The 56779-nt window shown below is 64.1% G+C and carries 52 protein-coding genes, 2 tRNA genes and 1 pseudogene (1 of these 55 cut by a window edge); 26 read left to right on the top strand and 29 right to left on the bottom strand.

Annotation, left to right across the window (positions count from 1 at the left end; all coding sequences use genetic code 11):
* On the bottom strand, positions 1-1408 hold the 5' portion of the coding sequence (gene glnA / locus U9J41_RS25040) for a type I glutamate--ammonia ligase (protein WP_322404889.1). 8 nt of this gene lie to the left of the window's left edge; only the first 1408 of its 1416 coding nucleotides appear in the window; it begins with the start codon at positions 1406-1408; its stop codon lies beyond the left edge, outside the window.
* Between the two features lie 328 nt (positions 1409-1736).
* Here glnA and U9J41_RS25035 point away from each other — a divergent pair, with 328 nt between their 5' ends.
* Positions 1737-2195 (top strand): rhodanese-like domain-containing protein, encoded by a 459-nt coding sequence (locus tag U9J41_RS25035; protein ID WP_322404888.1) that lies wholly within the window; start codon positions 1737-1739, stop codon positions 2193-2195.
* Between the two features lie 99 nt (positions 2196-2294).
* Positions 2295-3371 (top strand): NHL domain-containing protein, encoded by a 1077-nt coding sequence (locus tag U9J41_RS25030; RefSeq protein ID WP_322404887.1) that lies wholly within the window; start codon positions 2295-2297, stop codon positions 3369-3371.
* Positions 3372-3491: 120 nt separating this feature from the next.
* Here U9J41_RS25030 and U9J41_RS25025 read toward each other — a convergent pair whose 3' ends face one another.
* The 7 genes from U9J41_RS25025 to U9J41_RS24995 all read right to left on the bottom strand — a co-directional run bounded on the left by U9J41_RS25025 (position 3492) and on the right by U9J41_RS24995 (position 13324).
* Complete coding sequence (locus U9J41_RS25025) at positions 3492-4859, bottom strand: TAXI family TRAP transporter solute-binding subunit (RefSeq protein WP_322404886.1); 1368 nt, start codon at positions 4857-4859, stop codon at positions 3492-3494.
* 40 nt (positions 4860-4899) lie between these two features.
* A complete protein-coding gene (locus U9J41_RS25020; RefSeq protein WP_322404894.1) occupies positions 4900-8325 on the bottom strand; it encodes a transglycosylase domain-containing protein in 3426 nt (1141 codons plus the stop codon).
* 500 nt (positions 8326-8825) lie between these two features.
* On the bottom strand, positions 8826-9626 hold the full coding sequence (locus tag U9J41_RS25015) for a competence/damage-inducible protein A (RefSeq protein WP_322404885.1): 801 nt from the start codon (positions 9624-9626) through the stop codon (positions 8826-8828).
* 86 nt (positions 9627-9712) lie between these two features.
* A complete protein-coding gene (locus U9J41_RS25010; protein WP_322404884.1) occupies positions 9713-10537 on the bottom strand; it encodes an EI24 domain-containing protein in 825 nt (274 codons plus the stop codon).
* Entirely contained in the window at positions 10534-11529 is a 996-nt protein-coding gene (locus U9J41_RS25005) for a sterol desaturase family protein (RefSeq protein WP_322404883.1), read from the bottom strand. Before U9J41_RS25005 ends, U9J41_RS25010 begins: the two co-directional genes overlap by 4 nt.
* 35 nt (positions 11530-11564) lie before the next feature.
* Positions 11565-12353: a polysaccharide deacetylase family protein gene (locus U9J41_RS25000; RefSeq protein ID WP_322404882.1), complete on the bottom strand. Its 789-nt coding sequence runs from the start codon at positions 12351-12353 to the stop codon at positions 11565-11567.
* Positions 12353-13324, bottom strand: coding sequence for a YVTN family beta-propeller repeat protein (locus U9J41_RS24995; protein ID WP_322404881.1), 972 nt, complete (start codon positions 13322-13324; stop codon positions 12353-12355). Before U9J41_RS24995 ends, U9J41_RS25000 begins: the two co-directional genes overlap by 1 nt.
* A gap of 184 nt (positions 13325-13508) precedes the next feature.
* Between U9J41_RS24995 and U9J41_RS24990 the strand changes: the two genes are divergently transcribed.
* Positions 13509-13865 carry an FKBP-type peptidyl-prolyl cis-trans isomerase gene (locus U9J41_RS24990; RefSeq protein ID WP_056438928.1) on the top strand — a complete coding sequence of 119 codons (357 nt, stop codon included), beginning with the start codon at positions 13509-13511 and terminating at the stop codon, positions 13863-13865.
* 202 nt (positions 13866-14067) lie between these two features.
* Positions 14068-14325, top strand: a complete 258-nt coding sequence (locus U9J41_RS24985; RefSeq protein ID WP_322404880.1) for an acyl-CoA-binding protein — start codon at positions 14068-14070, stop codon at positions 14323-14325.
* Here the strand turns inward: U9J41_RS24985 and U9J41_RS24980 are convergent, their stop codons facing one another.
* Positions 14326-14604 (bottom strand): polyhydroxyalkanoic acid system family protein, encoded by a 279-nt coding sequence (locus U9J41_RS24980; RefSeq protein ID WP_056438919.1) that lies wholly within the window; start codon positions 14602-14604, stop codon positions 14326-14328.
* A gap of 159 nt (positions 14605-14763) precedes the next feature.
* Here U9J41_RS24980 and U9J41_RS24975 point away from each other — a divergent pair, with 159 nt between their 5' ends.
* From U9J41_RS24975 to U9J41_RS24960, 4 genes are all read left to right on the top strand, one after another.
* On the top strand, positions 14764-16314 hold the full coding sequence (locus U9J41_RS24975; protein ID WP_322404879.1) for a gluzincin family metallopeptidase: 1551 nt from the start codon (positions 14764-14766) through the stop codon (positions 16312-16314).
* 311 nt (positions 16315-16625) lie between these two features.
* Positions 16626-16949, top strand: a complete 324-nt coding sequence (gene fdxA / locus U9J41_RS24970; protein ID WP_322404878.1) for a ferredoxin FdxA — start codon at positions 16626-16628, stop codon at positions 16947-16949.
* Between the two features lie 157 nt (positions 16950-17106).
* A complete protein-coding gene (locus U9J41_RS24965) occupies positions 17107-18198 on the top strand; it encodes an NAD(P)/FAD-dependent oxidoreductase (protein WP_056438915.1) in 1092 nt (363 codons plus the stop codon).
* Positions 18199-18432: 234 nt separating this feature from the next.
* Positions 18433-19668, top strand: a complete 1236-nt coding sequence (locus U9J41_RS24960; protein ID WP_322404877.1) for a polyhydroxyalkanoate depolymerase — start codon at positions 18433-18435, stop codon at positions 19666-19668.
* Between the two features lie 74 nt (positions 19669-19742).
* On the opposite strand, the gene U9J41_RS24955 is transcribed toward U9J41_RS24960, so the two are convergent.
* Together U9J41_RS24955 and U9J41_RS24950 are read right to left on the bottom strand one after the other, a co-directional pair.
* Positions 19743-20165, bottom strand: coding sequence for a VOC family protein (locus U9J41_RS24955; RefSeq protein WP_322404876.1), 423 nt, complete (start codon positions 20163-20165; stop codon positions 19743-19745).
* A 263-nt stretch (positions 20166-20428) separates the two neighbouring features.
* Positions 20429-20932 carry an RcnB family protein gene (locus U9J41_RS24950; protein ID WP_322404875.1) on the bottom strand — a complete coding sequence of 168 codons (504 nt, stop codon included), beginning with the start codon at positions 20930-20932 and terminating at the stop codon, positions 20429-20431.
* Positions 20933-21113: 181 nt separating this feature from the next.
* Here U9J41_RS24950 and rsxB point away from each other — a divergent pair, with 181 nt between their 5' ends.
* The 3 genes from rsxB to udk are packed head-to-tail and all read left to right on the top strand — an operon-like array spanning position 21114 to position 23160.
* Positions 21114-21812 (top strand): electron transport complex subunit RsxB, encoded by a 699-nt coding sequence (gene rsxB / locus U9J41_RS24945; RefSeq protein WP_322404874.1) that lies wholly within the window; start codon positions 21114-21116, stop codon positions 21810-21812.
* 6 nt (positions 21813-21818) lie between these two features.
* Positions 21819-22466, top strand: coding sequence for an endonuclease III (nth, locus tag U9J41_RS24940; protein ID WP_322404873.1), 648 nt, complete (start codon positions 21819-21821; stop codon positions 22464-22466).
* A 52-nt stretch (positions 22467-22518) separates the two neighbouring features.
* On the top strand, positions 22519-23160 hold the full coding sequence (gene udk / locus U9J41_RS24935; protein WP_322404872.1) for a uridine kinase: 642 nt from the start codon (positions 22519-22521) through the stop codon (positions 23158-23160).
* Positions 23161-23183: 23 nt separating this feature from the next.
* On the opposite strand, the gene U9J41_RS24930 is transcribed toward udk, so the two are convergent.
* From U9J41_RS24930 to U9J41_RS24885, 10 genes are all read right to left on the bottom strand, one after another.
* Positions 23184-24593, bottom strand: a complete 1410-nt coding sequence (locus tag U9J41_RS24930; protein ID WP_322404871.1) for a hypothetical protein — start codon at positions 24591-24593, stop codon at positions 23184-23186.
* 2 nt (positions 24594-24595) lie between these two features.
* Positions 24596-25015 (bottom strand): ExbD/TolR family protein, encoded by a 420-nt coding sequence (locus U9J41_RS24925; protein ID WP_322404870.1) that lies wholly within the window; start codon positions 25013-25015, stop codon positions 24596-24598.
* Positions 25005-25706 (bottom strand): MotA/TolQ/ExbB proton channel family protein, encoded by a 702-nt coding sequence (locus U9J41_RS24920; protein WP_322404869.1) that lies wholly within the window; start codon positions 25704-25706, stop codon positions 25005-25007. The genes U9J41_RS24925 and U9J41_RS24920 overlap by 11 nt, the downstream gene beginning before the upstream one ends.
* Positions 25707-25863: 157 nt before the next feature.
* Positions 25864-26265 (bottom strand): GtrA family protein, encoded by a 402-nt coding sequence (locus tag U9J41_RS24915; RefSeq protein ID WP_322404868.1) that lies wholly within the window; start codon positions 26263-26265, stop codon positions 25864-25866.
* Positions 26262-27551: an NAD(P)/FAD-dependent oxidoreductase gene (locus tag U9J41_RS24910; RefSeq protein WP_322404867.1), complete on the bottom strand. Its 1290-nt coding sequence runs from the start codon at positions 27549-27551 to the stop codon at positions 26262-26264. Before U9J41_RS24910 ends, U9J41_RS24915 begins: the two co-directional genes overlap by 4 nt.
* Positions 27552-28496 (bottom strand): NAD-dependent epimerase/dehydratase family protein, encoded by a 945-nt coding sequence (locus U9J41_RS24905; RefSeq protein ID WP_322404866.1) that lies wholly within the window; start codon positions 28494-28496, stop codon positions 27552-27554. It abuts the gene before it with no gap.
* The gene (locus tag U9J41_RS24900) at positions 28493-30526 is read right to left on the bottom strand and encodes a hypothetical protein (RefSeq protein ID WP_322404865.1); all 2034 of its coding nucleotides are present in this window, start codon (positions 30524-30526) and stop codon (positions 28493-28495) included. The genes U9J41_RS24905 and U9J41_RS24900 overlap by 4 nt, the downstream gene beginning before the upstream one ends.
* A gap of 12 nt (positions 30527-30538) precedes the next feature.
* Positions 30539-31291, bottom strand: coding sequence for an SDR family NAD(P)-dependent oxidoreductase (locus tag U9J41_RS24895; protein WP_322404864.1), 753 nt, complete (start codon positions 31289-31291; stop codon positions 30539-30541).
* A 1-nt stretch (position 31292) separates the two neighbouring features.
* Positions 31293-32588 (bottom strand): FAD-binding oxidoreductase, encoded by a 1296-nt coding sequence (locus tag U9J41_RS24890; RefSeq protein WP_322404863.1) that lies wholly within the window; start codon positions 32586-32588, stop codon positions 31293-31295.
* Positions 32582-34015 (bottom strand): UbiA family prenyltransferase, encoded by a 1434-nt coding sequence (locus tag U9J41_RS24885; protein ID WP_322404862.1) that lies wholly within the window; start codon positions 34013-34015, stop codon positions 32582-32584. The genes U9J41_RS24890 and U9J41_RS24885 overlap by 7 nt, the downstream gene beginning before the upstream one ends.
* A gap of 174 nt (positions 34016-34189) precedes the next feature.
* Between U9J41_RS24885 and U9J41_RS24880 the strand changes: the two genes are divergently transcribed.
* Entirely contained in the window at positions 34190-34582 is a 393-nt protein-coding gene (locus U9J41_RS24880) for a VOC family protein (protein WP_322404861.1), read from the top strand.
* Between the two features lie 389 nt (positions 34583-34971).
* The gene (locus tag U9J41_RS24875) at positions 34972-35520 is read left to right on the top strand and encodes a hypothetical protein (protein WP_322404860.1); all 549 of its coding nucleotides are present in this window, start codon (positions 34972-34974) and stop codon (positions 35518-35520) included.
* 17 nt (positions 35521-35537) lie between these two features.
* On the opposite strand, the gene proB is transcribed toward U9J41_RS24875, so the two are convergent.
* The 5 genes from proB to rplU all read right to left on the bottom strand — a co-directional run bounded on the left by proB (position 35538) and on the right by rplU (position 39045).
* The gene (gene proB / locus U9J41_RS24870) at positions 35538-36656 is read right to left on the bottom strand and encodes a glutamate 5-kinase (RefSeq protein WP_322404859.1); all 1119 of its coding nucleotides are present in this window, start codon (positions 36654-36656) and stop codon (positions 35538-35540) included.
* Positions 36653-37093: a hypothetical protein gene (locus U9J41_RS24865; RefSeq protein WP_322404858.1), complete on the bottom strand. Its 441-nt coding sequence runs from the start codon at positions 37091-37093 to the stop codon at positions 36653-36655. Before U9J41_RS24865 ends, proB begins: the two co-directional genes overlap by 4 nt.
* 3 nt (positions 37094-37096) lie before the next feature.
* Complete coding sequence (cgtA, locus tag U9J41_RS24860) at positions 37097-38209, bottom strand: Obg family GTPase CgtA (protein ID WP_322404857.1); 1113 nt, start codon at positions 38207-38209, stop codon at positions 37097-37099.
* Between the two features lie 212 nt (positions 38210-38421).
* On the bottom strand, positions 38422-38694 hold the full coding sequence (rpmA, locus tag U9J41_RS24855) for a 50S ribosomal protein L27 (protein ID WP_322404856.1): 273 nt from the start codon (positions 38692-38694) through the stop codon (positions 38422-38424).
* A 39-nt stretch (positions 38695-38733) separates the two neighbouring features.
* Positions 38734-39045, bottom strand: coding sequence for a 50S ribosomal protein L21 (gene rplU, locus U9J41_RS24850; RefSeq protein WP_036230184.1), 312 nt, complete (start codon positions 39043-39045; stop codon positions 38734-38736).
* A 254-nt stretch (positions 39046-39299) separates the two neighbouring features.
* On the opposite strand from rplU, the gene ispB reads away from it, so the two are divergent.
* From ispB to U9J41_RS24795, 11 genes and pseudogenes are all read left to right on the top strand, one after another.
* On the top strand, positions 39300-40289 hold the full coding sequence (gene ispB, locus U9J41_RS24845; RefSeq protein ID WP_322404855.1) for an octaprenyl diphosphate synthase: 990 nt from the start codon (positions 39300-39302) through the stop codon (positions 40287-40289).
* A gap of 52 nt (positions 40290-40341) precedes the next feature.
* Positions 40342-40418: transfer RNA gene (locus tag U9J41_RS24840), tRNA-Pro, on the top strand.
* 34 nt (positions 40419-40452) lie between these two features.
* Positions 40453-40529 (top strand) — tRNA-Pro (locus U9J41_RS24835).
* A gap of 195 nt (positions 40530-40724) precedes the next feature.
* Entirely contained in the window at positions 40725-42857 is a 2133-nt protein-coding gene (locus U9J41_RS24830; protein WP_322404854.1) for a type VI secretion system Vgr family protein, read from the top strand.
* A gap of 13 nt (positions 42858-42870) precedes the next feature.
* Positions 42871-44292: a DUF2169 family type VI secretion system accessory protein gene (locus U9J41_RS24825; RefSeq protein ID WP_322404853.1), complete on the top strand. Its 1422-nt coding sequence runs from the start codon at positions 42871-42873 to the stop codon at positions 44290-44292.
* Between the two features lie 9 nt (positions 44293-44301).
* Positions 44302-44655 carry a DUF4150 domain-containing protein gene (locus U9J41_RS24820; protein WP_322404852.1) on the top strand — a complete coding sequence of 118 codons (354 nt, stop codon included), beginning with the start codon at positions 44302-44304 and terminating at the stop codon, positions 44653-44655.
* Between the two features lie 3 nt (positions 44656-44658).
* Entirely contained in the window at positions 44659-45765 is a 1107-nt protein-coding gene (locus tag U9J41_RS24815; protein WP_322404851.1) for a polymorphic toxin type 15 domain-containing protein, read from the top strand.
* A complete protein-coding gene (locus U9J41_RS24810) occupies positions 45762-46427 on the top strand; it encodes a GAD-like domain-containing protein (protein WP_322404850.1) in 666 nt (221 codons plus the stop codon). The genes U9J41_RS24815 and U9J41_RS24810 overlap by 4 nt, the downstream gene beginning before the upstream one ends.
* Positions 46428-46453: 26 nt before the next feature.
* Positions 46454-46765 (top strand): annotated as a pseudogene (locus U9J41_RS29375) (GAD-like domain-containing protein); the annotation flags it as partial.
* On the top strand, positions 46763-47116 hold the full coding sequence (locus tag U9J41_RS24800) for a DUF1851 domain-containing protein (protein WP_322404849.1): 354 nt from the start codon (positions 46763-46765) through the stop codon (positions 47114-47116). The pseudogene U9J41_RS29375 and the gene U9J41_RS24800, both read left to right, overlap by 3 nt.
* A gap of 6 nt (positions 47117-47122) precedes the next feature.
* The gene (locus U9J41_RS24795; RefSeq protein WP_322404848.1) at positions 47123-47785 is read left to right on the top strand and encodes a hypothetical protein; all 663 of its coding nucleotides are present in this window, start codon (positions 47123-47125) and stop codon (positions 47783-47785) included.
* Between the two features lie 447 nt (positions 47786-48232).
* Here the strand turns inward: U9J41_RS24795 and U9J41_RS24790 are convergent, their stop codons facing one another.
* Together U9J41_RS24790 and U9J41_RS24785 are read right to left on the bottom strand one after the other, a co-directional pair.
* On the bottom strand, positions 48233-50275 hold the full coding sequence (locus U9J41_RS24790) for a hypothetical protein (RefSeq protein ID WP_322404847.1): 2043 nt from the start codon (positions 50273-50275) through the stop codon (positions 48233-48235).
* Positions 50276-50774: 499 nt separating this feature from the next.
* The gene (locus U9J41_RS24785; RefSeq protein WP_322404846.1) at positions 50775-52862 is read right to left on the bottom strand and encodes a beta-galactosidase; all 2088 of its coding nucleotides are present in this window, start codon (positions 52860-52862) and stop codon (positions 50775-50777) included.
* A gap of 318 nt (positions 52863-53180) precedes the next feature.
* Here U9J41_RS24785 and U9J41_RS24780 point away from each other — a divergent pair, with 318 nt between their 5' ends.
* The gene (locus U9J41_RS24780) at positions 53181-54275 is read left to right on the top strand and encodes a hypothetical protein (RefSeq protein ID WP_322404844.1); all 1095 of its coding nucleotides are present in this window, start codon (positions 53181-53183) and stop codon (positions 54273-54275) included.
* 63 nt (positions 54276-54338) lie between these two features.
* Here the strand turns inward: U9J41_RS24780 and U9J41_RS24775 are convergent, their stop codons facing one another.
* Positions 54339-55565: an MFS transporter gene (locus U9J41_RS24775; RefSeq protein ID WP_322404842.1), complete on the bottom strand. Its 1227-nt coding sequence runs from the start codon at positions 55563-55565 to the stop codon at positions 54339-54341.
* Between the two features lie 98 nt (positions 55566-55663).
* Between U9J41_RS24775 and U9J41_RS24770 the strand changes: the two genes are divergently transcribed.
* Complete coding sequence (locus U9J41_RS24770) at positions 55664-56614, top strand: LysR family transcriptional regulator (RefSeq protein ID WP_322404841.1); 951 nt, start codon at positions 55664-55666, stop codon at positions 56612-56614.
* Positions 56615-56779: the final 165 nt, after the last annotated feature.

Raw genomic sequence — 56779 nt, 5'->3', positions numbered from 1 at the left:
AGTAGTACATGTCGAATTCGGCCGGGTGCGGGGTCATGCGCAGACGCTGGACTTCCTGCATCTTCAGCTCGATGTAGGCGTCGAGCATGGCATCGCTGAACACGCCGCCGCGGGTCAGGAACTCGCGGTCCTTGTTCAGGGATTCCAGCGCTTCTTCCAGCGACGAGCAGACCGTCGGGATCAGCTTGTCTTCTTCCGGCGGCAGGTGGTACAGGTCCTTCGTCGCGGCTTCGCCCGGGTGGATCTTGTTCTGGATACCGTCCAGGCCGGCCATCAGCAGGGCTGCGAAGCACAGGTAGACGTTGGCCAGCGGGTCCGGGAAGCGGGTCTCGATGCGGCGGCCTTTCGGGTTCGCCACGTGCGGGATACGGATCGACGCCGAACGGTTCTTGGCCGAGTAAGCCAGCTTGACCGGAGCTTCATAGCCCGGCACCAGGCGCTTGTACGAGTTCGTGCCCGGGTTGGTGATGGCGTTCAGGGCCTTGGCGTGCTTGATGATGCCGCCGATGTAGAACAGCGCGGTTTCCGACAGGCCGGCATAGCCGTCGCCGGCGAACAGGTTCTTGCCGTCTTTCCAGATCGACTGGTGGACGTGCATGCCCGAGCCGTTGTCGCCGTTCATCGGCTTCGGCATGAAGGTGGCGGTCTTGCCGTAGCTGTGGGCGACGTTCCAGATCACGTACTTCAGGTTTTGCGTCCAGTCGGCGCGCTCGACCAGGGTCGAGAACTTGGTGCCCAGCTCCATCTGGCCCGCACCCGCCACTTCATGGTGGTGCACTTCGACCGGGATGCCCAGCGATTCGAGGATCAGCGAGATTTCCGAACGCATGTCCTGGAAGCTGTCGACCGGCGGGACCGGGAAGTAGCCGCCCTTGACGGACGGACGGTGGCCGCTGTTGCCGCCTTCGAATTCCTTGTCGGTCGACCAGGAAGCTTCTTCCGAATCGATCTTGACGAAGCTGCCCGACATGTCGATCTTCCAGCGGACCGAATCAAAGATGAAGAATTCCGGCTCCGGGCCGAAGTAGGCGGTGTCGCCGATGCCCGACGACTTCAGGTACGCTTCGGCGCGCTTGGCGATGGAACGCGGGTCGCGATCGTAGCCCTTGCCGTCCGACGGTTCGATCACGTCGCACTGCATGAACACGGTGGTCTCTTCAAAGAACGGGTCGATGTTCGCGGTGTTCGGATCAGGGATCAGCAGCATGTCCGATGCTTCGATGCCTTTCCAGCCGGCGATCGACGAGCCGTCGAAAGCGTGGCCGGATTCGAATTTGTCTTCGTCAAAATGCGAGATGGGAACGGTCACGTGCTGTTCCTTGCCGCGGGTATCGGCGAAGCGCAAATCAACGAACTTGACTTCGTTGTCCTTCAGCATCTGCATTACATCTGCGGCGGTCCTTGCCATTCGTATCTCCTAAGTCAAAAAGGGGTGTCGACGCCGACGGGGCGTGCGACAGGCGCATTTCCTTCTAAGCAGAAATTATGCCAGCATTTTTCCCTGAACAAATAAATAATGAATACTTTGAGGCCGCTCAATTTGGCCCTTAAAATCAATGACACCGTATGGGTGCACGGATTTGATGCAAACCCAAGCATACGCACCAAACAAGTGCAATTTGTCGAGTATGCACCGATTTGATGCACGATGCACCAAAAGTGCGAGCCGAGGCGTCGCCGCGAACTGTAACGGTGCGGCGACCGCGCCCGCAACCAGGATAGATGGAGAACATGACATGAGTACGACCGACGAGATTCTCGCCAACGCCCGGGCCCGCGCGCCCGGCCAGCCTTACGCGGGCGCCGTCACGCCGCTGGAAGCGTTCGCGCTGCTGCAATCGGACCCCAGGGTCAAGCTGGTCGACGTGCGTACGAATGCGGAACGCGACTGGGTCGGCCGCCCCGCGCTGCCGGACGCCCAGCACGGCGCCGTGCAATGGTCGCTGTACCCGGGCGGCGCGCCGAACCCCGATTTCGCCACGCAGCTGCAAAACGTCGCAACAAAGGACGACGTCGTCCTGTTCCTGTGCCGTTCCGGCGTGCGTTCGCGCCACGCGGCGCGCACGGCCACCGAACTGGGCTACCCGAACGCGTTCGACATCCTGGAGGGTTTCGAAGGCGACCGCGACCCCGACGGCCATCGCAAGACCGTGGGCGGCTGGTGCAAGGCCGGCCTGCCCTGGATCGGCGCCTGATCCCCATCATCTCCCGGCCGCGCCGTGACAATCGCTGAGATTCCACACGGTGCGCACGTGCTAGCATGCCGGCTCACCGCTGACCTGGAGATTGCACCCATGACGATCGAATCCGCCGTACCCGCCCGCCTGCGCGTGCGTCTCCTGTGCGCGGGCGTCGCGGCGCTGTTGTGCGCGTGCGGCCCCGGCGGCCCCAAGCGCGAGACGGACAACGGCAGCGGCGGCGATACCGGGCCTTCCACCGGCATCAGCGTGCTGGCGGGCGACGCCGCCGTCGCCGGCAGTTCCGACAACAAGGGCGCGGCCGCGCGCTTCAATACGCCGCGCGGCATCGCCATCGACGCGAACGGCAACCTGTACGTGGCCGACCAGTTGAATGTCGCGATCCGCAAGGTCGCGCCGGACGGCACCGTGTCGACGTTTGCCGGCAAGCGCGGCACGAGCGGGACGCGGGACGGCGCCAACGCCCTGTTCACGCAGCCGTCGGCCATCACGATCGACGGCAACAGCGACCTCTACGTCACGGACGGGGTGGCCATCCGCAAGATCACGCCGGACGGCACCGTCAGCACGGTCATCACGTTCGCCACGAGCGACTTCTCCGGCGACACCCGGCTCTACCCCGGCGGGATCGCCGCGGACGGCGCCGGCAACCTGATCGTGACGACGGGCGTCGACACGCGCCGCGTCCCGCTCGCGAATCCGAACCGCTGGACGAAGCTGGAAACGGGCGCCGTCGAGATCCTTCCCGGCGCGACCGAGCCGGTCACGCGCGGCGTCGCCGTGAATGCCGACGATACGGCCTACGTGGCCGACCTGAAAAAGACGATCAGCCGCGCCACGTCCGGCGCGTCGAGCCTGACGACGTTCGTCGGTACGCCGGGGCAGACGGGCAAGGACGACGGCAACGCGACGACAGCCCGCTTCCAGCAGGTGGTGGCGCTCACGGTCGACAAGAACGGCGACCTGTACGCCGCCGACGCCGTCAACAACACGATCCGCAAGATCACGTCGAATGCGGTCGTGACGACGCCGGCGGGCACGGCCGGCGCGACTGCGCTGAAGACGGGCAAGCTGCTGGGCAGCTTCGCCACGCTGCGCGGCATCACGGTCGCGGCGGACGGCACGCTGTACGCGACGTCGGGGCATGCCGTGGTCAAGATCGTCCTGCCGTAACGCGTCGAACCCTCGCCAACACAGCGGCAACGTCACGCGTGGGCACGTGGTGCCCACCCTACCGGCTGCAAATTCGAACGTGGCGTGGGCACGTGGTGCCTACGCCGGCCGCGCCCCCAATTAGCCGTCCTGCGCGGCTGCGGGCACCGCCAGCATGACCTTCACGCGCTGGCGCACGAAATTGATGTGGCTGCGCAGGCCGTACAAGGCGTCGGCATAGGCCAGCGGGATGGAGATGTGATTGACGCGCTGCTCGATGTCGTCGAGGCGGCGCAGCAGCTCCGCGCGCGCCTCGTCGCGGTGCGCGTCCCCGGCATTCTCCAGCGCCTGCTCGACGGCGCGCAACTGGCCATACCAGCGGTACACGCGCGAGCGGATCCGCCATACGTACAGCGGCGGCACGATCTTCGACAGCGGGATGATCAACGCCGCCAGCGCCACGACGACGACCCACAGCCGGTCGAACAGGTTCGCCAGCCAGAACGACAGGTAGCGCTGCAGGAACGGGGGGCCGTCGCGGTAGTACTTGGCCGCTTCGCGCGCCACCGGGATCTCCGTGTAGCGCGGCGACGGAAACTGCCCCTGCTGCTGGAACCAGCCCGTGCCGCCGTGGATCTCCGTGGCCGCCTTGACGAACAGGTCCACCAGCGCCGGATGCAGGTCCGCGCGCGCGACGAGGGTCGCGGTCGGCGCGATCAGGTCGATGTTGCGCGCCGGGATGTCGCGCCCGAGGTCGACGATCCCGCGCGGCAGCACGACGTGCGTCAGGAACGGCAGCCGGCGCGAGTACGCTTCGGCCTGGTGGAAATCGAACAGGCGGATGCCCGGCGTCTGCAACAGCATCTGGATCAGCGGCGCTTCCGGGGCCGAGCTGAATACGAGGCCGTCGATATGCCCCGCCAACAATTCCACCGTGGCGGGCGTGTTCTCCAGCGAGGACGTGGTCAGCTGGTCCGGCTCCAGGCCGTTCACGGCCAGCACCTGGCGGAACAGCTTGGGCACGCCCGTGCCTTCGGGACCGAGGTTGATGCGCAAGCCCTTCAATTGCGTGATGCTGCGCACGTCGAGCTTGCGCCCGCGCGCATCGCGCTCGCGCAGGAACAGCCAGACGGGTTCCGTGAACAGGCTGCCGAGGGAGACGAGGCCGCGGCGCTCGGCCTGCGCTTCGCTCGTCGAGCCGCTCTGCACGAAGGCGATGTCGGCCTTGCCGTCGATGAGGCGCTGCAGGTTGTCTTCCGAACCGGGCGAGCGCCGCTGCTCGACCTGGATGCCGTCGCGGGCCAGGATGGCGCCGTACTGGCGGCCGAATTCCTCGTACGCGCTGTTCTCCTGCCCCGTCGCGAGGACGACGTGGCGCGGCGGCGCCGGGTCGACGACGATGTACGCGACGATGCAGGCGGCCAGCACCAGCACGGCCGTCGGCGCCACCGCCACCAGCAGGTCGCGCAACGATACGAGGCTGAATTTACGCAGCGGGAGCCGCTTCATGCGGCCCGGCTCCCGTGCGACGGGTTAGCGTACCCCGCGCTCACTGCAGCACTTCTTCGATGGCGGCCGGCTTGGCACGCTGGGGCTTGGGTGGCGTATCCGCCTCGGCCGCGGGCTTCGCGGCCGGCTTGTGCACGGCGGGTTTGGCGTGGCCCTCCGCGTCGGCCTTGTGGGCGACGGGCGGTTTGGCCGCGGCGTGCTCGTCGGCCGCGGGCTTGTGCGGCGCGGCGTGCGCGCCCTCGCCCACCGCCTTCGGATGCGTCTCGCCGGCCGGCTTGGCGGTAGGCTTGGCGGCCGGCTTCTCTGCCGACTTGACGACGGGCTTCTCGGCCGACTTGACGCCGGCCTTGGCGGCCGGCGCGGCATCGACACCGGCCGCGGCATCGGCGGGCGCCGCGTCCGCCGGCACGGCCTCCTCGGTGTCGCGCGCGACGGCGTCCGCCGGTCCCGCCGGCGCCGGCGCGGCGCGCTCGACGTGCAGGCCCGGGACGGTCACGGTATCCTGGTGCTCGATCATCGGCATCAGGCTCGGCGCCAGCTTCACCAGCAACTGCACGGGCAGCGCGCTCGTGAAGTCGTAGTGGGCGGAGTCCGGACCATGGACGTACGCGGTCATGCTGCCGAAGAAGCGCTCGCCGATGTTGAACACGAACGTGGCGGAGCGGTTCACGTAGCGCGACTCGATCAGGCGGTGGCCGGCGCCGTAGACGTCGAAGCGCTGGTCGCCCGTGCCGGTCTTGCCGCCGAGCGCGATCACGCTGCCGTCTGCCTTGACGTAGGCGGTCTTGACGCGCTTGGCCGTACCTTCCTGCACGACGCCGCGGATGGCGTTGACGACGGCGCGCGCCACCAGCGGATTCAGCACGCGTTCGCCCTTCTCCGCGTCGCCGCGCTTGACGAGGGTCTCGTACGGCGTGTCCTTGGCGAAGTGCAGCGAATCGATGCGCTGCGTGGGCTTGCGCACGCCGCCGTTGATGAGGATGCCCATCAGCTCGGCCAGCGCGATCGGACGGTCGGCCGACGCGCCCAGGGTCGTCGCGTACGACGGCACGAGCGAGTCGAACGGATAGCCCATCTTCTTCCACTGCGCGTGGATCTTGAGGAAGGCTTCGACCTCGATCAGGCTGGCGATGCGCTTGTCCTGGGCATGCTTGCGGTGCGTCTTGAACAGCCAGGAATAGACTTCCTGGCGCTGCTTCGTCGACGCGGCGACGACCTCGTCCCAGCCGGCTTTCGGATGGGTGCGGAAATAGCCGACGAGCCACAGCTCGAGCGGGTGCACGGAGGCGACGTAGCCGCGGTCGGCCAGCGACATGTTGGCGACCGAGTACTGGTCGTACATCTTGGCGATGCGTTCGTCGTCGACCTCGGCCTCGGCCGGCAGGTAGGTGTGCAGGAACTTGGCGAATTCGGCCGGCGACGCATCCGGGTAGATCGTGCGGTGCACGGCCGCGATCTTCGAGGCCTTGATGCGCACGCCCTGCATCAGCGCCGTCTCGATCTCGTTCCAGTCCTTGCCGCGGTACTTGTTCCAGAAGCGCGCGAGGAAATCCTTGCCTTCGCGGTCGGCGAAGCGCGACAGGTAGTCGGCGCGGCGCGGATCGTCGGCGTCGGCCAGCAGCTGGGCGGACGAACCGGGCAGCTGGAACATGTAGTAGCGCACGACGTCGCGCATCAGGCGCACGAACACGAGGTTCGTCGAGTGCTGCAGCGCCTCCTGCACGGTGAGGATGCGGCTGTCGTCCAGCTTGCTGAAGTTGCCGAAGATGTGCACGCCGCCGCCGGTGAAGAACGCTTCGCCCGGATTGCCCGAATACTTGCGCTCCATCGCCGCGCCCAGCATCGGCACGAGGCCGCGGTCGGCGCCGTCCGGCAACGCCTTGAAGTAGTCGACGGCCCACTGGCTCAGCCGGTCTTTCGGATCGACGGTGACCTTCGCGAGTTCCGCCTTGCTCATCGGCTCGTAGCGCTGGTGCAGCTGGTCGATGATGTCGAGGTAGGTCGTCAGCGTGCGCAGCTTCGCGGTCGAACCGAGGTCGAGCTTGGCGCCCTCGTTGATGTCGAGTGGCTGGTCATAGTTGTCGGTCTGGACGCGCAGATAGTTGGCCTTATCGCCCCGCTCCATCAGCGTGAAGCTGTACACGACCTTGGACGGGTCGCCGTTGCCCAGCATGCCCTTGCCCGTCAGGCCCGCGGCGGCGGCGGCCTCGTTGTCGGTCAGCTTGCGCAAGGCGGCCGTGACGGCTTTCTGCGCATCGGCGTTCAACGTCGTCACGACGGAGAGGTCGAGGCGGTCGAGGTTGTACAGGCGCGAGTCGCCCAGCAGGGTGGCCAGGTGGTTGCGCACGGCGTTGGCGGCCTTGCGCGTGACGAACGTGTTCGCCGGCGGCGGCGCCACGCCCGAACCCAGCGCGGGATGGAGCACGGTGGCGAGCGCGGCATCGCGCAGCCGGGGCGAGATCACGCCCGCCTGCGCCAGCACGCGCAGGTGCGCGTTCGTGAGGGTCTCCAGGTCCTTTTCGCCGGCGCCCAGGTAGTAGGCCGGACGGCGCTGCGCGATCATCAGCGACAGCGCTTCCTTGTAGACGAGCGCGAAGTCGGGGGTGACCTGCTTACCGGAAAGGACATGGTTGACGTCCGCGAAATCGCGGCCGTACCAGACCCACATGCCGTCGCCGATGCCGTTCACTTCGCCGTAGCCGAGCTTGGCCGACAGCGGCACGGTGTTCAGGTATTCGAGCACGATGTGGCGCCGGGCCTTGCTCGTGTCCTCGCCGTCCTGGTAGGAACGCAGCGTGGCCGAGGCCATCTGGCGCAGCTTGTCCGCCAGCGACGCCGTGCGGCCTTCGGGCGAATGGCGGTATTTTTCGATCTGCGTGGCGAGCGTGCTGCCGCCGGCGACGCGGCCGGCACTGCCCAGGCCCACCGAATGGACCGTCTTGTCGAACACGGCTTTCGAGAAGCGGTCCCATTCGACGGCCGGGTTGCGCTTGGGATAAGTCGTGTCGAGCAGTTCGCGGTTCTCGATGAACAGCAGGCTCTTCACCAGCAACGGCGGCGTGGCGTCGAACCGTTCGTACAGGCGCTCGGGGAAGCGGGCCGAGAACAGCGGCGCGCCGCCGCTGTCGAGGATGTCGAGGCCGGCACGCGTCTTTTCGTGGTACGTGGCGAACAGGCCCAGGTCGGCCAGCTCCAGCATCTTGGGCGACATGCGCGCCTGTTCGACGACGACATAGTCGCGCGTCTTGAGCTTGGCCAGGTAGTTCGGCAGGTTCGAATAGCCGAGCCGCTCGTCGTACGGGCTCGCCTGCGGGAAGCGGATCGCGTTGCTGGGGCCCTTGCCGACGCGGTAGGTGAGCTTGTTCGCCAGGCCGGTGAAGAAGCGCGCTTCCAGCGCCGACGTGCGGCTTTCGTACACGCCCACGGCGGACACGGCGGCCACCGCGAGCAGCAGCAGGACGAGCATGGCGCGTTTGGTCTTGCGCCAGCGCCGCTTGGGCGGCGCCGGCTGCTGCGGCGGCGGCGCGGCGCCGTCGCCGGCGTCCGTGTCCGGATCGAGCGCGGGCTCGAGACTGGGCTCCAATCGCGGCGGCATGATACGAACGGGAACATCCTGCTCGGCCGCCATGGCGGGCACGCCGGCGAGAGAGGGTTGCACCGGCGCGGCTCCACCAAAGAAGCGGTGGAATGCGCGGGCGAAGAAGCGGGGCCGTCGGAGACGGCGAATACTATCCATGATGGCTCAACCGGTTTGAAACACGCCTGCAAATCCCGTCAACCTGCTCGCCATCCTGCTGCTGGTCGGTTCGAGTGATCCCAGGTCGTAAAAGTTCACAAAGCAGGTGGCGACCTCACTCTGGATCGTCCCTGCTCACAAACATCATTCCACCACATCAATGTGACATGCAGGAACCGCTCACGCAGTTTTTTGACGTCGCCCCGCCATTTTCGCAAAAAAACAACGGCTCAGTTTGCCCGGCCGTCCACGGGCCGCAACGGCTGTGTTTCCACTTCCATACGTTCGAGCGCGGCGCACATGTCGGCCCACGCCGCATCGACCTGTGCCGGCTCGCCTTTCACGCCCAATTCGATGTGGCGCCGCGTGTGCGCATCGCCCACGCTGGGCAGGCTGAACACGCGCACGCCGGGGTAGCGCGCCTCCAGCGTTTCCATCAGCGGCGTGAGCGCGGCTTCGGCCTGCTCGAACACCAGCAACGCCCGTTCGAGCCGGGGCTCGCGGTGGAAGCGGTCGGCGTACAGCGTATCGAGCACCCATGCGATCATCGGCCACGCCATCACGGGAAAACCGGGCACGAAATGGTGCTGCGCGACCGTGAAGCCGGGGATGCGGTTGTAGGGATTCGGGATCAGCTGCGCCCCCGCGGGGAATTCGGCCAGCTTGAGGCGCTGCAGGTTCTCGGGGGCGCGCAGGTCGGCGTCGGGACCCGCGGTCTCGCGGATGCGCGCCTCGACCAGCGTACGCCCTTCCGGATGCAGTTCGAGCGGCACGCCGAGCGCCGCGGCCGCGCACTGGCGCGTGTGGTCGTCCGGCGTGGCGCCGATGCCGCCACAGGACAACACGATGTCGGGACCGGCGAACGTGCGCTTCAACAGCGCCGTGATGCGCGCCGGTTCGTCGCCCACGACCTCGGCCCAGGACAGGTGCAGGCCGCGCTCGCCCAGCAACTCGATGACCTTGGGCAGGTGCTGGTCGCGCCGCTTCCCGGACAGGATTTCGTCGCCGATGATGATCAGGCCGAATGCCATGCGTACCTCCTTCCGGTTCCAGTGTGCCACAGTGCGCGGCAGCCTGCCGCGCGCATTGGCCGAGCTTCGGCTGCGCGAACGGAGGTTCAGGGCGCGATGTCTTTCAGGACCTGTCCCGCGCGCAGGTCGGCCAGCGCCTGCAGGCAAAAATACTGGAACCACAGGCCCGTGAAGATGAAGATGACGAGGTAGAGCCAGATCGACAGCACGGCCAGCACGGGGAACAGCACCACCGAAAACAGCGCCCCGCCCACCCACGCGACGCCCGGCAGCGCGCCGAGCAGGCCGGACACGGTGCCGATCAGCAGCAGCGACCGGCGGTGCGCGTGCACGATCGCGCGGCGTTCCTCGAGGCTCGCGTGGATGGCGAGCGCATCGTAGCTCATCACGCGCGCCGTCAGCCAGCCCCACAGCACGGCCTGCACGACGATGGCGACGGGCGCCAGCGCGTACAGCGGCAGGGTGACGAGCCACAGCAGCGCGAACACGACGATGCCCGACAGGTTCACGCCGAGGCTGCCCAGGAAGCTGCCGCCCTCCCTGCGTTCGAGCGCCGGGAACTGCACGCGGCTGACGTGGCGCGCGATGGCCGGCATGGCGCCCACGCCGATGAACAGCAGCGACGTGATGATCATCAGCGGCAGCAGCACGAGCATCGCCACGAGGGGGATCACGAGCGTCTTCAAGAAGCCGAGGCCCAGCGTGGCGAGGATGCCGTTGCTCGTCTCGAACAGGCCGTAGTCGGCGAACAGCGCATGCAGCCAGTCCAGCAGCGGCTGCATGCCGGCGTACAGCAGGCCGCCCCACAGGGCCAGCGACAGCAGCAGCGGCACGATGGACAGGACCAGCATGCGTCCCGAGAACTGGGAGCGCAGCGCGCGGCCGTAGGCGATGGCGACGGGGCGCATCATGCCGCGTTGCGCCGGCTGCCGGCTTCGATCAGGCGCACGAGGCCGAGCCACTGCTGGCGCCAGAAACCGCGCCCGTAGTCGCGCGCGGGACGGCTGGAACCGTCCGGATTCATGCGCGCGAACTGGTCGCGCACGCCCGTGCCGTGCCAGCCGGCGGCGAAGTTGGCGGTGCCGAAGACCAGGTCCCACACGGGCAGCAGCACGCCGAAATTGCAGCCGCCCAGCTCATGCCCCTGCGATTCGTGGCCGACGCCGACGGCGTGGTGCGTGCGGTGGAAGCGCGGCGACACGAGCAGGCGCTCGCCGAAGCGGCCGAAGTGGATGCGCACGTTCGCATGCTGCAGGCTTTGCAGGCCGCGCGAGACCGATACCAGCAGCACGTACTGGCCCGGGGCCACGCCAATCGCGAGGGCGAGTACGGCCATGTAGACGTCGCGCAGCAGATCGTCCAGCACGTGGTTGCGGTCGTCGCTCCAGAGGTTCATGTTCAACTGGCTGTGGTGCAGGCTGTGCAGCGCCCACCACCAGCGGAATCCGTGCTGGGCGCGGTGGAACCAGTAATCGAAGAAGTCCAGCACGACGAGGTACAGCAGGAAGCTGGCGAGCGGGTGGAAGCCCGTCATCAGCCCTTCCAGGTTGAACGGGTGGACGCCTTCCATGCGCAGCAGGCCGGCGATGCGGTCCATCACCGGATCGAGCGTGAAGAACACGGCCATGCCGAACAGGCCGAGGCGGTGGATCAGCGTGTAGATGAAATCGTTCCAGCGCGCATGGCGGTCCGTCATCTCCTGCACGGGGATGACGGCTTCCAGGGGACGCAGCACGAGGTACAGGGCCGCCACTTCGCAGGCCCCGGCCAGGAACCATTCGACGCCCTCGAAGGCGTCTTCGATGTATTCGCCGAGGCCCATGGCGAACATCGCCGGTTCGACCATGTGCTCGAACAGCCATCCCTGCAGGAAGGCGAACCAATCGAGGAAGTGCTGGATCATGTGTCTTTCAGTGTGTCGGTCGGGATCAACGCCAATCAAGGCTGCATGCGGCGGTAGTCCGGATGCTCCCTCAGTGTAGCGAAACAGAAGCCTTTGCGCTCGAGTCCGGAGATGAGCGGCTCGAGGTTCGCGGGCATCCACGGGTCCTTGCGCGACCAGATGCCCATGTGGGCCATGAAGATGTCGCCGTCCCTGAGGTTGTCGAGCGCGCGCGACAGGAGCACCGCGTTGGGGAATTTTTCGCTCGATGTCTCGTCGCCCGAGAAACCGGCCGGCGCCCAGCCCACGTGCAGGTAGCCGCACGCCTTCGCGGCGGCCAGGATGTTGGGCGAGCTGTGGCCGCCCGGCGTGCGGAAGATCGGGTCGAGGTGACGGCCGGTGAGCTGCGCGAAGCGCGTGTCGACGCGGCGCAGTTCGTCGCAGTACTGCTGCTGCGTCCACGTTTCCTTCTGGCCCGCGTGTGCGCCGAACTGCGGCTTGACGACGATGCGCCCGCCCGCCGCGTCGCGCTGGAAGTAGACGTGGTCGAACGTGTGGCTGCCGAACGCGTGGCCTTCCGCCACGCGCGCCTTCCAGAAGCCGGCCCAGGACGGATCGAGCGACCAGTCGCCGCGCACCGTCTTCTCGTTGGCGAGGAAGAACGTGGCCTTGATGTGGTGGCGGCGCAGCGTGTCGGCGATCAGGTCGGCCTGCGACTGGCTGCCCGTGTCGAACGTCAGGTAGATCGTGCCCTTGCAGGCGGGCGCCTCGTCCGGTCCTGCCGCCTGGGCGATCGAGGTGGCCGCCAGCAGCGCCACGGCCGCGGCGTACAGGGGCCGCGCCATCACAGCCGCGGCGCCGCGTTGGCGAAGAACACGCCGTGCGGCGAACGGCCGACCGGGATCAGCTTGATCACCTTGCGGCTCGCCACGTCGATCACCGCGACCTTCTTGATCCAGCGGAGGGTCACCCACAGCGTCTTGCCGTCGGCCGTGAGTTCCATGCAGTCCGGACCGCCCGGCACCGGGATCATGCCGACGTTTTCCAGCGTGACCTGGTCGATGATGTTGATCGAATTCTGCACGCGGTTCGACACGAACACGTGGCGGCGGTCGCCGGCGGCGCGGAAGTTGTGGGCGCCGTCGCCCGTCCTGATGCGCTTGACGGTCTTTTGCGCGCGCCAGTCGATCACCTCGACGTAGTCGCTGCCCATGATCCCGACGAGCAGGTACTTGTCGTCCGGCGTCATCGTGATGCCGGCCGGGAGCTTGCCGACCGGGAGCGTCCATTTGACGGCCTGCGTCCTGAGGTCGATCGCGCTGACCTGGTCGCTGCCCTGCTGCGTGACGAATGCCGTCGTACTGTTCGCATCGAACGCGATGTGGCTGGGCATGCGCGCGAGCGGCAGCCGTTTGCTGAGCGTGAGGTTGGCGCCGTCGTAGCGGTAGATGTCGACGTGGTCCATGCGCAGCGCCGCCGACACGAACCACTTCTGGTCCGGCGAGAAGCCGATCTGGTACGGATCGAGCACGCCCGGCAGGCGGCGCTGCACCTTGCCCGTGACGGGGTCGAGGAAGACCAGCTCGTTGCCGGCGGAACTGGCGACGATCAGCGACTTGTTGTCCGGCGTGGCCATCAGGTGGTGCGGCTCCTTGCCGACCGCGAACGTGCCGTTGTCGGCGCCCGTCGCCTGGTCGAGCAGCTGGACGGTGGCGTCGCGCGAATTGAGCACGACCACGACGTTCGCATCGGCGGCCTGGATGGCCGAAAACAATGTGAAACCGAAAATGAGAGACTTGTGGAAGCGACGCAGCATGGAACGACACGAGCCCAGGAGGAAAAGCATTATTCTACGGGGAAACTTGAACGCCCCGTAGTGCCGGGTACCGCAATCGCACGCGGGCGGCGCGCCGCCGCAACACAGTGGCCAGGACGTCAATGGCACTTTGACAGGCCATGCACTACAATCGGCCTTTCACTCTGAACAACAAGGGAAAACCATGTCCATCACCACCACGAATTCCGGCCTGCAATATGAAGACACCGTCGTCGGCAGCGGCGCCGAGGCGAAGGCCGGCAACCACGTGACCGTGCACTACACCGGCTGGCTGCAGAACGACGACGGCAGCACCGGCGTCAAGTTCGACTCCAGCAAAGACCGCAACGACCCGTTCCAGTTCCCGCTGGGCGCCGGTCACGTGATCCGCGGCTGGGACGAAGGCGTGCAGGGCATGAAGGTGGGCGGCGCGCGCCGCCTGATCATCCCGGCGAGCCTGGGCTACGGCGCACGCGGCGCGGGCGGCGTGATTCCGCCGAATGCCACGCTGATCTTCGACGTCGAGCTGCTGGACGTTTGATTTACGTCTGCGCGTGGTGGCACAGGGTGCCCACCCTACGGTCGCGTCGACGTAGGGCGGGCACCCGAGCCCATCAGGCAGCGGTAGGGTGGGCTCCCCGAGCCCACGAAGCAGACCGAGCAATTCTTCTAAAAACCCGCCGAACGGGGTGTGATCCCGACACGTTGCGCTAAGATGCCCGCACATCGTCAAAGGAGTTACCATGAGTTTGCAAGAACAGTTCGCCCAGGCCCAGCTCGATTCGAAGAATCTGCCCGAGCGTCCGGACAACATGACCCTGCTGAAGATCTACGCGCTGTTCAAGCAGGCCTCGAGCGGCGACGTCGGCGGCGAGCGTCCCGGCTTCACCGACATGGTCGGCCGCGCCAAGTACGACGCCTGGGCCGCGCTGAAAGGCACGTCGCAGGACGAGGCAATGCAGCAGTACGTCGACCTGATCGACGAGTTGAAGGACCAGTAATCAGGCGTTGAACGTCTTGCGCATGCTTTCCCCCACCTTCTGTTCGATGGTGGACGCGAAGGCACTCATCAAGAAGCCCAGCTTGATGCGCAACGCGGCCTGGCGCTCGCCCAGGGTGAGCGCTCCCTCCACGCCGCTGCGCGCGAAACGCAGTACGTCCCCCTCCCATTGGCAACTCAATCCATATTCACGGGCCAGCTTGTCCGCCACCTTCTGCGCGGCGGCGCGCGCGTCAGTCTGACTCAGGCTGTGCGGCTGGGTGATGCTGATGTCCGGCATGCGATTTCCTTACTGATTCAAATCAAACAAGCCCGCCATGATGCCAGTTGATGGGCCCAAAGGCCAGCGCTTGCCTAGAGAATAATCAATTGATGAGTCTCAATATCCCTGTCGGGCAAGGGGCGACCATGCCTCGTATGCATCAAGGAGGAAGCGATCATGGACTCATCCGCCCCCACCCGCCGCCCGCGGTTGCCCGTCGGGTTCGTGCCGACGCCGAGCGGCGCCTACCGCCAGCACCGCAAGGCCGCGCAGCTGCTCGACCAGCCGGGCAGGCCGCGCCCGCTGGCCGGCCCCGGCGGCCCCTCGGCGCCTGAAGCCGGCCAGCCGGCCGACGTTCCCCTGCCCTATGCGTCCGGCGCGCGCGTGCTGATGTGGAAGCAGGACCCGTCGGTCGACGAGATCGGCACGCGCAAGGTGTTCCTGCCCGGCGTCGTGCTGGCCGGCCCGCGCGACGCGCGCATCGTGCTGGCGTCGGGCGATTCCGCCATCCCGCCCGTCGAACCGAATGCCTTCGGCGACTTCGTGACGATGCCGGACACCCCGCAGTTCGACGCCGTCCACACGTTCGCCGTCGTGCGCCAGACGCTGACGATGTACCAGCGCGCATTGTCGACGGCGGGCAGCGCGATGCCCCTGCCCTGGCAGTGGAACAGCAGCACGGACACGGCGCCGCTGCAGGTCTGGCCGTACGGCCTGCCGAACGTGATGAACGCCTATTACAGCCGCGCGCAGGCCTGCCTGAAATTCGGCGACTTCGTGCCCGGCGGCGACACGGCGCGCGTCTACACGTGCCGCTCGTTCGACATCGTCGCGCACGAGACGGGGCACGCCGTGCTGGACGGCCTCAAGCCGCGCTGGCTGCTGGCCGACAATCCGCCGCAGACCGGCGGCCTGCACGAGTCGTTCGGCGACCTGACGGCGATCTTCCTGGCGCTGTCCCAGCTCGACCAGTGCGACGCAGTCGTCGCCCAGACCAAGGCGCGCCTGCACGACAAGACCTTCCTGGCCGACATCGCCGAGCAGTTTGGCCTCGCCCTCGGCAGCACGACCGGCCTGCGCAATGCCGACAACGACCTGACCCTGTCGCAGGCCGGCACCGAGGTGCACGCGATCTCGCAGGTGTTCACGGGAGCCGTCTACGACATCCTGGCCGACGTGTTCGCGGTCGAGCGCAATCCGGCGCTGGAAGACTGCGCCAGCGTCCTGCACCGGGTCGCCGGCTGGCTGCGCGGGCTCGTGCTGCGCGCGCTGATCGCCGCGCCGGACACGGCCGCCACGTATGCCGACGTGGCCAACGAGATGCTGCGCATCGCAAACGAGGACGGCAAGCCGCAGGCGACCATCAACGCCATCCGCGACCGCTTCGCCCAGCGCGAAGTGTTCGCCGTGCCGGCCGGCCTCACGAGCGACCATCCGGCCGGCCTGCGCCTGGCGCCGCTCGTGACGGACGCGCCCGGCGCGCGCCAGGACCGGCGCGCCTGCTGCGGCACGATGAACCTCGCCGAGTACCACGACGTCGAACGGGTGCTGCAGGCGGAAGCGGACGCGCTGGCGCGCTGGTGCGCCGAACATGGACGGTTCGGGCCCGCCGGCGCGGCCCCGCCCGCGACGCAGACGTCGCCGGCGCTGGCCACCGTCACGGTGACGGATGCCGCGGGAGTTGCCGTCGCGACGACCGCGGTCGTCGACCTGCCCGCGTCGGCATGACCCGCCCGACGGGCCCGTTTCCCGGGCCTGCCGGGGCCGCCAGCACACATTTGCTTATGTGTATTGTGTATAAGCCTGATTTGTCGTAGAAGCAGAATTGCCCTAAAATACAGTGCTTTGCCGCGTCCGGCGAACGGGCGCGTCGAAAAACCTGCTGCGCGTTGCACTGTCATTTTGCGATGCTCGCTGTACTGCTCGTACAGCTGCGCTTCTCGAACGCCATTGCTGCCGCTCGCGACGGTTTTTCGAGGCGCCCGAACGTTCCCTGTAAAAATTACGCGCCGCCGCCTCCACTCACTGATAGGACTGTTATGACCCACGTTGTCACCGAATCGTGCATCCGTTGTCGCTATACCGACTGCGTGGATGTATGCCCGGTAGATTGTTTCCGGGAAGGCCCGAATTTCCTCGCCATTGACCCGGACGAGTGCATCGACTGCGCCGTTTGCGTGGCGGAGTGCCCGGTCAACGCGATCTACGCGGAAGAGGACGTGCCGTCGGACCAGCAGCAATTCATCAAGCTCAACGTCGAGCTGGCGCGTCACTGGCCGTCGATCACCAAGACCAAGGCGGCCCTGCCCGACGCGGACGAGTGGAAGGACGTCAAGAGCAAGCTGGACCAACTGGCCCGCTGAACAACCTTAGACCCAACGCAGTATCAGGGTCGCGCCAAACCGTAGCGAGCGGCAGCAGAGCTGGTCGAGAGGTGCAGCCGTACTGGTACGGCAAGCATCGCAGGCTGCTTATGCAACACGCAGTAGGTTTGGCGCGCCCCCTTCATAGGAAATTAGCATGACTACGACCCCCGAAGCGGGCACCATCGCTCCCAACAGCTCCTTTGCCGGCGCCATCGAAGCCGATGCCGTGATCATCGGCGCGGGCCCGGTCGGCCTGTTCCAGGTGTTCGAGCTGGGCCTGCTGGAGATCAAAGCCCACGTGATCGATTCGCTGCCGGCCGTCGGCGGCCAGTGCGTGGAACTGTATCCGGACAAGCCGATCTACGACATCCCGGCCGTGCCCGTCTGCACCGGCCAGGAACTGACCGACAACCTGCTCAAGCAGATCGAGCCGTTCGAGCCGACCTTCCACCTGGGCCAGGAAGTCACCACCGTCCAGCGCCGTGAAGACCACCGCTTCAACGTCGAGACCTCGACCGGCACCCGCTTCATCACCAAGACCATCTTCATCGCGGCCGGCGTCGGTTCGTTCCAGGCGCGCACGATCAAGGTCGACGGCATCGAGAAGTTCGACAACAGCCAGCTGTTCTACCGCGTCAAGGATCCGAGCCTGTTCGAAGGCAAGAACCTCGTCATCTGCGGCGGCGGCGACTCCGCGCTCGACTGGGCCCTGAACTTCGTCGGCAAGGCCGAGTCCGTCGTGCTGGTGCACCGCCGCGAAGACTTCCGCGCCGCGCCCGCTTCCGTCGCCAAGATGAAGCAGCTGTGCGAAGAATACGAAATGCAGCTGATCACCGGCCAGGTCACCGGCTTCGACGAAAAGGACGGCCAGCTGTCCGAAGTCAAGGTCACCGGTGCCGACGGCGTGACCCGCCGCGTGCCGCTGGACATGCTGATGGTGTTCTTCGGCCTGTCGCCGAAGCTGGGCCCGATCGCCGAATGGGGCCTGGACATCGAACGCCGCCAGCTCAAGGTCGTGGACACCGAAAAGTTCGAGACCAACGTGCCGGGCATCTTCGCCGTGGGCGACATCAACACCTACCCGGGCAAGAAGAAGCTGATCCTGTCGGGCTTCCACGAAGCCGCGCTGGCCGCCTTCGGCGCCGCGCCGTACATCTTCCCGGACAAGAAGATTCACATGCAGTACACGACGACCTCGCCGAAACTGCACAAGATCCTCGGCGTCGAGACGCCCGTGTTCGACTGACCGTTCCGTAACGCCGGTACGACGAAAATGCCCCGCCCGTGCGGGGCATTTTTCTTATGTAGTGCACTTAACGAACCGGGTCCGGACAATGTGATACTAATGGTGCAATGCAGTAATAACTGATTTTGACTCAGGCTCGATGTTGCCCCGCGCCAAGCCGAATGAGCCTATAATTGATCGAACACGTTGCGCAATCGATTTCAGGTGCGCACAGAGTCATGAAGGAAAAAAATTATGCTTTACCAACTGCACGAAATGCAACGCTCCTTCCTGAACCCGCTGATGCAGTGGGCCGATGCCTCTGCCAAACTGTTTTCGAATCCGGTTTCACCGTTCGCGCACACCCCGTTCTCGCAGCGTATCGCTGCCGGCTACGAGCTGATGTACCGCCTCGGCAAGGACTACGATAAACCTGCTTTCGGCCTGAACTCGACCATCATCGACGGGAAGACGGTCGGCATCGTGGAACGCGCGGTCGTCAGCAAGCCGTTCTGCAAGCTGGTGCACTTCAAGAAGGATATGAGCGACGGCGACTTCGCCGCGCTCGAACAGCCGACGGTGCTCGTCGTGGCCCCGCTGTCCGGCCACCATGCGACGCTGCTGCGCGACACCGTCCGTGCGCTGCTGCCCGGCCAGGACGTCTACATCACCGACTGGGTCGACGCGCGCATGGTGCCGATGTCGGACGGCCCGTTCCACCTGGACGACTACATCTATTATGTCCAGGATTTCATCCGCCACCTGGGCCCGGACGTCCACGTGATCTCCGTCTGCCAGCCGACCGTGCCCGTGCTGGCCGCGATCTCGCTGATGGCGACGAACAAGGACGCGAAACTGCCCAAGACGATGGTCATGATGGGCGGTCCGATCGACCCGCGCAAATCGCCGACCGCCGTCAACGACCTGGCCATCGAAAAACCGTTCTCGTGGTTCGAGAACACGGTGATCTATGCCGTGCCGGGCAATTACCCGGGCTTCGGCCGCAAGGTCTATCCGGGCTTCCTGCAGCACGCCGGCTTCATCGCCATGAACCCGGGCCGCCACGCCCAGAGCCACCGCGAGTTCTACCAGCACCTGGTGCGCGGCGACGACGATTCGGCGGAAGCGCACCGCAAGTTCTACGACGAGTACAACGCCGTCCTCGACATGCCGGCCGAGTACTACCTCGAAACGATTAAAACGGTATTCCAGGAATTCCGCCTGCCCAAGGGCACGTGGGAAGTGGGCGGCCAGCTCGTGCGTCCGCAGGACATCAAGGACGTCGCGCTGTTCACCATCGAAGGCGAGCTGGACGACATTTCCGGCGCCGGCCAGACCCACGCCGCACACGAGCTGTGCACCGGCATCCCGGCCGACAAGCAGCAGACGTTCACGGCACCGAAGTGCGGCCACTACGGCATCTTCTCCGGCCGCCGCTGGCGCGAAATCATCTGCCCGATGATCGGCGAGTTCATCCGCAAGAACGCCTGAGCGTTGCCTGCACCCATAAAAATGCCGCGGCCGAAACCGCGGCATTTTTCATTGCGGCGCCAAGCGCCGCCGGGTCATGCGGCGCGGGCGTACGTGCCGCCCGCCTCGATGGTCCAATGCAGCCCGAACCGGTCGATGACGACGCCATAGTGCTCGGCCAATGTCGTCGCGCGCAAGGGCACACGGATATTGCCGCCCTCGCCCAGCGCCTGCAGCACCCGGCCGGCTTCGTCCGCGCTGTCCAATTGCAGGCTCACCGAAAATCCGCGGAAAGCCAGGTCGCCGGCATGATCCGCACCGGACAGGTACAGCGTGGTGGAACCGACGCGCAATCCTGCACGCAGAATCATGCCCGGGCTGCCGGGTTGCAGGTATTGCGGCGGCCCGTCGGGCACCGCCGTCAGCTGGAACAGCACCTCGGCGTGGAGGATGTCACGATAAAAGGACAGGGCTTCGGCGCACAGGCCGGGAAAATAAATCGTTGAAATTGCTTGCATAGAAGTCGCTGAATCCATGAATGGAAAGTGGATGACCCACCGAGCGACCTTCGCATGACGGACGGGAAGGAAGTCGGGCGTCGCTTACGTTACTTGCGCTCGGCAGGAATACGTGGTTCACGATGGCCTCCTTTCTTCTGTTGATGGCGCGTCAAGTCTAAAGCAGATTGCTGCCGGGCTCAAGACGCAAAAGCCGCTCCCGCGTCGGCGGGAACGGCCAGGCGATTCACCTGCCGGGGCCGCCGTCAAGGCAGCCCGCGGCGTCAGTGATTGATGATCAGGTCCGCGATGACGCCGGTGGCAATGGCCGCCAGCACATAATCGCCCCCTGTCTGCACCCAGTGGTAGCCCCGTGGCGGTGGCCGCAGGTTGTGGTCGTGCCAGTTATCCACGACATACTGATGGTTGCGGTAGCGGCTCGGCAGATGGCCGCCGCGGCGGATGTCGTGGTTGGGTCCGGCACCATCCCAGCGGCGGTCGCCGCCATGACCCTCGTCGCCGTAACGGCCGCCGCCGCGGGCCTGGTAGCCGTCGTGGCGGTCGTCATTGCGGCGATCGTACCGGTCGTCGCCGCGGCGGTCATAGCGGTCGTCGGCGCGGTGGTCGCCGCGGTCGCCGCGGTCGTGGTCGCGTTGGCTATACGGTCCGTCGGCACGGCGGCTGTCGTCCCGGTCGCCGTGGTAGCGGTCCTGGGCAAAGCTCGATGCGCCGGCAGCGCTCAGCAGCGCCGCCAGCAACGTGGACATCGCGAGGTGCTTCTTGTTCATAACACCCTCCATGAAATTCATTGCCTGGACTCCAGTAGACCACCGGACTCGACCCGGACTCCGTACGTTGCAGCACGAAACCATGCAAATGGGATTAACCGGCGGCATCGCAGGGGCATTTCGACTGGCCGGGGCTTTTAGCGGATAATGTCGGTTTATCCAGTTTCAAAGTGGCATCGCCGTGACCAAGACGCTCGCCGACCAGATCGAAGACCTGCTGCCGCAGACCCAGTGCACCAAGTGCGGCTATCCCGCCTGCCGCCCGTACGCGGAAGCGATCGCGCGCGGCGAGGCCGGGATCAACCAGTGCCCGCCCGGCGGCATGGAAGGCGTCGCGCGGCTGGCGCGGGTCACCGGGCGGCCCGTCATCCCGATCAACCCGGCCAACGGCGTCGAGCGTCCGCGTCCCGTCGCCTTCATCGACGAAAGCCTGTGCATCGGCTGCACCCTGTGCATCCAGGCGTGTCCCGTCGACGCGATCCTCGGCGCGGCCAAGCAGATGCACACGATCATCCCGAGCCTGTGCACCGGCTGCGACCTGTGCGTGGCGCCCTGCCCGGTCGACTGCATCGCCATGATCCCGCTCACGGACGACCCGGCCGGCGAGCCCACCGGCTGGGCCGCATGGTCGCAGGAACAGGCCGACGCCGCGCGCGCGCGCCACGACTTCCGCACCGCGCGCCTGCGCCGCGAAAAGGAAGAGAACGATGCGCGCCTGGCCGCCAAGGCCGTCGAAAAGATGCGCGCCGTGACGGCGGAAGAGACGAATACGGCGGACGAGCTGGCGGAAAAGGAACGCAAGCGCGCGATCATCGCCGCAGCCATCGAGCGCGCGAAGCAGAAGGCCGCCCCGCCGCCCGCTCCGGATAACAAAGAATAAGCATCGATGAATCCCGCCAAACGCCTCGAGATCTTCACGCGCTTCCGCGACGCCAATCCGCATCCCACCACCGAGCTCGAATACACGACGCCGTTCGAACTCCTGATCGCCGTGCTGCTGTCCGCGCAATCGACGGACGTCGGCGTCAACAAGGCCACGCGGCGCCTGTATCCGGTGGCGAACACGCCGCAGGCGATCCTCGACCTGGGCCTGGACGAACTCAAAACCTACATCTCGACGATCGGCCTGTACAACAACAAGGCGAAGAACGTCATCGCCACGTGCGAGATCCTCGTGAACCAGTACGGCGGCGAGGTGCCGCGGTCGCGCGAGGCGCTGGAAGCCCTGCCCGGCGTGGGCCGCAAGACGGCGAACGTCGTGCTGAACACCGCGTTCGGCGAACCGACGATGGCCGTCGACACGCACATCTTCCGCGTCGCGAACCGCACGAAGATCGCGCCCGGCAAGAACGTCGACGAAGTCGAGATGAAGCTGCTGAAATTCGTGCCGAGGGAATTCCTGCACGATGCGCATCACTGGCTCATCCTGCACGGCCGCTACACCTGCGTGGCGCGCAAGCCGAAGTGCTGGAACTGCATCATCAACGACCTGTGCGAATTCAAGGACAAGACGCCGGCCCCGAAGGACGCGTGATGCCGGATCGTCAAGCGTGGCCGGCCGCGGAGGTCTCCGGTATCATCCGGGGATGAACGAGATTTCCTTCCTTCCGTTTGTCATTGGCGTCGCCGGCGGAAGCGGCAGCGGCAAGTCGACGGTGTCCCAACAGGTGCTGGCCTCCTTCGGCGCCGACATGGTCTCGGTCGTGATGCAGGACGACTACTACCGCGACCAGTCCGACCTTCCGCCCGAAGTCCGCCGCAAGCAGAATTACGACCATCCCGACGCCTTCGACTGGCCGCTGCTGGTACGACACGTCCAGGCATTGCGCAACGGCGAAACGATCGCGATGCCGGAGTACGACTTCACGATCGACAACCGCTCCACCAGGACCATTCCGGTCAAGCCGGCCCCGGTCGTCGTGATCGAGGGCCTGTTCGCCTTGTACGACGCGGACCTGCGCGACATGATGTCGTTGAAGATCTTCGTCGACACCGCGCCCGACGTCCGCTTCATCCGCCGCATGCAGCGCGATATCGCCGAACGTGGCCGCTCGCTGGAGAGCATCGTCGGCCAGTACCTGGAAACGGTGCGGCCGATGCACAAGCAATTCATCGAGCCGACCAAGCGCCACGCGGATGTCATTTTGCCGCACGGCGCCAACGACCCGGCCGTCGACATCATCACCACCAAGGTCGCCAGCGTCATCGGCCGGTTGCAGCGGCCCTGACGCGTGGACCGAGGTGACGCCGTTCACTTCGTGAGGACCAGCGAAAAGAAAATCCGGGTCGGCCCGTTCGACAGCTTGAAGAACAGCTTGTTGCGACCCTTCCTGAAGTGCACCACGCGCGTGCCTTCGTTCAGGTTGTAGTCGCGTACAAAGGTGTTCTTCGTCTCGTAGACCAGCCCGAAGAACGAGTCCTTGTTGACGTTCCCGCCTTTCCAGACCAGCCGGTCGTTGAGCCACAGTTGCGCATCGTCGTCCGCGCCGACCCAGATCGTCAGGTCCTGCGCCGCGTCGAGCATCAACTCCGTATAGCCGTAATACACGGCGTCTTCCGCGTGCACGGGCGGTTCGAGGGGATAGTGCGCCATGTCGACGTAATCCCATTTGACGAGGCGTCCGTCCTTGCCGCGATATGCAGCGTCCAGCACGACGCCCTGCTCGGGCGGATGGCGGTAATTGGCAAACAGCCCTTCGCCGTGCCGCCCGTCGAACGGACCGATCACGTACCAGCGGTTGACCCAGACGCGGTTCGCATACGTGCCGCCGGGGCCGATCATCCTGCCCGCGCCCTTGACCATGGTCGCCGCGTCGACGGTCGGAACGTGCGCGGCGCCACCGCCGAAGAAGGCGCCCATGCGGCCGGTGTAGGCCTGCGTCGCGCGATCCGGCATGTCGGGATTCGCGAACGCGACGATCCGCTCCAGCGCCCCGCTGCCGATGCCTTGTCCGGGCTGGCCGTTGCCGTTGCCGTTGCCGTTGCCGTTGCCGTTGCCGTTGCCGTTGCCTTTACCTTTGCTGTTGTTGATACCGCCCTGCGTCGCACCTGTCGCGCCGGCCGCGACCTGCATGCCGTTCTGCTGCTGTTCCAGTTGCTGGCGGCGCTGTTCCAGCGCGGCGCGCGCCTTCGCTTCGAGTTGTTCGATCTGCGCGGCCGCTGCGGCGGCATCCTTCGGCGGCGTGACGGGCGGCGCTTCCGGCCTGGGCGTTTCCGCGATCTGTTTGAGTGCCTTTTCCTTCGGGATGTCGAGCAGCTTCGCCAGCCGTTCGGCCTTCGTGTCGCGCTCGATGTCATCGATCTTGCGCGCCAGCTCCCTCGCCTGTTTCAGCAATTCCTCCGGCGCCTTCGGCTGCGCGCTGAACTGCACGTCGTCGTCTTTGTCCGCGGCAGGTTGCACGGCCGCGCTTTGCTCGAGCAGGGACTTGATCCGCTCCATGTCGTGCACGCGCTTTTCGAGGCGGGCCTGGGCCGTCAGCCGCGCGCCCGATTCGACCAGCCGTTGCTGCCGCTCGCGCTGGGCGAGGTCGATGTGCTGGCTGCCCAGGTGGTAGAGCGCGATGAGCGGCACCGCATGCAGGACCAGCGCGGCGACCAGGAACGGATGCCGCCGGATGGAGGCAAACGTCGGTGCGAGCGTCGGCGCGTCGTCGAAGGCCATCGTCAGCGCGTGTGCATCGAGACCCGGGTCAATCCCTCGAACTGGCAGAGATCGAGCACGTGCACGATGTCCTGGTAGCGCGCGGCCTGGTCGCCGTCGATGCGGATCGGCCGCGCCGGATCGCGCGCCGCCTCGCGCCTGAGCAGGTCGTGCAGGGCTTGCGTCGACACCCGCTTGTCATCGATGTAGAACGCACCCTCGGCGTCGACACCGATGACCAGCGGCGCCGCGCCGGCCGTGGCGCGGTCGAGGCTGACCTGCGACGTGGGCAGCACGATGTGCATGTCCTTCTCCGGCTTCTTGCCGTCCGGGTGCTTGAACGACGTCGCCGCCATGAAGAACATCAGCAGGAAGAAGATGCAGTCGATCAGGGCGATCAGGCCGATCTCGGGCTGCTCGTCGTCGCCGAGGTCAATGCGCATGGACGACCTCCAGCGTGCGCGCGGGCATGCCGTCCAGCACGCCGTTCAGCTGGCGCTCCAGCGCGATGCCGATGCCGACCATGCGGTTGCGGAAGACGTGGTGCATCGCCAGCGACGGCAGCGCCACCGACAGTCCCGCCGCCGTGTTGACGAGGGCCTTGGAGATGCCGCCGGCCAGCAGGGTCGGATCGCCCATGCCGTTGAAGGCGATGACGTGGAACGACTCGATCATGCCGACGACGGTGCCCAGCAGCCCGACGATCGGTGCGACCGTCGCCACCACGTTCAGCGCATACGCCTTTTGCTGCTGCAGGCGCAGTTCGACGCCCGCCATCTCCGCCACGCGCGCCGCCAGCTTTTCGGCCGGCAGGTGCCGGTGCTCGACCATCCAGTCGAGGATGCGCGCGAGGCTGTTGCCGCCGCCGGCCACCCGCTCGCGCAACTGGTCGAAACGCCCCGCGCGCCACAGCGTTTCCGCCTCGGCCGCCAGGTCCGGCGGCGCCACCTTCTCCAGGCGGAAGTTGACGAGCCGCTCGAGCGTCACGGCCAGCGCCAGCACGGACAGCGCGCCGATCGCCACGATACCCAGGCCGCCGTGCGCCAGTTCGGCGGCGAAGTTCAGGCCCTGCGCCCGGGCCGGGGATGCGAGCAGCAACAAGCCGTACAGGCCGAGGCGGGGCAATCTGGACATCGGCTTCCTCTCTGTTCAATTTCGAATGAATGTAACACAATGGCCACACCTATTCGCATTATATTTTTCCACACGAGAGCATGAAAAACTACCATCGAATGGAATAATGCACCCCAAAAATCGTCGTCCCCTGGCCAGGCGGTAGATCGACCGCCCATTACCGGAAACTGAAGTGCTTGTGTCCCAGATAGCTGCTGAACACCGGCACGACGACCCCGATCCCGTGCGCGATCTCGCGCGCGAACGCGGTCACGCCCAGCGCCGGCAGCGCCCACTTCACGAGCAGCATGCTGATCGTCCACGTCTGCGCGACGGCCACCACGTTCACGAGGATGAACCAGCCGGCCGCGTGGTGCGTGGCCTGCCGGCTTTCGCGGAACACGAACAGCCTGGCCAGGATGAACGCGGTGATCATGCCCGTGATGTACGCGCAGATGACGGCGCTGGAAAACGGCATCGTGCGGTTGTACAGGATGCGCGAGCCGAAGTTGACGGCCGCGGCAAAGCCGCCCGTCAGCAGGAAGACGAGAAACTGGCGCGATGCGAAGCTCTTGATCACGCGCCCGCCTCGCGCGCCATCTTGCGGCCGAAATCGATGCTCTCGGAGATGCCGCGGTCTTCCGGATAATAGTACGACGTATCCGCGACCCACAGCCCGCCCACGGGCAGCTTGGCCGGCGGCAGGCGGTCCAGGTAGCCCGGCTCGCAGATCGGCTGCGCATGGCGGTAGCGGCTCGCGCGCATGTCGACGAAATCGGCGTCCGTGAGCGCCGGGTTGATCTTCATGAGGTAGCGCTTGACCTTGTCGAGGAAGGCCTGGTCCGGCTCCGCGAACTTGGGGTGCTCGCCCGGCATGTAGAACGGGACATAGACGATGTGCTGGTCGCCCATCGGCCGCAGGTTCGTGTATTCGACGAGGCCGGGGATGTCCATCTCCTCGTCGTTCGTGTTGAGCCAGAAGTTCTCCGTCACGGGCTTCTTCAGCTTCGCGATCACGCACACGACGGCGATGTTCTTCTTGGCGCGGAACGCATCGAGCGTCGCCGCCGGCAGGTCCGGCATCACGCGCGGCACGTACGGCAGCGGGATCGTGCTGATCACCTTGTCGAACGCCTCGAACGCGCCGCCCGCCTCCACGCCTTTCACCTTGCCGTCCTCGATGACGACCTTCGTGACGGGCGTCTTGAGGCGCAGGTCGCCGCCGTGCCGTTCGATGTCGGCGCGCATCGCCTCGAGCAGCGTCGCCGAACCGCCGTCCATATAGCCCAGCTTTTCCTTGAACAGGTTGTAGCGCGAGCGGCCGATGCGGCGGATGCGGCTCCAGATCCACGCGGCGGACAGGTTGTCGCTGTAGTCGTAGAACTTGTAGTCGAACAGGCGGCGCCACAGCACTTCCCACGCTTCGGCGCCGACGCTGCGCTTGATCCAGCCGCTCGCCTCCACGTGGTCGAGGGGCTTCCAGTCGTCGCGCTTGGTCGACAGGAACGCATGCAGGCCGTAGCGGAATTTCGCCGCGAAGCCCAGGCCGCGGAACTTGAGCAGCGCGACCGGGTTGCCCCAGTCCTGCACCTCGCCCCTGAACCAGTAGCCCATCCTGGTCGCGACCCAATGCATCTTCGACGCCAGCCCGAGTTCATCCAGCACCTTTAGAAATGCGTGGTCGGAGATCGCGTGGAAATGGTAATAGCGCTCGATCGACGTGCCGGAAAAATCGAAGTGCGCGGCCATGCCGCCCACGCGGTCGTCCGCTTCGTAGACGACGGGCTGGTGGCCGTCGCGCGCCAGTTGGTAGGCCACGGCGAGGCCCATCGGCCCCGCCCCCAGGACGGCAATACGCTGCTTCATTCAGAACTCCAGGACGACGTTGCTGTATTTCGGATCGTTGAAGGTTTCGTCGATGGCCTGCGCGAACGGGGTGCTCCGCACCTTGAACATGCCGGGCCAGTCGATCACCTCGAAGCTGTCGCGCGCGACGAGCGCCGCCAGCTGCTGCGTCGTGAACGGCGGGTTGCTGTCGAACTTGCCCCACACCCAGAGCAGCGCGTAGAACAGGTTGTACGGGATCTTCACGATCGGCGTCCTTGCGCGGGTCACGCGCTTGATCTCGCGGATGATGTCGATGTAGTCGACTTCCTCGTGGCCCGAGATGTTGTAGACGCCCGTGATGGACGGGTCCTCGATGCAGCCGATGATCACGCTGCAGAAATCCCCCACGTACAACGGCTGGCGCATGTAGCGGCCGTGGCCCGGGATCGGGAACACGGGCACCTTGCTCATGAAGCGCGACAGCCAGCCCAGGTGCTTGCGGTCGAACCAGCCGAACATCAAGGTGGGCCGCAGCACCGGACACGCGATGCCGCTCGCCAGCACCATCGCTTCCTGTTCGCGCTTCGAACGCGTGTAGAAATCGTCGGCGACGGAGACGACGACCGAGGAGCTGATCGCGACGAGGCGCGTATTCGGCTGCCCCTTGATGATGTCGAGCTGGTGGCGCGTGGCGTCGACGTTGTTGCGCACGAAGTCGTTCCAGTCGTTGCCGCCGATCTGGGCCTGCAGCATGACGACGGTCGAACCGTCGGTGAAATGGCGCGACCATTCGCCCGGCTCGGCCAGGTCGGCGTATTCGACGGTGATGTCGGGCTGCACGCGGCGCAGCACGTCGAGGTTGGCGCGGTGCTTGTCCAGCACGACGATGTTGCGGTAGCCGCGCGCCATGAGACGGGCCACCAGGTTTTGTCCGACCAGCCCGGCGCCGCCGGGCAGGATGATCTTGCGGTCCAAATCGGTCATGGGTTGTCCTTCCTGATTCCGTACAGCGACAGGCCGAGCAGGCGCGTGTCCGGCGACATGCCGAACTGCTGCGGCGAGGTCGGCTTGTCGATCCTGAGTTCGATGTGCTGGGCGGCCGTCGGCTCGGGGCCGAGGTCCAGCGTGAAGCGATGGCGCACTTCGATGAAGTTATAAGTCGCCGTGCCGGCCGGTCTGCCGTTCGCGAAGGCCTGCACGTCCAGGCGCACTTCGCCGTTCGGCACGAAGCTGCCGAAGTCCAGCGTCAACATGCGGCCGCGCGCCGGGTCGGCGGGCAGGTTGATCTCGACGACGGGGCCGTCCGACCACACGAAATCGCCTTCGAGTTTGGACCAGCCCTTGCCGAGGATCCGGCGGAAATAATCCGGCGCGTCCTTGACGGTCAGGTAGGCGGCATGGCGCGGCGGCGCGCCCTTGCGGTACAGCGCGAGGCCGAACGCTTCGACGTCGCCGTCGCCGCGCTCGGCGTTCGGCGCCTCGACCTGATGCACGTCGAAGCGGCGGTTGTGCGCCACTTCGTCCGGCGTGCACTTGCCGGGTTTCGTATTCGAGATGTGCCAGTTCTCGTTGACGCATACGAGGTCCACGTGCTGGCGTTTCGCGTACGCCTGCAGGCCCAGCGTATTGCCCCAGATGACGCCCCAGGTGCGCGGATCCTGCTCCAGGTCCAGCACGATGCGGCCCTGGCCGGGCAGCGCGCGCAGCTTGTCGTACAGGTTCACGACGCCCGGCTGGTTGTAGAAGACTTCATACATCGGTGCCTGGCGGACCCAGTGCCACGAGCCGGCCACCGCGGCAACCGCCAGCACGCCGGCGGCCACGGACCCCGCGCGGGCGCCCAGGGCGCGGCACGCGTACAGCACGACGAGCGCCGCGCACATCGCGGGCACCGAGTAATAGAAGATGGCGATATAGACCTGGTTCAGGTCGTCGACCCCGGCCTTGGCGTAGTACAGCAGCGCGAGGGTCGCGGCGCCGAAGGTGACGGCCAGCGCACGCGTGCCGCGCACGAAGTCCGAGCGGGCCGGTTCGACGCGCCTGTCCTTCAACAGGAACACGGCGAGCAGCGGGATGGCCAACAGCCCCCACATGGATGCGAGACCCAGGCGCCAGTACACGCCGACGAATTTCAGCGCGTCGGGCAGGTGATTGCCCTTGTTGCCGCGGCCGAACTTGATATAGTCCCACAACGGTCCCGGCCACTCCGTGACGGTCGCGATCAGCAAAGGCACGAAGAACAGGAACAGGATGCCGCACGCCACCCGGATGTCGGCGCGGTGGCGGGCGAACCAGGCGCGCGACAGGATGCGCAGCGAACGGTCGCGGCGCGACACGCGCAGGTTCACCGCCAGCACGACGATGAGGGTCAGGCCCAGCATCGGAATGAAGGAAGCGTGCCCGTTGATCAGGAAGCCGCTGGCGACGGCGAGCGCTTTCAGCGTGTCGGCCCGGCCGTACACGAGCGGCGCGATCGCGACGATCATCGCCGCGTACGGGAAGAAGTACAGGTGCGGGAACCAGATGCCGTTCACGATCGCGTAGTCGCTGATCGCCGCGCCCAGCACGAGCAGGGCCGTGAACAGCAGCGCCGGCGCGAGCGCACCGGTAATGCGCCGCACCAGTGCGCAGATGAGCACCATCCAGCCGGCGTTGTACAGGATGCCGCCCAGCAGTTGGCCGGACAGTGGCGAGGGCACGAGGTGCAGCCAGTCGTGGAACACCAGTTCCCCGAAGGCCAGCACGTACAGGATCGCCGGGCCGGGATGGTTGAAGCCGACCCGCGAATAATTGCCGTAGATGAGGTGCAACCGCTTGGCGTCCTGGATCAGCAGGCTGTTGGCGGCGAAGTCGCCCACCTCGCGGTTCACGTGACGCAGCATGTGCCATTCGACGCCGGCCAGCGCCGCGACGATCAGCAGGAACAGTACGGCCCAGGTGAGCAAGGACGGCGCACCACGGGTGGCCGACGTGGACAGGGTGCCGCTGCGCGGCAGTTCTCGGGTATCCAGCATATGCCTGCTCGCTCAAATATTCATTTTGTTGAAGACGAACGCCGGCAGGTGGCGGATGATCATCATGATCACGAACCACTTGCCAGGCGCGTACACCACCGGCTTGCCGGCGGCGGAACCATCCACGATCAGGCGCGCCACCTGTTCGACGGGCGCGAGGCCGCGCTGCGGCAGGTGCGCCGTCATCGGGGTCGCCGTCGGACCCGGCTTGACCAGCACCACTTTCAGCGCGCTGCCGCTGCCGGCCAGGCGGTGCTGCAGGCCCTGCGCATAGCGCGTGACGAGGCCCTTGGCCGCGCCGTACACATAGTTCGAACGGCGCCCGCGGTCGCCCGCGACGGAACCGATGATCGTGATGACACCGCCCGCCGGCTCCATGTGACCCGCGAACGCTTCCGCGAACAGCACGGGAGAAACGCCGTTCACGGCGAGCGCTTCGTACGCGGCGTCGAGGTCGCGCTGGCACTGCTGCTGGTCGGGCAGCGAGCCGTGCGCGATCAGCACCTGCTGCGGCATGCCGTCCGCGACGACGGCGTCGGCCAGCGCGCGGATGGCGCGCGGGTCGGAGAAGTCGACGGTGCGGACAAGCACGGTCGCCCCGCCGCCGCGCACGCGCAGGTCGGCGGCCACGCGTTCCAGGCGTGCCGCATCGCGCCCGACCAGCGTCAGCGCGACGCGGCCTTTGGTCGCCCACAGGCGCGCGCAATGCTCGGCGATCGAAGAAGTCGCACCGACGATCACGATGCGTTGGAGGGAATCCTGCATATCAGCTTCCTATCAGACGACGCGACATGGCCGAGCTGATGCCCGGGTCGCGGTATTGCAAGAATTCGGCCAGGCGCGGGTAGCCCGATTCGAACAGGTCGCGCGGCATGCGCGCATCCTTGGCGGCGTAGATGCGCCCGCCCGCGTCGCGCACGATGGCGTCCAGGCGCTCGAACAGGGCCGCGGTTTGCGCCCCGCGGTTGGGAAAGTCCAGCGCCAGCGTGACGCCGGGCTGCGGAAAACTCATCATGCCGCGGCTCGCGCGGTCGCCGAAGGTCTTCAGCACGGCCAGGAACGAGCCCTGCCCCGACGCCTTGATCGCGGCGAGCATCGCCTGGATCGCGGCGCGTCCCGCCGCGCGCGGCACCACGCTCTGGTACTGGTAAAACCCGCGCGGACCGTACATGCGGTTCCAGTCGTGCAGGTTGTCGAGCGGGTAGGTGTATGTTTCGAAATGCGCGACCGCGTAGCCGGCCTTGAACGTGTTGGCGCGGAAGTAGGCTTCGTTGAACGCGCGCAGCGAGAGGCCGTTCACGAGCGACACGGGCGGCACGAACGGCACGCGCTTCGGCTTGCGTCCGGACTGCGCGATGCGGTCCGGGATCGCGGCCAGGTTGGCGCGGAAGAACAGGCCGCGGCCGATGCCCGACAGGCAGTCGACCCACGACACGGTCTGCTCCCAGCCGGCCTCGGACGTGTCGGCCAGCGCAAAGAATTCGTCGAGATTGCGGTACGGGACCGTGTCCGTCACGAGCCAGGGTCCTGCGACTTGCCGCAGCTGCAGCTCGGCCTCGACGATCACGCCCGTCAGGCCCATGCCGCCGACGGTCGCGGCGAACCAGCCCGGTTCGCGGTCCGGCCCGCAATCGATGACGCGGCCGTCCGTGCGCGCCAGGCGCAGGCCGAGCACGTGGTCGCCGAAGGAACCGAGCACGTGGTGATTCTTGCCGTGGACGTCGTTGGCGATGGCGCCGCCGACCGTGATCATCTGCGTGCCTGGCGTCACCGGCAGCAGCCAGCCGTGGGCGATACTCATGCGCTGGATGTCGCGCAGCAGCACGCCCGCTTCGCAGCGCAGGCGGCCGCTGGCGGGATCGAAGGCGATGAAGCGGTCCAGGCCCGTCATGCGCCACAGGCGGCCGTCCGGGTTCAGGCCGACGTCGCCGTAGCTGCGCGCATTGCCCTGCGCGAGGCCGCGGCTGCCCGCGACGGCGCGCACGGCCTGGTCGCGGTCGGAGAGCGGCACCAGGTCGTGTTCGTGGCTGTCCAGCCTGCCCCACGACGAGACTCTTACCATGGCCACCCGAGCGCGCCGATGACGAGCGCGGCGCCGAACGCGAGGCCGGCCAGCCGGCTGGCGCGGTCCTTCACGGCGAACACCACGGGGTCGTCGTGCATGTGGCCGCGGTGCGCCTGCATCCAGATCCAGCTGATCCAGAAGATCAGCACGGGCACGGTGCCCCACACGGCTTCCGGACGCGCGTACAGTTCCAGCACCACTTCGCTGTTCAGGTACAGCGCCAGCACGACGGCCGACGCATAGCCGGCCGTGACGCCGAGGTTCAGCACGAGCGGTTCGTCGCTCGTGTAATAGCCGCGGCCGTGCACCTTCTGCTTGCCGGACAGCGCCTGCGTCTGCAGCTCGGCATAGCGCTTGACGAAGGCCAGCGACAGGAACAGGAACACGGAGAAGGCCAGCAGCCAGAACGACAGCGGCATCGACAGCGCGGCCGCGCCGGCCGTGATGCGCAAGGTGTACAGCATGGCGAGCGTGATGCAGTCGAGGAGGATCACGCGCTTCAGGCCCCACGAGTACACGCACGTCAGCACGAAATAAAACAGGAGCCAGGGCAGGAACGTGCCGCCGACCATGGCCCCGAGCGCGAGGCTGACGGCGAGCAGCACGGGCGCGAGCAGCACGCCCTGCCACGCCGGCACGGCACCGGACGCGAACGGACGCAGGCGCTTGCGCGGGTGGGCGCGGTCGCTCTCCAGGTCGAGCAGGTCGTTGGCGATGTAGACGGTCGAGGCGCACAGGCTGAACGACACGAACGCCAGCACGAGGGTCAGCCAGCCGTCGATGTCGGTCACGCGGTGCGCGGCCAGCAGCGGCACGAACAGCAGCAGGTTCTTCATCCACTGGTGCACGCGCAGCACCCTGCGCCAGGCCGTGAAGCCGCGCTTCTGCGGCGGGAATTCGCGTTCGACGCTGCACAACTCGGCCGCCTTGCGCGCGAGGCCGCGGGCGCCGTTGACGACGATGGCGCGGCGCGCGCGGCGCCACACTTTCAGGTCGGCGCTGGAATTGCCGACGTAGTCGAAGTTGCCGTGGCCGTAGTGCCGCTCCAGCGCGTCGGCCTTGTGGTCGCCCGCCAGGTTGACGTCGCCGTCGCTGGCCAGCACGTCGTCGAACACGCCCAGATAGTCGGCCACCGCATCGGCGATGGCGCGGTCGGAGGCGGTGCACAGCACGATGCGGCGCCCGGCCGCGCGTTCTTCCTTGAGCCAGTCCAGCAGCGATTCGTTATACGGCAGCAGCGACGCGTCGAAGCTGCTGCGGCTCGCCAGTCGGCGCTTGAGGACGGCCTTGCCCTGCAGAAGCCACAACGGGATGCGCAACACGTCCAGCGGACGGTCGCGCGATACCCGCAGCGCGGATTCGTGCAGCATGTCGGTATGGATCAGCGTACCGTCCAGGTCGACGATGAGTGGAGCCGTATTCAATTGGATGTCCTGCAGGAGATTGGCGCACTGGTGCAGCACCGCCAACACTGTGAAATACTTAATAGCAAAAGTTCAGTATTATAACCGAGCAATATGAACAGCTTCTTGATTTCAGCCTCGCGTGCCCGGCTTTTATTGTAAGGATTTGTCATCTTTTTCGACAATGAGGTCACGATGTTTTCCCACGTCTTCATCGGCGTCGTCGATTTTGAACGGGCGCTCGCGTTCTACACGCCGCTGATGGCGGCGCTGGGCCTGGAAGCCCGCTTCCGCGACCGCGCGCGGCCCTGGGCCGGGTGGCAGGTGCCAGGCCAGGCGCGCCCCCTGTTCCTGATCGGCGCCCCGTACGACGGCCAGCCGCATGCGGCGGGCAACGGCCAGATGACCGCCCTCCTCGCACCCGGCCGCGCGGCCGTCGATGCGGCGTACGCCGTCGCGCTGGCGCACGGCGGCAGCGACGAGGGCGCGCCGGGCCTGCGCCCCCACTACCACGCGGATTATTACGGCGCCTATCTGCGCGACCCGGACGGCAACAAGCTGTGCGTGGTGTGCCACGACCCCGCCTGAAACGACACGACATGCATCTACGCCACTTCTTGCCCTGCACCTGACGAATCGGAAGTCCGTCGTCCTCCGGCTGTCGGTGGTGGTGTCGCTGGCGCTGCCCGCAGGCGGGCGCCAGGCCGATGCGCTGGCATTCGTCGCATCGTGCGCGACGATCTGCGCATCGATCTTCTGCTGCTAGGCGCTGGCGTTTTCGACCCACGCTGCACGGCGCGCCGACCGCGCCGGCGAACGCCGGGTGAACGTCGTGCTGGCCGGCGTGTTCGGGTATGCGGGGGTGCGCATGCTGCTCGCGAACCGCGTACCTGACGCCGGGTGACAATCCGCGTATTTATGGCCAGGGACGGCGTGCTACAGTCGCGCCGCCTTTATCACAACCCTGCCGAGATACCATGCCCGTGTTTTCCCCGCGCACCCGCGCCATCCCATCCATCCTGCTGGCCTTGGGCGGCACCTGCGCCACGCTGTCGGCATGCAGCCAGAAGCCGCCGGCGGACGTCCGCAAGAACATCGAGGACTTGCGCCGGGAAGCGCAGGAATCGTCGATCAAGCTCGCGGCGCTGCCGGCCCGGTGCACGCTCGGCGACGCCCGCGATGCGGCGGGCCAGTGGCTTGCCTCCGCGAATGCCGCGCCGGCACCCGGCCAGCCGTACGCGTTTGTCTTCACGTTCAAGGAATCCGTCCGGGCCGGCGCCTTCCGCATCGCACTGAATCCGAAAGCCCTGCAACATCTCGACAAAGTGGAAAGCCGCGACGCCCAGGGCACGTGGAACGTGGCCTGGACCGGCACGCCGGCCGACGCACCAGCGGATTGCGAATTCGTGAAGGTGGCGCACAAGTTCGCGTCGGGCGAGCGCGACGTCGCCGCGCTGCGCGTCACCATCCGTCCCGGCAAGGACAAAATGATGGTCGCCGACGCGGTCGTGCTCAAGGCCGACTGAGCGCCGGCCAAGCGGGATCAGAGCAGGACGAGATTATCCCGGTGCACCAGCTCGGGCGCCTCGACGTAGCCGAGGATCCCCTCGATCTCGCTCGACGCGTGGCGCATGATGCGTTTGACTTCGCCGCTCGTGTAATTGGTGAGGCCGCGCGCGATCTCGTTGCCCGCGTCGTCCACGCAGCCCACGAGGGCGCCGCGGCCGAATTCGCCGCGCACGGCAGTCACGCCGATCGGCAGCAGCGATTTCCCTTCCTTCACGAGCTTCTGCGCGGCGCCCGCATCCAGTACGAGCGTGCCGGCCGTGTGCAGGTGGTCGATCATCCACTGGCGGCGCGCGGTCAGGCGGGCCGTCGGCGCCGTCAGCTGCGTGCCGATCGCTTCGCCGTGCGCGAGCCGGGTCAGGACGTTGTCCTCGCGGCCCCACGCGATCACCGTGTGCGCGCCCGAACGGGCGGCGCGCTTGGCGGCCAGCACCTTCGTCAGCATGCCGCCGCGCCCGATATTGCTGCCGGCGCCGCCGGCCATCGCCTCCAGCGACGTGTCGCCGGCCTGCGCTTCCCCGATCAGCCGTGCTTGTGGATCCTTGCGCGGGTCGGCCGAGTACAGGCCCTTCTGGTCGGTCAGGATCACGAGGGCATCGGCCTCGATCAGGTTGGCGACGAGCGCGCCCAGCGTGTCGTTGTCGCCGAACTTGATTTCGTCCGTGACGACGGTGTCGTTCTCGTTGATGATCGGGACGACGCCCAGGCGCAGCAAGGTGGTGAGCGTGGAGCGCGCGTTCAGGTAGCGTTCGCGGTCCGCGAGGTCGGCGTGCGTGAGCAGCACCTGCGCGGTCTTGACGCCGTGGCTGCGGAAGCTCGTTTCGTAGATCTGCGCGAGGCCCATCTGGCCGCAGGCGGCGCAGGCCTGCAGTTCGTGGATGTCGGTCGGGCGCGCGGTGAAACCGAGGCGCAGCATGCCTTCGGCGATGGCGCCGGACGACACCAGCACGACTTCCTTGCCGAGCGAACGGAGCGAGGAGATTTGCGCGGCCCAGCGCGCGATGGCGCCGTGGTCGAGGCCCCGGCCTTCGTCGGTGACGAGCGAAGATCCTACTTTGACGATGATGCGGCGGGCTTGTTGGATGGCGGAGTTCATGGCGACGGTCGGATTGACAGGAAGCGTCCTTGCGGGCGCAGGCCGATCAGCGCCAGGCCGACCGCCAGCTCGATCCCGCTGACGACGAACAATAAGCCCTGGGGCAGGCCGATCGCGAAGGCCGCGACGAAGCGGCCGAGCGGCTGCGCCAGGATGGACAATGCTGCGAGGTCGCCGAGGATGGGCTGGTCGCCCTGCCTTGCCGCCAGCAGAGCCAGCCCCGCGGTGGCGAGGCGCACTCCGACGTAGAGGGCGTAGAACTGGCTGTAGCCGTTCACGCCGACGAGGAACAGTCCCATCGCATCCGCCATCCGGTCCGGATTCAGCAGGGCCGCGAGCGCGGCCAGCGACTGCGCGGTGGCGCAGGCCGACAGCAGCTGGCCGCGCAGGCGCGCGCGCCGCGTGCCGCTTGCGATGTGGGCGATGGAGACTGCCAACGATCAGTCTTCGAGGATCTTGAAGCGCGGATCGTCCGGATCGATCGACGCGATGCCGCGTGCTTCCTCGGTCATCTGCTTCTCTTCCGAGCGCTGCTCCGTGTGGCGCTTCTCTTCCAGGTACTTGTAGATCGCGTGCACGAGGTCTTCGCAGCCTTCGCGGTTCAGCGCCGAAATCTCGAACACGGGGCCCTTCCAGGCCATGCGCTTGACGAAGTCCTTGACGAGCTTTTTACGATCTTCTTCCGGCACGACGTCCAGCTTGTTCAGCACGAGCCAGCGCGGCTTGTTGACGAGCTCCTCGTCGTACTTCTCGAGCTCCTTCACGAGCGCCTTCGTTTCCTTGACGGGATCCGTCTTGTCGTCCATCGGCGCGACGTCGACGATGTGCAGCAGGAGGCCCGTGCGGCTCAGGTGGCGCAGGAACTGGTGACCGAGGCCGGCGCCTTCCGCCGCGCCTTCGATCAGGCCCGGGATGTCGGCGATCACGAAACTCTTCGCGTGCGACACGCGCACGACGCCGAGGTTCGGATGCAGCGTGGTGAACGGATAGTCCGCGATCTTCGGGCGCGCATTCGACACGGCCGTGATGAACGTCGACTTGCCGGCGTTCGGCATGCCCAGCAGGCCCACGTCGGCCAGCACCTTCAGTTCGAGGCGCAGCGCGCGGCGCTCGCCCTCTTTGCCGTCCGTCTTCTGGCGCGGCGCGCGGTTGGTCGACGTCTTGAAGTGGATGTTGCCCCAGCCGCCCTCGCCGCCCCTGGCCAGCAGTTCGACCTGGTCGTGTTCCGTCAGGTCGGCGATGATCTCGCCGGTGACGTCGTCGACGATGAGGGTACCGACCGGCATGCGCATGTAGACATCCTCGGCGCCCTTGCCGTAGCAGTCGGAACCGCGGCCCGGCTCGCCGTTGCGCGCCGTGTGCACCTTGGAAAAGCGGAAATCGACCAGCGTGTTGATGTTGCGGTCGGCCACCGCCCAGATCGAGCCGCCGCGGCCGCCGTCGCCGCCGTCCGGACCGCCGAACGGGCGGAATTTCTCGCGGCGGAACGAGGCGCAGCCGTTGCCGCCGTCGCCGGCGATGACTTCGATGCGTGCTTCGTCGATAAACTTCATGATGAGACCACCAAAAACGAAAGGCTGTGTCACTGTTAAAAGCGGACCGGGCATCCATGATAGACGAACGGCCGCGGAACGTTCCGCACTTAACGGTGACAACGCCAAAATTAAAAAGGCCCTACCTGAGGGCAGAGCCTATCGATCGTAAGGCTCGCGCCCTACTGCGCGGGACCATGCCTTGCGGCCCGGCCCCGCTTGCGCCGCTTGATTTAAGCAGCAGCCGCTTCTGCAGCGACGACGGTCACGTACTGCTTCGAACCGACGCCTTGCTTGACGAACTTGACCGTGCCGTTGACCAGGGCGAACAGGGTGTGATCCTTGCCCAGGCCGACGTTGGTGCCCGGACGGATCGTCGTGCCGCGCTGGCGCATGATGATGCCGCCGGCGTTGATTGCCTGGCCGCCGTAGACCTTCACGCCGAGGCGTTTGCTTTCTGAGTCACGGCCGTTGCGGGTAGTGCCGCCGCCTTTTTTGTGTGCCATTTAGATGCTCCTTGATGACTGAATAGGGACGCGCGGCGATTAGCCGTTGATCGCAACCACTTGGATTTCGGTGTAGTTCTGGCGATGGCCCTGACGCTTCTGGTAGTGCTTACGACGACGCATTTTGAAAATGCGCACTTTGTCGTGACGACCATGCGACACAACAGTCACGCGAACCGAAGCACCTTCCACCAGCGGAGCACCAAATTTGATGCTCTCGCCCTCGCCGACGGCGAGAACCTGATCGATAGTGAGTTCGGAACCAATGTCTGCCGGTATCTGTTCTACTTTGAGTTTTTCGCCAGCGACAACTTTATACTGCTTGCCACCGGTTTTTATGACCGCGTACATGATTTGAAACCTCGTTGATTGTTAAGAAATTTCCCGTGCTCCCGGCACAAGAATCACAGCCAGGGATTCAGGGAACAGAGGATTATACATGGAATGGTGCGGGGCGTCAAAACGGTTGTGGTGGCGCGGCCTTGACGCCCGTCGCGCTGGACGATTCCCTCTGGCGCCACTGGGAAAAAGGACGGTTTTTGCTTGCATGTCGTATAATCGCGACTCAACAAAACCTATCCGCATCCAACGTCAGCAGGTCCGCCTTGTCCGCCGCCACCCAAACCGCACAACAGAACCCCATCACCCGCACGATCGCAGCCGACATGGAGGCCGTCAACGCGGTGATCCGGCAGCGGCTGCAGTCCGAAGTCGCGCTGGTGAACCAGATCGCCGAGTACATCATCAGTGCCGGCGGCAAGCGGATCCGTCCCGTGCTGGTGCTGCTGCTGGCGAACGCCTACGGCTACAAAGGCGCCGGCCACCACGAGCTGGCGGCCGTCGTGGAATTCATCCACACGGCGACCCTGCTGCACGACGACGTCGTCGACGAATCGTCGATGCGCCGCGGCCGCCAGACGGCCAACGCCATGTTCGGCAATGCCGCGTCGGTGCTCGTGGGCGACTACCTGTACTCGCGCTCGTTCGAGATGATGACGGCCCTGGACAATATGCGCGTGATGCAGATCCTGTCGCGCGCCACCACCGTCATCGCCGAAGGCGAAGTGCTGCAACTGCTGAACATGCACGATCCGGACGTCACGCACGACAACTACCTGCGCGTGATCCGCTCGAAGACCGCGAAGCTGTTCGAAGCCGCCGCCCAGCTGGGCGCCCTCGTGGCCGGCGCGAACGACGACCAGATCGAAGCGGCCGGCGAATATGGCCGCTCGCTGGGCACCGCGTTCCAGCTGATCGACGACGTGCTCGACTACGCGGGCGACGCCGCCGAGATCGGCAAGAACGTGGGCGACGACCTGCGCGAAGGCAAGCCGACCTTGCCGCTGATCTACGTGATGGAAAACGGCACGCCGGAGCAGCGCGAACTGATCCGCACCTGCATCGAACAGGGCGACGAAACCCATTTCGACGCCGTGCTGGCGGCCGTCTCGAACAGCGGCGCGCTGGACTTTACGCGGCGCGAAGCGGAGACCGCGGCACGCCGCGCCGCCGCCGCAATCGCCGACCTGCCGGAGAGCGAATACAAGGCAAGCCTGCTGCAGCTGTGCACCTTCGCTGTTGACAGGAACCATTGAGGCAACTATAGTAATGCCTTCCCGAGATTCCGGCAGCGGAGTCTCGAACAGTCGGGGTGTAGCTTAGCCCGGTAGAGCGCTACGTTCGGGACGTAGAGGCCGGAGGTTCGAATCCTCTCACCCCGACCATCTGTTTTTCTCCCTCAGCAGTACCCATACCAGTCGGGGTGTAGCTTAGCCCGGTAGAGCGCTACGTTCGGGACGTAGAGGCCGGAGGTTCGAATCCTCTCACCCCGACCACCTCCCCCCTTCCTGAAACATCGACGACGCCACCGTGACCGGCGCGACGTTTCGATTCTTTGCTCGCGCAAGATCATCCGCGCTACGGGCATTGCACGAAAGTGTTAAAGATTTTCCTCGCCAGCTCAACAAACGTATATAGTACGTGCCGTTATTGTTTTAAAAATAACATTTTGTTGAGTACAGGAAAAAGGCATGGGCAATGCACTCCGTAATCTCCAAGAACTTCTCATCGACCGCCAGTACGCGCGCATCCTGCGGCTGACGTTTCCGCATCTCGACGGCCCCCGATCCGAGCTCCTGGTCAACAAGCTGGAAGCCGACGAAGGACTGTCGCGCGACTTCGAGTTCACTGTCGAGCTACTGTCCGATAACGCTTCGCTTGAACTGAAAGACCTTCAAGGCAAACTGCTGTCCGTCGAACTCGTCCGGCAAGATGGCGGCCTGCGCTACTTCACCGGCTACGTCTTCAGTTTCCGCTTTGTCAGGACTGACGGCAATGTCGCGTTCTACGAAGCCACGCTCGGGCCCTGGCTGAAGTATCTGAGCCTGCGCAAGAACTGCATGCTGTTCCATGGCGCGACCCTGTACGAGCAGACGAGGAGCATCTTTCAAGAGTATCGTGCACTGCCCGAGTGGGAATTCCGCCGCCATGCGGAAGACCCGCTCATGACCGAAGCTTGCCAGTTCAACGAGTCCGACCACAACTACCTAAGCAGGCGATGGGAGACGGCAGGTTGGCACTATGCCTACGAACACACGGCCAAGGGCCACCAGCTGATATTGAGTGACGATTCAACCTTTGCCGAACCGATCGACGGCGTAGAGATTGCATTCCAGCGTCATACCGGCGCGCAGGAAGAAAACGGCATCCATGAATGGTCGGGTGTGCGGCACATCGTGCCTGCGAGCGTGGCCTTGACATCCTTCGATTTCAAGTCACCTCGGCCAGAAACCGTCGAAATCCCAACGCGCAACAAGCAAGGCATGGTTCTCCACAAGGAGTCCTACGAATACGCGGGTGCATATGGATTCAAAGATCGACAAGACGGTGACCGTCTCGCGGCGCTGCACATGGAAGAATTCGAACACGCGGGCAAGTTGTTCGAAGGCATGGGTAACAACCGCAACGTGGTCCCCGGCCGCTGGTACCGTCTCACAGGCCATCCGGACGGTGGCAGCAAGGAAGACCGGGAATTCCTCATCATCGAGGTGCGTCACAGTGCCAGCAACAACTACCACGTGAACGACGCCAGTCCGCCTCACTACGAGAACCGAATCAAGTGTATCCGCAAGGTCATCCCGTGGCGCCCTGGTCGCGGCTTCAACAGTGTAGAACCGAAAATCTACGGCCTGCAAACGGCCACAGTCGTTGGACCGAAGGGCGAAGAAATCCATACCGATCAGTACGGACGGGTCAAAGTCCAGTTTCATTGGGATCGCGAGGGCGAGTTCGACGATAGGAGTTCCGCATGGCTCCGCGTTGCCACTGCCTGGGCTGGTTCCAATTTCGGCATGACCTCGATTCCGCGTATCGGGTCCGAGGTAATCGTGCAGTTCCTGGATGGGAATCCAGATCGCGGCCTCATCACTGGGATGGTGCCAAACGCAGCCAACATGCCGCCGTGGGAACTACCGGCGAACAAAACACAGAGCGGCATCCTGACCCGTTCAACGCCGAAGGGTGGTTACGGCAACGCCAATGCACTGCGCTTCGAAGACATGAAAGGCAGCGAGCAGTTATGGCTGCACGCCGAACGCGACCAGTTGACCGAAGTCGAGCACGACGAGGACAAGTGGGTCGGCAACGACCGCCGCAAGACCATCGACCACGACGAGACGTCGCACATCAAGCACGACCGCACAGAGACGGTGGACAACAACGAGACGATCACTGTCCACAACAACCGAACCGAGACTGTCGATAAAAACGAAACCATCGATATCGGCGGCAACCGCGTCAAGACCATCGGCAAGAACCGCAAGGACGATATTGGCAAGAACTGGTCCACCTACGTCGCCAGAATGAAGACGGAAACGGTCGGCATGGCCTACATGCAGAACGTTGGCATGGGCCGTATGGAAAACGTCGGCCTCGCCTACAACCTCAACGTTGGCACGATCATGGCGACTGTCGTCGGCATCAACCAGATCACCAAGGTCGGCAAGACGATATCGATCACGGCCGGCGAAGAACTGTCGATCACGGTCGGCGCGGCAAGCCTGAAGATGACGGCGGACGGCAAGATCTTCATCAATGGTTCGCAAATCGGGGTCGAGGCGTCGGGGCCGGTGCAGATAACCGGCAAGGACGTCGATATCAACTGACCGGGCCGCGCGCATGGAATTCCGCAATCTCACGCCCTACCCTGCGATGGCGTTCGACGCCCTCGATCAGCACGAACAGCGCTTTCACGTCGTCGTTATGCGGCTCACCTTCGAGTTAGAGCACGACGGCAAGCTCTTGCTCGCGCCGGAGCAAACGCCGCTGGTAACGTCGGATGAGTACTACGGCGAAATGAACCGCTCCAGCGTCAAGCAAGAATCCGACCTTGCGCCGTACAAGCCGCATACCGATGTGGTCGTCATCGCCGACGCGCACGCGCCGCAGGGCCGCGCGACCGGCGAATTTGCAGTCGCTCTCAAGATCAACGGTGCAGCTACCGAGCCGGATTTGCCGCCTGAACCGCACGGCCTGAATCCATCATTTCATGCATCGCCCGAACGTATGGCCGAATGGCGGCAGGAGTGCGCCCGTTTGACGGCGCAGGCCAAGCAAGGCCCTCTCATTCTCTCCAAGATACTAACGATCACGGGCGCGCGCGAATGGCGCAAGCGTCCTGACTTGATACGGGCGCTGACCCTGTTCACGCTCCCGAAATGGAAGCTGACAGCACCGCAACCGATCACAACGCTGCCGCTGCGCTACGAATACGCCTACGGTGGTGAGAACAAAATACTCGTCACCGAGCGGTCAGCGAAGCGCGTGAGTAAAAAACATCGGTTGCCGGGCCAGGTGCCGCAGCCCGAGAACGCGGCCACTGGCGATGCGCCGCAAGCAATCGCCCATACGGTATGCGAGCAAAACCCGGTAGGCCGTGGCTTCGCGGAAGACTGGTATCTTCGCGCGACGAAACTAAAGCGCGTGCCAGCGCCGCAAATAGAGCCCGCTAACCAGCCCATGGCGCGCTTTGGCGACGAATACGAGCCAGATGGCTTTGGCATCATTGGGCGTGCTTGGAGGCCGCGCCTGGGGCTGGCAGGCACCTACGACCAGCAATGGCTGGAAAACCGCCACCCAAGTTTGCCCGCCGATTTCAATTTTGCGTACTGGAACGGCGCGCCCGCCGACCAGCAAGTTGTCCCGCATATGGATGGCGACGAAACCATTACGCTGTACAACCTTTGTCCAGCCGGTACAGGGACAACACAAGACGCATTGGGCAGCACGCTCCTGCCGTTGGCTCTGCCGGGACATCTGCCGTTCGTGCTGGTCCGTTTTGAAGACGGACGCATTGGCGAACTCGCCGCAAAGCTCGATACGGTCGTCATCGACGTGGTTCCCGACGCTAACAACCCGGACAAAAAGCCTTCTGTCGTTTGCGTGTGGCGCGCTACCGTCGCATCCGCGCCGGCCATCAGGGTACTTGAAGCGCGAATGCTGTCACGCGCTGATGTGGACGCGCTGCGCGAACAGGCTCAGAACCCCAAGGCTCCGCAGCCGGCAATCCAGTCGAACGAACCTACACCAACCATCGCTTGAGAGGAATGTATGCCCACTGGTGCCCGTAAAAACAGCATCTTCAAGGCCGTAAGCCTCGTTCCAAACGTATGCAAGACGCCAATGGGGCCGAACATGGTGCCTGTTCCCTACCCCATCATTGCCGACCTGAGTAAAAGCGTCGAAGTCGCAAAATCGGTCAGGTTCAATGGCAATCCTGTCTTCCTACTCAACGACAGCGTGGTGACGAACGTGACCGGCAATGAGGCCGGAACAGGCGGCGGCATGAAATCCGGTGTCAACAAAGGAAAGGTTCGTGCTACGCAAAGTGCCAACTCTGTAAGGGCAGAGAAGAAATACGTTGTGCGCCATGGCGACGAGTGCGACATGAATCTGGCAAGTTAAGCCATGAGTACGAAGGGGGTAATCCTAGAACAGGCTGAGCGGTCTATAACGCACGTCGAACCGCATGGCGGCGGAGCCAATCTCGCCACGAGCCTTGAGAACGCCGCTGAAAAAACCATGTGGCAAAAGTCCAGCCCTTGGGTGCATGGAGTGTTAGGTGTCGCCAGCTTTGTTCCCGGCCTATCAGTAGTGACCGGTGCGGCGGATGCGGCGATCTACGCGGCTGAGGGCGATCTTGTCGAAGCGGGCATCGCGGCGGCAAGTATGATCCCAGGCGGCAAGGTTGTGACGACGGTGGGTAAGGTCGCCAAGGGCGCAGTAGGGATGGCGAAAGGCGCAGGCACTGCTGCAAGGATCGCCAAGGGCGCGCACGAAGCGGAAGAAGTCGCCAAAGCTGCGAAGGCAGCAAAGGACGCAGAGGAAGCCGCAAGAGTTGCGCGAGAAGCCAAAGCAGCCAAGGAAGCCCGAGAAGCCAAAGAGGCAGAAGAGGCGCGGGAAGCTGCATCTGGTCCCAAAAAACCAAAAAAAGAGGTGACCGTAAAGGGCCGCGAGCATAAAGTGCCTTGTTTCCATCCGTTTGATAAGAAAAAATTCATGCGGATGAGCAAGGACGAACAGAAGGCTTACTTAAAGGAAATGGCCGCCCAGCTCAAACGGCAAGAAGACGCAATCAATAGTCTGACGGCTACTGAATACAAGGCTGCGAGGGATGCATTTGCGGCGGCCAACCGCAACCCTGCGGCAGCTGCCGCGCAAACGGATTTTAGGGATCTGGTCGCTGCAGATATCAAGGAAAATATTACTGCGAGCCTCCGTAAAAAAGGTATCGGTGCGGCAAAGGCAAAAGCAGAAGCCGCAATTCGTACTGAAAAGGTGATGAGTCAGCTTGCGGCGCTACATGATCCTGATATGGTGGCTGGTGGCTGGATGCACCCTAATCCTACTGGAATGGGGCGCGCCGATGTGAACTCTTCCATTGGTGCCAGCTGGAATCAGAATAATAGGGTTGCCGGAATGGATCGAGAAGCAGAGAGGGCAATCAATGGTGGCCGCGGAGATCAGAAAATGAATGTTAAACTGGAGCCTTGCCGGGCCAAAGGAATGAGATGAGAGACGAAGATTTCGAAGTTTTTATCGAAGAGTTTGGCGAAGCAACACAACGGGTTGAAGTACCAGAAACTGCCATTGAAAAATGGCGCGGAAAGCTACCGGATCAACTGCTATCCTATTGGAAAGAAGAAGGATGGTGCGCCTACGCAAACGGGCTGTTTTGGACTGTCGATCCAGATGAATATGAAGATCTGATTGATGAATGGTTGGAAGACACAAAACTAGAACAGCTTGACTCATTCCATGTCATTGCCAGATCGGCATTCGGTGACCTATATGCGTGCGGCGAAAAAACGGGCCGAAGCGTTACTGTTGCCTGCCTACTCAATAAAATATCTGCCCTGCCGAAGGGACTAAAACCCAAATCAAAAGAAGATTTGGATTTATCAATTTGTTCTTTTTTTAGCTCCAGTGACAAGTCACGCTTCAACTTAAAGGACGAAGGCGGCAAACCGCTTTTCGACCGCGCTGTAGACCGGCTCGGTAAGCTTGCGCCGGACGAAATGTATGGATTTGAGCCGGCCTTAGTACTTGGGGGACCGATGCGACTTGAAAATTTGTTCAAGGTAAAAATTGATGTACATCTGACGATTTTGCGACAACTTGCTGCGCCAACTTTGCCACTTAGCAATCTCGATATCGACAAATTGCTCGACTCCTAAACCGTTTTCCGCGGCAAGGGACTGAGATGAGAGACGAGGACTTTGAAGTTTTTATTGACGAATTCGGTGAGGCGACTCACAGGACCGATGTCCCAGTAGATGCCATCCAAAAATGGAAAGGCAAGCTACCCGATCAGTTATTAACATACTGAAGGGAAGAAGGGTGGTCCGGTTATGCAAATGGCCTTTTTTGGATTGTTAATCCAGACGACTACGAAGACATTGTTGATGAGTGGCTAGAAGATACTTCGCTGGAACAAATTGATGCATTCCACGTAATCGGTAGAACGGCATTCGGCGACCTTTATGTTTGCGGCGAACGCAGCGGCGTCAATATGACAATAAGCTGTCCTATCAACGCAATTTTTGCCCTACCAAAGGACTTGAAGCCGAAAGGCAAAGAAGATCAAGACTGGTCGGTCCGATCTTTTATTGGACTAAGCATTAGTGAATGTGACCTAAAAGACGAATCCGGGCGTCAACTCTTCCAGCGGGCTCTGAAAAAATTAGGCCCACTTGAACCAGACGAAGTTTATGGCTTTGAGCCTGCTATAGCTCTGGGCGGGAAAATGCGACCGGAGAACCTTGCGAAGCTCAAGTTAGACGTGCATCTGACTATCCTTCGACAGCTTGCGTCACCGACACTTCCATTCTCAAATGTCGAAATCGAAAAATTACTCAATTCTTAGTATTTTATGTTCTGCAAAGAAATGAGTTTTACTGATGAAATGGCCTCCGAATTCCCGGAGCGGAATCCGCTTCCGGGCGTATTGCGGGAAGCCCTACACTTCATGGAAGAACACGGCTGCGTCCGGACGCGTCGCGACGGCGTTCGCTATATGACGTTGTACCCCAAGCCTGAACACAGCGATCTAGCACGAACCGGTTTTTTCATACCCGACCCTGCTGACACTGCACGATGGACGAAAAGTGATGATCCCGAGGTAAACGACCGGCTAGCGATCTTTTTGCGAACCGGCAGCGATGGATCGTGGGCTGGACTTTGGCGAGATAATAATGGTCAGCAGCGAATTGTTCATTTAGGCTCAGGGTCTGGCTCGGTAATGCTCTGTGTGCTCACCGAAAATATAGAAGACCTATTACGTTTGTTGGCGATCGGTTACGATGAACACTGTTGGCCTGATCAGTTCGAATTAACGCCAGATGAGGTACGAGAGGATGAATACGACGATGATGACTACCCACCGCCACCGCAGCTTTTCCAACATTACGTCAAAGACATACTTGGGCTGAGCATTCCTGCACGCGGGTCGGAAGTCGTGGTCAAGACCGTAAGTATGGACGAATCCGAATCAGATGATGATTTCTGGAACTGGCTGACACGCCTTTACGATTAATGATGCGATGCATGGGCTAAATACTTCCAGAGCAGCGGAGGTATTATGTCGCACTCTTTTCGAACCGGTCAGGACGGCAAAAAGGTAAAAATTCCACACGGCTACACATCGCGGCAAGGTCGCGATGGCCGTGTCGTCGCAGTGCCGCCCGGTGGGACATCGCGCGAAGGTCGGGATGGTCGAGTGGTAGCAATTCCGCGCGGGGCGACTTCTCGCGAGGGTAGCGACGGACGCGTTGTGGCTGTACCAAAGGGAGCAACGTCGCGCGAGGGTCGAGACGGCAGAGTCGTAGCAATTCCGCGTGGTCGCCACGGTGCTGAAGGGCGTGATGGCCGCGTTCGGCTACTGCCAAAGCGTTAGCAGACGAGCTAACGTTTGCCCACCAGTGGCGGTTCTCGCGACAATAAAGTGTTCCCGGCAGTGTCGCTTCGCGCGACACTAGCCAAGTTATTCAAAGCGAAGATCGGACGATTCTTCCAGCAATGCCGCAAAACTACACTCTCGCAAGCGTTTTTCCAACATATCCTGCTCAGGAATGTCTATTTCTACAGCACGGTAGTAGCCTTCGACATCAGTATTGTCGAAACCCATGACGCGAACCTCTACCGGAACTATACACCGTGCAAAAAACTCTGCCTTCGGCGACTTTCTCAGCGCGCTAATTATGCCATCGACTAACGAACCCTCCGGACCTATTTGGATCGGCATTTTTAAAGTGTGATCTTCCAGACCCCGAGTTACCCCGAAATAGATTCCGCCAAGAATAATGTTATACAATGTATCCCTGTGACAGTAGCATATATCGTCGTCATATAAACCTTCGCGCAAGTAGGAGTTTGTAACAACCAGACCAAAGACCTTAGTTACCCTCTCTCGCAAAGAATCATCACCAGCCCACTCAGCAATTTGAATTAAATCTTGTTTTAGGGCAGCGCATTGCTTACGGCATTGCTTTGACTTTTTCTGGAGCCGATCTTCTATATCGCAAAACTCGTAAGCTTCGGCTGGTGAAGGAAGGGAAGCAGTTTCGATGACGAATGCCGTATCATCGATTACAACCAGCAAGTCTATTTCCTCGTCAGGCTTTCGGCGCGGATGCAAACTTGTTCCTATGAATTTCATGCGATCCCGATGGGGGCTCTTTTCGATGGCATCACGTATCGCCTCGGCCAATAGTCTTTCGTTAGCCGGCCCCTTGCTGTCAAAGGCAATCTTGAGTTCCTCATAATTTTTTGACCAAGCATTCAACAACCGAGCTTGATGCGCGCCTTGCAATGGCCACCACAGCAACAACACGTCATCCCCAGCAGGCAGCAAAGGCTTATCCCATAATGTAGCAGACTTAGACGGTGTAAAACTGAGAAATTCGATACACTCTTTCACTTTATCAGCGGACAAAGCAACACATTGTTTAATAGTTGTGATGATTTGATCGCGCGGCAATCGGCTTTCGACAGCAATTAATAACTTATCCTTGTCTTTCACAATATCTAGCGGCCATGTTAACTTATAAATTTGAGCTGCCATTGCAGACAATTCGCCCCAGATTACCATGATTTCGCTGATGTGAAGCCCCACTTGAGGATGCATTTCTCGTATAAAGTCCGCCAGCGAGGCATCCTGCAATATGCCATGTGAGCGACGTGCTTCAAGCAATAACTTTCGCTCATCATCAGGCACGAGAAAAGCTGGTAGCGGCTGCACAACCAGACGCCCTTCATACAGTCGAACGTACGGAACAAATACGTTGTTATCGGCTGTCTCAGGGTTCTCCCTCTGGAAGCTCTCGATGGACCTTGTCATTAATGCTGGCCGCCTAGCTAAATCAACGGTTGCTCGCACAGCTAAATCACTTGCGCATTCATCTACAAAGTAGCTACGGCAGTCATGGGCGACCACAACGGCAGTTCGCCACCAAACTACCGAGTTCCATACGCGTTGAATCGACAAACTGTGCTGGGCTAAATCCATGAGATTTCCAAGCACATCATCGATAGTCATACCTGCATGCTGCTCGCTTTTTAGTTTTCCGAGTCCACCAGCACGTCCGAGTAGTTTCAATGCGCTACCGATGGCATCTACGACAGCCTCCATCGGTGGCTGAATCGCGTGGGAATTTCCCGCCGCATCAGTGTAGCATCGCATTTCACTAACACGTTCGCTCGCAATAACCTTAACTCCTGCCAGTGCTTTCTCAAGACTCTGGAATACTTCAACTTGAACCCGATTTATCCGCGTGGAGAAAAACCGGCTAAGGTCTTCAATCGTTCGAAAGTGTAGATTTTCGGAAAGCCTCTCAACGCTTGCGTGCACACGCTTAGTTTGTTCAGCGAGCATGAGTCCTAGCAGATAAACGTAATGATCTTCAGGGCTACCGTCGCGTTGCGCCTCGTACGCTTGTTGCCATACATTCTTGTCAAATCCATGCCCTGTGGGATTAGGTATCGATTTTGGTTTCTGCCGGAGTGTTTCGATAAAGTTTAATCTCATGAAAAGGCTCCTTCCATCTATTATTCAGACACGACTATACTTCCAACATCTCGACGGCTAGCGAGACATTGGCTACCGGCTCAAAAATTTGGATTCCGCGGATGCTGACACGAACTCATCTTGCCGTCCATGCCACATCGCGCTACCTTGAGCTGGAGCAAGTATTTCTGGCAACTTGGGTCAACAAGAGTCGGATGAAACGACATTGAAAACGCGCTTCTTCGACTCTGACGAGGTTCAGCCACTGTGTTGTGGCGCGTTTACCCTGATGTGGGATGTAATGAGAAGGTTATAAATTTAGCAATATTGGAAACTATTGCTTTTGCCGTTACCCCGCAAGTGTAGTACTCACTGTTGTACAAAAGCCAGAAACCCTTTATCTACCGGCTGAATTCTAAAATCCTCATTCTTCGGGACGTAGAGGCCGGAGGTTCGAATCCTCTCACCCCGACCACAGAATTCATGCAGAACAGCGGCTCGATGGCCGCTGTTTTCGTTTCTACTCCTCTTCGACGATCGCCACGCCCCAGGGCTTGAGCGCCAGTTGCTGGCCGCGCCCCACCTTCCGTCCAGACAACAGATCAGTCCCGCTCGCATAACCGTACGCCATCCGGTGCGGCTTGGCGGAATAATTCAGCACATACCGCACCCGATGCCCGTCCTGCAGCGTGCCGCCGCGGACGATCAGCGGAAAGCGCACCTTCGGCAGCTCGATGCCGGCACGCTTCACCTGGTCGGTCATGATCTTGTCGATGATCGCATCGGTCGGCATGAAGCCGACATAGCCCACCTCCCCGCTGCCGTAGGCGTTGCGCGTGACCGCCGCATAGTCCGGCCAGGACGGATGCTGGAAGCGGGCGATGACCCGGGCCGTGGTCGGCTTGAGAAACTCCATCCACCAGCGCGCCTTGTTGTCCTTGCCGCCGACCTGGAACGGATCGCCCGCCAACGTCACGCCCTCGGGGATCGTGAACTGGTGATAGACCACGCCAGCCGCCTCGCTGATCGCGCCCGGCTGCACGGCGTACCGCACCTTCGTGTTCTCGTCCGAGAAGCCGCTGCGGAACGTGTACAGCACGTGGCCGCCCTGTTTCGCGTACTCGTTCAGGCGCGCGATTTCCGCGTCGCTGGCCGCGTACAGCGACGGCACCACGATCAGCTTATAGTCCGACAACGACACCTTCGACGATGGCGACAGGATGTCCGCCTCGACGTTCATGCGGTACAGCGCGTCGTACCAGGGCCGCATCGCGTCGTTGTAGTCGAACGCCTTGCCGTCGGCATGCACCTTGAACGCGTCGAACCCCGCCTGCGCCGTGTTGCTGACATAGACCGCGACCCGGTTCTTCTTGCGCAGGTTGACCAGCTTAGGCCCGAGCCGCCGCAGGTCGGCGCCGATGGTCTTGACTTCCGCGTACACCTCGTTCGGCTGGTAGTCCTGCGACAGCACGCCACGCCAGTACGTCTCGACGGCATTGGCCGTCGTCGCCCAATGCCAGTACGAGACCATGTTCGCGCCGGACGCGAGATGGCTGAAGGCCTGCAGGCGCAGTTGGCCGGGGTAAGGCGTCCAGTGCGGGAAGCCTTGCGCTTCGGTTTCCATGATCAGGTAGTTCTGGCCGTTGCGCATCGAACGGGCCAGGTCGCCGCCGAAGGCGATTTCGACGCCGGTCAACCTGTCCTGGCTCGGGTGGTAGATGTCGATGCCGGCGACGTCGAGCGGCTGCGCCGCGTCCCAGTGGTTCACTTCCGGCTGCACGCCGTAGGAATGGTCTTTCCAGCCCAGGTCGAAGTTCTGCGTGATGAACTGGTCGCCGCGCGCATGCGCGCGCACGAGGCCTGCCTGCCAGGTCAGGTACGCCGTCACCAGGTCACGCTGAAAACCGGCGAAGGCGTTGGAGAGGCTCGCGTTGATGGAACCGTTCACGGACGGGAAATCGTCCCAGCTGTTGATGCGATTGCTCCAGTAATCCAGGCCGAACGCCTTGTTGAGCTGATCGAGGTCGGGGAACTTCTTGCGCATCGCCGCGACGAAAGCCCGTTGCACATTGGGGCCGCTCGTGGAGTAGGCCTTGGTTTCATTGTCGACCTGGTAGCCGATGACGGCGGGATTGTCCTTCACGTGGTCGACCAGCTTGACGATCACGCGTTCCGCCGCTGCCCGGAAATCCGGGTCGGTGATATCCATGTTCTGGCGCGGCCCGTAGTCGGCGCGGCCTTTCGGCGTGACCACCAGCACGTTCGGGTGCTTGCGCGCGAGCCAGGTCGGGATGGCGTAGGTCGGCGTGCCGATGATGACCTTGATGCCGGCCTTCTGGAAGGCGGCGAGCATGCGGTCCACGTGGGTGAAGTCGAACACGCCCTCGCTGCGTTCGAGCGTGCCCCACGTCGATTCGGCGATGCGCACGACGCTGATGCCCGCTTCCTTCATCATGCGCGCGTCCTCGTCGAGGCGGTCGACGGGCGTGTACTCGTCGTAGTAGGCGACGCCGAACAGGATCGTGTCCGGCAGTCTGGGGGCCGCGAGGGTGCCGCTGCACATGGCGCCCAGCGCCACCGCGGCGAGCGTGCGTACGAATCTTGCCATTGCATGTCTCCTGTTTTAGTTGCGTCATGTTATCCATAACACATCCGGGACGCAACTCGACAGTATGACTTTCGCTGCTCATCCGGCCACGCAGGCGTTGCCGGTGCCCGTGTAGCCCGCGCGCGACGAACCTGCCGGCCATCCGCCGCGGTCCCGCCGACACACATACGTAGGCTGCGCCGCCTCAAGCCCACCGGACGGTCGCCGCATACCATCGATCCCATACCATCGATCCACGACGTGCCCAGTGAATTTAGCCTATGTCTTCCGGCATTTTCCGCAAAAACATTACGTGTACATCAAGGTTTGTATCGCCCCATGCCCAACCGCTTCGTCTCGTTCCTGCAGCTGGCACGCTGGACCAGCGTCATCGTGACGCTGATGTACCACGTCCGCTTCCTGCTGTTCGTCGACTACGGGGACGTGCACGCGAAAACGGCCCTGTCGGCGGCGTTCTATTTCCTGACCGGGCTCGGCCATGAATCGTTCGCCGTCTTCTTCGTCCTCGACGGCATCGTGACGGGACGAGCACTGCAGCGCTATCCGCCCGGCGCTGCGGTCGCGCGGCGCGTGAGCGCGCTGTACCGGCTCCTCCTGCCCGGCCTGGTCATTGGCGCCATTTGCGACGTCATGGGTGTGCGGTTCCTCAACGGGTTCGGCCTGTACACGGCCTACCCGGCATTCAGCACGCTCACGCTCGGCTATGCGCCGCTGCTGGGAAACCTGTTGATGCTGCAACCCTTCTTCGTTCCCACGTTCGGCAGCAACGGCATGCTGTACCTGCTGTCCTATCTGTTCTGGTCGCTCATCCTGCTCGCCCTGTGCGCACGCGCGGCATGGCGCAGGCGGATCGTGCTGCTGGCGGCCGTGGTCGCGCTCGCGCCATCGTCATTCCTCGCCTGGGCCGCCATCTGGCTGACGGGCATTGCGGTCGTGTACGCGGGCGCGACGCGCGCCGCGCGGCCGCCACTGCCGGTCGCCATTGCCGGCGTCGTCGGCGCGCTGCTGCTGTCCAGATTCATCGGCGCCGACGCGCATTTGCTGCCGTCCCCGTTCGGCGCCTGGCTCATCGAGTGGAAATACGTGTTCGTCGGCGCGAGCTTCGCCGCCGTCGCCTGGGCCCTGTATCCGATCCACCCGCGGCACGACGGGGCGGTCGACGCGGCGGTCGACGGCGCGGCGCCGCAAACCGCGGCATTCACCTTCTTCTTCCACTTTCCCGTGATGATGCTGCTCGCCGCGGCCTCGTCGACATTCCTCGGCCAGCCTCTCATGCAGCAGCCGGCGCCCGCACGCTACGGCGAATTCGTCATCCTCGTCGCCGCCTGCGTGGGCATGACGGTGCTCGCCGTGCGCGCGGGCGCCAGCGCGATGGACGCCGTGGCCGGCCGCCGGCCAGACATCGCGGCCTAGCACGAAAGCACAGCGCCAGGCCGCGTTGCCGTGGCCTGGCGCTGGTCAACCTTGCTGCGTTCCTTATTTGCCCGACGATTTCCCCGGCGACGCCCGCATGCGCACCGCCAGCGCGGCCAGGCTCGAGCCGACGGCCAGGGCCACGATGCCGTTCCAGCCCCATGCGGCCAGCGCCTGGGCGCCGAGGGCACCGCCTGCGGCCATGCCGACGAACATCGTCGTCATCAGGATCGCGTTCAGGCGGCTGCGGGCTTCCGGTGCGATGCCGTAGACGATCGTCTGGTGGGCGATCAGCGTGGCTTGCACGCCCAGGTCGAAGCCGACGGTGGCCAGGGCCAGCAGCACGAGTTGCGCCTGCGTCGACAGGTGCGGCATGGCGAACATGGTGGCGAACGAAGCGACGCTCAGGGTGGCGCCGAGACGGGTGACCCACTGCGGGCCGCGGCGGTCGGCCAGGCGGCCGGCGAACGGGGCGGCCAGCGCGCCGACGGCACCGGCCAGGCCGAACGAACCGGCGGCGGCCGAACCGAGGTGGAACGGGGCGCCATGCAGCATCACGGCCAGCGTGGACCAGAACGCGGAGAAGCCGATCGCCAGCAGTCCCTGCGCCGTCGCGGCGAGGCGCAGGGCGCGGTGCTGCTTCCACAGCGCGGCCAGCGACGCGAGCAGGGCCGGATAGGCGACCGTACTCGTCGGCTTGAAGCCCGGCAGCCAGCGGGCCAGGATCGCGGTCGTCAGGCCGGCGACGGCGGCGGCACCGCCGAACACCGCGCGCCAGCCGAACGCCTCGGCGACGACGCCGCCGACGACGCGCGACAACAGGATGCCCAGCAGCAGCCCGGTCATGACGGTGCCGACGATGCGGCCGCGATGCTCGGCCGGGGCCAGCGTGGCGGCGGCCGGCACGATGTCCTGGGCGACGGTGGCCAGCAGGCCGACGGCGAGGCTCGCGCCCAGCAGCACGGCCAGGTTCGGTGCGGCGGCAATCGCCAGCAGCGCGGCGGCCAGCAGCAGCGATTTCACGACGATGATGGTGCGGCGGTCGAAGCGGTCGCCCAGCGGCGCCAGGAACAGCAAGCCGAGGGCGTAGCCGAATTGCGTCAAGGTCGGGATCCAGCCGACCGCCCGGTTGCTGGCGTGCAGGTCGGTGGCGAGTATCCCCAGCGTGGGCTGGCTATAGTAGAGCGCGGCGACGGACAGGCCGGTACTCGCGGCCAGCAGGAAGATCAGAGGTGAGGTCAGCCTCGTTTGGACCGGTACGGCAGTCGCGGCGGTGTGTGCGATGCTCATGGTTGTTGACTCCGTTGAGTGATGTTGCAGCGCATTATGAAGATCCGCAGCGTCGCCGTGTAGCAGCGGCAAGCGTCAAACTGTTATACGATATGCGTATGAGCACAGACTTTTCGAGTATCAATCCCTCTGCCGACCGTATGATGCTGGTCGAAACCTTCGTGCGCATCGTCGATGCCGGCAGCCTGTCCGCCGCCGCGCGGGCGCTCGCGACGACGCAGCCGACGATCAGCCGGCGCCTCAAGGCCCTGGAAAAATCGCTGGGCGTACGCCTGCTGCAGCGCTCCACGCACGCGATGAAACTGACGGACGACGGCATGCGCTGCTATGCCCGCGCGAAGGAACTGATCGCGGGATGGCAGGAATTCGAAAGCGAGATCCGGGGCGCCGTGGACGAACCGGTCGGGATGCTGCGCGTCGTCGCGCCGCACGCGTTCGGCCAGCAGCAGCTGGTGGCCCCGCTGGCCGAGTACCTGGCGCGCTATCCGCGCATGACGGTGGACTGGACCCTGCACGACCGCACGCCGGACTTCATCGGCGAGGGCATCGATTGCGCGATCCGCGTGGGCGACATTCCGGATCCGTCAGTCGTGGCGATCCGGCTGGGCGACGTGCCGCGCATCGTCGTCGGGTCGCCCGCCCTCCTCGACGGCCGCGCGCTGCCCGCCCATCCCGACGAGCTGGCGCGCCTGCCGTGGATCGCGGTCAGCAATTTCTACCGCGACGAAGTGACGCTGACCCATGCGCAGCACGGCGAGACCGTGCGCGTGGACATTCGCCCCCGCCTGTACACGGACAACCTGTACGCGATGCGCAACGCCGTCGTGCTGGGCGTGGGCATGGCGATCGGGTCGCGCTGGGCGCTGCGCGAGGAGCTGGAAGCGGGCCGGCTCGTGCAGCTCGTGCCGGAATGGCAGGCGGCGCCGCTGCCGATCTGGCTGATCTACCCGCCCGCGCGCTTTTATCCGGCGCGGCTACGCCGCTTCATCGACATCATGCGCGTGGCGGTGCCGCAGGCGTTCGGCATCGTCGCGCCGCCGGGGCGCTGATTTCGTCCCGGCGACCCATGATCCGGCGTGGCGTCCGGGACCATTCGCCCAATGGATGAATCGTGTTGCGCATGTGGTTCCCCTTCAGCGGGAAAAGCCCTGCGACCGCGGCGCGGCATCGTGGCGGATGCCCCACCACGGCAGGTAGGCGGTATTGCCGCCGCG

The organism is Massilia luteola (assembly GCF_034420155.1).
GTDB classification, from domain to species: Bacteria; Pseudomonadota; Gammaproteobacteria; order Burkholderiales; family Burkholderiaceae_D; genus Telluria; species Telluria luteola.
The sequence above is the reverse complement of the archived record's forward strand: the minus strand, read 5'-3'. Positions and strand labels throughout refer to the sequence as shown.

Coding starts and splice junctions, on each gene's coding strand:
- U9J41_RS24815 (WP_322404851.1), top strand. CDS start 44,659: ATGAGTACGAAGGGGGTAATCCTAGAACAGGCTGAGCGGTCTATAACG.
- U9J41_RS25030 (WP_322404887.1), top strand. CDS start 2,295: ATGACGATCGAATCCGCCGTACCCGCCCGCCTGCGCGTGCGTCTCCTG.
- U9J41_RS24890 (WP_322404863.1), bottom strand. CDS start 32,588: ATGGTAAGAGTCTCGTCGTGGGGCAGGCTGGACAGCCACGAACACGAC.
- U9J41_RS24795 (WP_322404848.1), top strand. CDS start 47,123: ATGTTCTGCAAAGAAATGAGTTTTACTGATGAAATGGCCTCCGAATTC.
- U9J41_RS24775 (WP_322404842.1), bottom strand. CDS start 55,565: ATGAGCATCGCACACACCGCCGCGACTGCCGTACCGGTCCAAACGAGG.
- U9J41_RS24920 (WP_322404869.1), bottom strand. CDS start 25,706: ATGTCCAGATTGCCCCGCCTCGGCCTGTACGGCTTGTTGCTGCTCGCA.
- U9J41_RS24965 (WP_056438915.1), top strand. CDS start 17,107: ATGACTACGACCCCCGAAGCGGGCACCATCGCTCCCAACAGCTCCTTT.
- udk (WP_322404872.1), top strand. CDS start 22,519: ATGAACGAGATTTCCTTCCTTCCGTTTGTCATTGGCGTCGCCGGCGGA.
- U9J41_RS24960 (WP_322404877.1), top strand. CDS start 18,433: ATGCTTTACCAACTGCACGAAATGCAACGCTCCTTCCTGAACCCGCTG.
- U9J41_RS24880 (WP_322404861.1), top strand. CDS start 34,190: ATGTTTTCCCACGTCTTCATCGGCGTCGTCGATTTTGAACGGGCGCTC.
- U9J41_RS24910 (WP_322404867.1), bottom strand. CDS start 27,551: ATGAAGCAGCGTATTGCCGTCCTGGGGGCGGGGCCGATGGGCCTCGCC.
- U9J41_RS24955 (WP_322404876.1), bottom strand. CDS start 20,165: ATGCAAGCAATTTCAACGATTTATTTTCCCGGCCTGTGCGCCGAAGCC.
- U9J41_RS24820 (WP_322404852.1), top strand. CDS start 44,302: ATGCCCACTGGTGCCCGTAAAAACAGCATCTTCAAGGCCGTAAGCCTC.
- U9J41_RS25005 (WP_322404883.1), bottom strand. CDS start 11,529: ATGATCCAGCACTTCCTCGATTGGTTCGCCTTCCTGCAGGGATGGCTG.
- U9J41_RS24950 (WP_322404875.1), bottom strand. CDS start 20,932: ATGAACAAGAAGCACCTCGCGATGTCCACGTTGCTGGCGGCGCTGCTG.
- U9J41_RS24830 (WP_322404854.1), top strand. CDS start 40,725: ATGGGCAATGCACTCCGTAATCTCCAAGAACTTCTCATCGACCGCCAG.
- U9J41_RS24800 (WP_322404849.1), top strand. CDS start 46,763: ATGACAATAAGCTGTCCTATCAACGCAATTTTTGCCCTACCAAAGGAC.
- U9J41_RS24875 (WP_322404860.1), top strand. CDS start 34,972: ATGCCCGTGTTTTCCCCGCGCACCCGCGCCATCCCATCCATCCTGCTG.
- U9J41_RS25015 (WP_322404885.1), bottom strand. CDS start 9,626: ATGGCATTCGGCCTGATCATCATCGGCGACGAAATCCTGTCCGGGAAG.
- U9J41_RS24990 (WP_056438928.1), top strand. CDS start 13,509: ATGTCCATCACCACCACGAATTCCGGCCTGCAATATGAAGACACCGTC.
- fdxA (WP_322404878.1), top strand. CDS start 16,626: ATGACCCACGTTGTCACCGAATCGTGCATCCGTTGTCGCTATACCGAC.
- U9J41_RS24810 (WP_322404850.1), top strand. CDS start 45,762: ATGAGAGACGAAGATTTCGAAGTTTTTATCGAAGAGTTTGGCGAAGCA.
- U9J41_RS24905 (WP_322404866.1), bottom strand. CDS start 28,496: ATGACCGATTTGGACCGCAAGATCATCCTGCCCGGCGGCGCCGGGCTG.
- rpmA (WP_322404856.1), bottom strand. CDS start 38,694: ATGGCACACAAAAAAGGCGGCGGCACTACCCGCAACGGCCGTGACTCA.
- U9J41_RS25020 (WP_322404894.1), bottom strand. CDS start 8,325: ATGCTCGTCCTGCTGCTGCTCGCGGTGGCCGCCGTGTCCGCCGTGGGC.
- U9J41_RS25035 (WP_322404888.1), top strand. CDS start 1,737: ATGAGTACGACCGACGAGATTCTCGCCAACGCCCGGGCCCGCGCGCCC.
- U9J41_RS24975 (WP_322404879.1), top strand. CDS start 14,764: ATGGACTCATCCGCCCCCACCCGCCGCCCGCGGTTGCCCGTCGGGTTC.
- U9J41_RS24790 (WP_322404847.1), bottom strand. CDS start 50,275: ATGAGATTAAACTTTATCGAAACACTCCGGCAGAAACCAAAATCGATA.
- proB (WP_322404859.1), bottom strand. CDS start 36,656: ATGAACTCCGCCATCCAACAAGCCCGCCGCATCATCGTCAAAGTAGGA.
- U9J41_RS25010 (WP_322404884.1), bottom strand. CDS start 10,537: ATGATGCGCCCCGTCGCCATCGCCTACGGCCGCGCGCTGCGCTCCCAG.
- cgtA (WP_322404857.1), bottom strand. CDS start 38,209: ATGAAGTTTATCGACGAAGCACGCATCGAAGTCATCGCCGGCGACGGC.
- U9J41_RS24930 (WP_322404871.1), bottom strand. CDS start 24,593: ATGGCCTTCGACGACGCGCCGACGCTCGCACCGACGTTTGCCTCCATC.
- U9J41_RS24770 (WP_322404841.1), top strand. CDS start 55,664: ATGAGCACAGACTTTTCGAGTATCAATCCCTCTGCCGACCGTATGATG.
- U9J41_RS25000 (WP_322404882.1), bottom strand. CDS start 12,353: ATGGCGCGGCCCCTGTACGCCGCGGCCGTGGCGCTGCTGGCGGCCACC.
- U9J41_RS24895 (WP_322404864.1), bottom strand. CDS start 31,291: ATGCAGGATTCCCTCCAACGCATCGTGATCGTCGGTGCGACTTCTTCG.
- U9J41_RS24780 (WP_322404844.1), top strand. CDS start 53,181: ATGCCCAACCGCTTCGTCTCGTTCCTGCAGCTGGCACGCTGGACCAGC.
- U9J41_RS25025 (WP_322404886.1), bottom strand. CDS start 4,859: ATGAAGCGGCTCCCGCTGCGTAAATTCAGCCTCGTATCGTTGCGCGAC.
- U9J41_RS24980 (WP_056438919.1), bottom strand. CDS start 14,604: ATGCCGGACATCAGCATCACCCAGCCGCACAGCCTGAGTCAGACTGAC.
- U9J41_RS24925 (WP_322404870.1), bottom strand. CDS start 25,015: ATGCGCATTGACCTCGGCGACGACGAGCAGCCCGAGATCGGCCTGATC.
- nth (WP_322404873.1), top strand. CDS start 21,819: ATGAATCCCGCCAAACGCCTCGAGATCTTCACGCGCTTCCGCGACGCC.
- U9J41_RS24900 (WP_322404865.1), bottom strand. CDS start 30,526: ATGCTGGATACCCGAGAACTGCCGCGCAGCGGCACCCTGTCCACGTCG.
- U9J41_RS24825 (WP_322404853.1), top strand. CDS start 42,871: ATGGAATTCCGCAATCTCACGCCCTACCCTGCGATGGCGTTCGACGCC.
- U9J41_RS24785 (WP_322404846.1), bottom strand. CDS start 52,862: ATGGCAAGATTCGTACGCACGCTCGCCGCGGTGGCGCTGGGCGCCATG.
- U9J41_RS24985 (WP_322404880.1), top strand. CDS start 14,068: ATGAGTTTGCAAGAACAGTTCGCCCAGGCCCAGCTCGATTCGAAGAAT.
- rplU (WP_036230184.1), bottom strand. CDS start 39,045: ATGTACGCGGTCATAAAAACCGGTGGCAAGCAGTATAAAGTTGTCGCT.
- U9J41_RS24995 (WP_322404881.1), bottom strand. CDS start 13,324: ATGCTGCGTCGCTTCCACAAGTCTCTCATTTTCGGTTTCACATTGTTT.